53 protein-coding genes, 1 tRNA gene and 2 riboswitches (2 of these 56 only partly in view) are annotated in these 56,648 nt (G+C 65.6%); of the genes, 37 read left to right on the top strand and 17 right to left on the bottom strand.

The features are described from left to right. The 3 genes in view from AC6CHP_RS14420 to AC6CHP_RS14410 are tightly spaced (at most 10 nt apart) and all read right to left on the bottom strand, a layout consistent with a single transcriptional unit that may run on beyond the window. Positions 1 to 1,564 carry the 5' portion of a DNA repair helicase XPB gene (locus AC6CHP_RS14420; protein WP_377195394.1) on the bottom strand. Its footprint begins 83 nt before the window's first position, so the window shows 1,564 of its 1,647 coding nt (coding positions 1-1,564); its start codon is at positions 1,562 to 1,564; its stop codon lies off the left edge, out of view. Further along, positions 1,561 to 4,065 carry a helicase-associated domain-containing protein gene (locus tag AC6CHP_RS14415; RefSeq protein WP_498230607.1) on the bottom strand — a complete coding sequence of 835 codons (2,505 nt, stop codon included), beginning with the start codon at positions 4,063 to 4,065 and terminating at the stop codon, positions 1,561 to 1,563. Before AC6CHP_RS14415 ends, AC6CHP_RS14420 begins: the two co-directional genes overlap by 4 nt. Positions 4,066 to 4,075: 10 nt before the next feature. After that, positions 4,076 to 4,309: a hypothetical protein gene (locus AC6CHP_RS14410; protein ID WP_498230605.1), complete on the bottom strand. Its 234-nt coding sequence runs from the start codon at positions 4,307 to 4,309 to the stop codon at positions 4,076 to 4,078. Positions 4,310 to 4,534: 225 nt separating this feature from the next. Here AC6CHP_RS14410 and AC6CHP_RS14405 point away from each other — a divergent pair, with 225 nt between their 5' ends. Continuing rightward, the gene (locus AC6CHP_RS14405; RefSeq protein WP_066273868.1) at positions 4,535 to 4,918 is read left to right on the top strand and encodes a cold-shock protein; all 384 of its coding nucleotides are present in this window, start codon (positions 4,535 to 4,537) and stop codon (positions 4,916 to 4,918) included. 6 nt (positions 4,919 to 4,924) lie between these two features. Next, entirely contained in the window at positions 4,925 to 5,557 is a 633-nt protein-coding gene (locus AC6CHP_RS14400; RefSeq protein ID WP_498230603.1) for a DUF3027 domain-containing protein, read from the top strand. A 156-nt stretch (positions 5,558 to 5,713) separates the two neighbouring features. Here the strand turns inward: AC6CHP_RS14400 and serC are convergent, their stop codons facing one another. Beyond that, on the bottom strand, positions 5,714 to 6,844 hold the full coding sequence (serC, locus tag AC6CHP_RS14395; RefSeq protein WP_377195392.1) for a phosphoserine transaminase: 1,131 nt from the start codon (positions 6,842 to 6,844) through the stop codon (positions 5,714 to 5,716). 280 nt (positions 6,845 to 7,124) lie between these two features. Between serC and AC6CHP_RS14390 the strand changes: the two genes are divergently transcribed. From AC6CHP_RS14390 to AC6CHP_RS14345, 10 genes are all read left to right on the top strand, one after another. After that, positions 7,125 to 7,820 carry an iron-dependent transcriptional repressor DtxR gene (locus tag AC6CHP_RS14390; RefSeq protein ID WP_104186160.1) on the top strand — a complete coding sequence of 232 codons (696 nt, stop codon included), beginning with the start codon at positions 7,125 to 7,127 and terminating at the stop codon, positions 7,818 to 7,820. Positions 7,821 to 7,952: 132 nt separating this feature from the next. Continuing rightward, positions 7,953 to 8,169: riboswitch (cyclic di-AMP (ydaO/yuaA leader) on the top strand. A 10-nt stretch (positions 8,170 to 8,179) separates the two neighbouring features. After that, positions 8,180 to 9,004 (top strand): M23 family metallopeptidase, encoded by an 825-nt coding sequence (locus AC6CHP_RS14385; RefSeq protein WP_188732353.1) that lies wholly within the window; start codon positions 8,180 to 8,182, stop codon positions 9,002 to 9,004. Between the two features lie 136 nt (positions 9,005 to 9,140). After that, a riboswitch (cyclic di-AMP (ydaO/yuaA leader) is annotated at positions 9,141 to 9,314 on the top strand. A 70-nt stretch (positions 9,315 to 9,384) separates the two neighbouring features. Then, positions 9,385 to 10,080, top strand: coding sequence for a C40 family peptidase (locus tag AC6CHP_RS14380; RefSeq protein WP_498230601.1), 696 nt, complete (start codon positions 9,385 to 9,387; stop codon positions 10,078 to 10,080). A gap of 157 nt (positions 10,081 to 10,237) precedes the next feature. Further along, positions 10,238 to 11,017, top strand: a complete 780-nt coding sequence (locus tag AC6CHP_RS14375) for an NlpC/P60 family protein (protein WP_188732322.1) — start codon at positions 10,238 to 10,240, stop codon at positions 11,015 to 11,017. A gap of 273 nt (positions 11,018 to 11,290) precedes the next feature. Continuing rightward, positions 11,291 to 11,791, top strand: coding sequence for an HNH endonuclease (locus AC6CHP_RS14370; RefSeq protein WP_066273874.1), 501 nt, complete (start codon positions 11,291 to 11,293; stop codon positions 11,789 to 11,791). A gap of 40 nt (positions 11,792 to 11,831) precedes the next feature. Next, complete coding sequence (mobA, locus tag AC6CHP_RS14365; RefSeq protein WP_498230598.1) at positions 11,832 to 12,476, top strand: molybdenum cofactor guanylyltransferase; 645 nt, start codon at positions 11,832 to 11,834, stop codon at positions 12,474 to 12,476. Between the two features lie 16 nt (positions 12,477 to 12,492). After that, positions 12,493 to 12,786 carry a DUF6457 domain-containing protein gene (locus AC6CHP_RS14360; RefSeq protein ID WP_181038097.1) on the top strand — a complete coding sequence of 98 codons (294 nt, stop codon included), beginning with the start codon at positions 12,493 to 12,495 and terminating at the stop codon, positions 12,784 to 12,786. After that, positions 12,783 to 14,159 carry a molybdopterin molybdotransferase MoeA gene (locus AC6CHP_RS14355; RefSeq protein ID WP_188732323.1) on the top strand — a complete coding sequence of 459 codons (1,377 nt, stop codon included), beginning with the start codon at positions 12,783 to 12,785 and terminating at the stop codon, positions 14,157 to 14,159. The genes AC6CHP_RS14360 and AC6CHP_RS14355 overlap by 4 nt, the downstream gene beginning before the upstream one ends. Before the next feature lie 81 nt (positions 14,160 to 14,240). Then, the gene (gene fdhD / locus AC6CHP_RS14350; protein WP_188732324.1) at positions 14,241 to 15,116 is read left to right on the top strand and encodes a formate dehydrogenase accessory sulfurtransferase FdhD; all 876 of its coding nucleotides are present in this window, start codon (positions 14,241 to 14,243) and stop codon (positions 15,114 to 15,116) included. Positions 15,117 to 15,296: 180 nt separating this feature from the next. Next, complete coding sequence (locus AC6CHP_RS14345) at positions 15,297 to 18,347, top strand: alpha-mannosidase (protein ID WP_498230595.1); 3,051 nt, start codon at positions 15,297 to 15,299, stop codon at positions 18,345 to 18,347. A 247-nt stretch (positions 18,348 to 18,594) separates the two neighbouring features. Here AC6CHP_RS14345 and AC6CHP_RS14340 read toward each other — a convergent pair whose 3' ends face one another. After that, positions 18,595 to 19,332: a hypothetical protein gene (locus AC6CHP_RS14340; protein ID WP_188732326.1), complete on the bottom strand. Its 738-nt coding sequence runs from the start codon at positions 19,330 to 19,332 to the stop codon at positions 18,595 to 18,597. Continuing rightward, a complete protein-coding gene (locus AC6CHP_RS14335; RefSeq protein WP_190614613.1) occupies positions 19,329 to 20,066 on the bottom strand; it encodes a hypothetical protein in 738 nt (245 codons plus the stop codon). Before AC6CHP_RS14335 ends, AC6CHP_RS14340 begins: the two co-directional genes overlap by 4 nt. 250 nt (positions 20,067 to 20,316) lie before the next feature. Here AC6CHP_RS14335 and AC6CHP_RS14330 point away from each other — a divergent pair, with 250 nt between their 5' ends. Together AC6CHP_RS14330 and AC6CHP_RS14325 are read left to right on the top strand one after the other, a co-directional pair. Continuing rightward, the gene (locus AC6CHP_RS14330) at positions 20,317 to 21,960 is read left to right on the top strand and encodes an ABC-F family ATP-binding cassette domain-containing protein (RefSeq protein ID WP_498230593.1); all 1,644 of its coding nucleotides are present in this window, start codon (positions 20,317 to 20,319) and stop codon (positions 21,958 to 21,960) included. Next, entirely contained in the window at positions 21,957 to 23,870 is a 1,914-nt protein-coding gene (locus AC6CHP_RS14325; protein ID WP_498230591.1) for an ABC transporter ATP-binding protein, read from the top strand. Before AC6CHP_RS14330 ends, AC6CHP_RS14325 begins: the two co-directional genes overlap by 4 nt. Here the strand turns inward: AC6CHP_RS14325 and AC6CHP_RS14320 are convergent. From AC6CHP_RS14320 to AC6CHP_RS14310, 3 genes are all read right to left on the bottom strand, one after another. Next, a complete protein-coding gene (locus AC6CHP_RS14320) occupies positions 23,867 to 24,286 on the bottom strand; it encodes an NUDIX hydrolase (protein ID WP_377195387.1) in 420 nt (139 codons plus the stop codon). The genes AC6CHP_RS14325 and AC6CHP_RS14320 overlap by 4 nt on opposite strands. After that, the gene (locus AC6CHP_RS14315; protein ID WP_498230588.1) at positions 24,283 to 24,780 is read right to left on the bottom strand and encodes a DUF6314 family protein; all 498 of its coding nucleotides are present in this window, start codon (positions 24,778 to 24,780) and stop codon (positions 24,283 to 24,285) included. Before AC6CHP_RS14315 ends, AC6CHP_RS14320 begins: the two co-directional genes overlap by 4 nt. 1 nt (position 24,781) lies before the next feature. Next, positions 24,782 to 24,854 (bottom strand) — tRNA-Arg (locus AC6CHP_RS14310). Between the two features lie 82 nt (positions 24,855 to 24,936). On the opposite strand from AC6CHP_RS14310, the gene AC6CHP_RS14305 reads away from it, so the two are divergent. Beyond that, positions 24,937 to 25,692: a DUF998 domain-containing protein gene (locus AC6CHP_RS14305; protein WP_498230586.1), complete on the top strand. Its 756-nt coding sequence runs from the start codon at positions 24,937 to 24,939 to the stop codon at positions 25,690 to 25,692. Here the strand turns inward: AC6CHP_RS14305 and AC6CHP_RS14300 are convergent. Then, positions 25,685 to 26,314, bottom strand: a complete 630-nt coding sequence (locus AC6CHP_RS14300; protein ID WP_498230584.1) for a hypothetical protein — start codon at positions 26,312 to 26,314, stop codon at positions 25,685 to 25,687. The two genes, AC6CHP_RS14305 and AC6CHP_RS14300, sit on opposite strands and share 8 nt — an antisense overlap. A gap of 32 nt (positions 26,315 to 26,346) precedes the next feature. On the opposite strand from AC6CHP_RS14300, the gene AC6CHP_RS14295 reads away from it, so the two are divergent. From AC6CHP_RS14295 to sucD, 6 genes are all read left to right on the top strand, one after another. Beyond that, entirely contained in the window at positions 26,347 to 27,177 is an 831-nt protein-coding gene (locus tag AC6CHP_RS14295; RefSeq protein ID WP_427118089.1) for an inositol monophosphatase family protein, read from the top strand. A 243-nt stretch (positions 27,178 to 27,420) separates the two neighbouring features. Further along, positions 27,421 to 29,979, top strand: coding sequence for a DNA helicase PcrA (gene pcrA, locus AC6CHP_RS14290; RefSeq protein ID WP_498230631.1), 2,559 nt, complete (start codon positions 27,421 to 27,423; stop codon positions 29,977 to 29,979). A 34-nt stretch (positions 29,980 to 30,013) separates the two neighbouring features. Next, a complete protein-coding gene (locus AC6CHP_RS14285; protein WP_498230582.1) occupies positions 30,014 to 30,349 on the top strand; it encodes a glycosyltransferase in 336 nt (111 codons plus the stop codon). A gap of 18 nt (positions 30,350 to 30,367) precedes the next feature. Next, positions 30,368 to 31,054 (top strand): hypothetical protein, encoded by a 687-nt coding sequence (locus AC6CHP_RS14280; RefSeq protein ID WP_498230580.1) that lies wholly within the window; start codon positions 30,368 to 30,370, stop codon positions 31,052 to 31,054. 242 nt (positions 31,055 to 31,296) lie between these two features. Beyond that, complete coding sequence (sucC, locus tag AC6CHP_RS14275; protein ID WP_174176011.1) at positions 31,297 to 32,466, top strand: ADP-forming succinate--CoA ligase subunit beta; 1,170 nt, start codon at positions 31,297 to 31,299, stop codon at positions 32,464 to 32,466. Positions 32,467 to 32,477: 11 nt separating this feature from the next. Continuing rightward, positions 32,478 to 33,380, top strand: a complete 903-nt coding sequence (sucD, locus tag AC6CHP_RS14270) for a succinate--CoA ligase subunit alpha (protein WP_157239019.1) — start codon at positions 32,478 to 32,480, stop codon at positions 33,378 to 33,380. A gap of 145 nt (positions 33,381 to 33,525) precedes the next feature. Here the strand turns inward: sucD and AC6CHP_RS14265 are convergent, their stop codons facing one another. Both AC6CHP_RS14265 and AC6CHP_RS14260 read right to left on the bottom strand, forming a co-directional pair. Next, entirely contained in the window at positions 33,526 to 34,008 is a 483-nt protein-coding gene (locus AC6CHP_RS14265; RefSeq protein ID WP_498230577.1) for an SRPBCC family protein, read from the bottom strand. Next, positions 33,977 to 34,366, bottom strand: a complete 390-nt coding sequence (locus AC6CHP_RS14260; protein WP_377194820.1) for an ArsR/SmtB family transcription factor — start codon at positions 34,364 to 34,366, stop codon at positions 33,977 to 33,979. Before AC6CHP_RS14260 ends, AC6CHP_RS14265 begins: the two co-directional genes overlap by 32 nt. A gap of 163 nt (positions 34,367 to 34,529) precedes the next feature. Here AC6CHP_RS14260 and AC6CHP_RS14255 point away from each other — a divergent pair, with 163 nt between their 5' ends. The 14 genes from AC6CHP_RS14255 to AC6CHP_RS14190 all read left to right on the top strand — a co-directional run bounded on the left by AC6CHP_RS14255 (position 34,530) and on the right by AC6CHP_RS14190 (position 50,622). Further along, positions 34,530 to 34,934, top strand: coding sequence for a tautomerase family protein (locus AC6CHP_RS14255; RefSeq protein ID WP_498230575.1), 405 nt, complete (start codon positions 34,530 to 34,532; stop codon positions 34,932 to 34,934). A 202-nt stretch (positions 34,935 to 35,136) separates the two neighbouring features. Continuing rightward, positions 35,137 to 36,141, top strand: a complete 1,005-nt coding sequence (gene iolC / locus AC6CHP_RS14250) for a 5-dehydro-2-deoxygluconokinase (protein ID WP_498230573.1) — start codon at positions 35,137 to 35,139, stop codon at positions 36,139 to 36,141. After that, on the top strand, positions 36,138 to 37,088 hold the full coding sequence (locus AC6CHP_RS14245; RefSeq protein WP_377194823.1) for a Cgl0159 family (beta/alpha)8-fold protein: 951 nt from the start codon (positions 36,138 to 36,140) through the stop codon (positions 37,086 to 37,088). Before iolC ends, AC6CHP_RS14245 begins: the two co-directional genes overlap by 4 nt. Before the next feature lie 40 nt (positions 37,089 to 37,128). Next, positions 37,129 to 39,057 carry a 3D-(3,5/4)-trihydroxycyclohexane-1,2-dione acylhydrolase (decyclizing) gene (gene iolD, locus AC6CHP_RS14240; RefSeq protein WP_498230571.1) on the top strand — a complete coding sequence of 643 codons (1,929 nt, stop codon included), beginning with the start codon at positions 37,129 to 37,131 and terminating at the stop codon, positions 39,055 to 39,057. Positions 39,058 to 39,102: 45 nt separating this feature from the next. Beyond that, the gene (locus AC6CHP_RS14235; RefSeq protein ID WP_498230569.1) at positions 39,103 to 40,614 is read left to right on the top strand and encodes a CoA-acylating methylmalonate-semialdehyde dehydrogenase; all 1,512 of its coding nucleotides are present in this window, start codon (positions 39,103 to 39,105) and stop codon (positions 40,612 to 40,614) included. A gap of 75 nt (positions 40,615 to 40,689) precedes the next feature. Further along, positions 40,690 to 41,601, top strand: coding sequence for a sugar phosphate isomerase/epimerase family protein (locus AC6CHP_RS14230; protein ID WP_498230567.1), 912 nt, complete (start codon positions 40,690 to 40,692; stop codon positions 41,599 to 41,601). Positions 41,602 to 41,647: 46 nt separating this feature from the next. Next, positions 41,648 to 42,661 (top strand): Gfo/Idh/MocA family protein, encoded by a 1,014-nt coding sequence (locus tag AC6CHP_RS14225; RefSeq protein WP_498230565.1) that lies wholly within the window; start codon positions 41,648 to 41,650, stop codon positions 42,659 to 42,661. Positions 42,662 to 42,762: 101 nt separating this feature from the next. After that, positions 42,763 to 43,638: a sugar phosphate isomerase/epimerase family protein gene (locus AC6CHP_RS14220; protein ID WP_498230563.1), complete on the top strand. Its 876-nt coding sequence runs from the start codon at positions 42,763 to 42,765 to the stop codon at positions 43,636 to 43,638. Further along, positions 43,635 to 45,071, top strand: a complete 1,437-nt coding sequence (locus tag AC6CHP_RS14215; protein ID WP_498230561.1) for a sugar porter family MFS transporter — start codon at positions 43,635 to 43,637, stop codon at positions 45,069 to 45,071. The genes AC6CHP_RS14220 and AC6CHP_RS14215 overlap by 4 nt, the downstream gene beginning before the upstream one ends. A gap of 256 nt (positions 45,072 to 45,327) precedes the next feature. Further along, a complete protein-coding gene (locus AC6CHP_RS14210; protein WP_188732346.1) occupies positions 45,328 to 46,329 on the top strand; it encodes a substrate-binding domain-containing protein in 1,002 nt (333 codons plus the stop codon). Between the two features lie 64 nt (positions 46,330 to 46,393). Next, the gene (locus tag AC6CHP_RS14205) at positions 46,394 to 47,443 is read left to right on the top strand and encodes an ABC transporter permease (RefSeq protein ID WP_377194825.1); all 1,050 of its coding nucleotides are present in this window, start codon (positions 46,394 to 46,396) and stop codon (positions 47,441 to 47,443) included. 13 nt (positions 47,444 to 47,456) lie between these two features. Further along, positions 47,457 to 48,392: an ATP-binding cassette domain-containing protein gene (locus tag AC6CHP_RS14200; protein ID WP_364272160.1), complete on the top strand. Its 936-nt coding sequence runs from the start codon at positions 47,457 to 47,459 to the stop codon at positions 48,390 to 48,392. An 87-nt stretch (positions 48,393 to 48,479) separates the two neighbouring features. Further along, a complete protein-coding gene (locus AC6CHP_RS14195) occupies positions 48,480 to 49,475 on the top strand; it encodes a Gfo/Idh/MocA family oxidoreductase (protein ID WP_498230558.1) in 996 nt (331 codons plus the stop codon). Positions 49,476 to 49,581: 106 nt separating this feature from the next. Beyond that, positions 49,582 to 50,622 carry a Gfo/Idh/MocA family protein gene (locus AC6CHP_RS14190; RefSeq protein WP_427115510.1) on the top strand — a complete coding sequence of 347 codons (1,041 nt, stop codon included), beginning with the start codon at positions 49,582 to 49,584 and terminating at the stop codon, positions 50,620 to 50,622. A gap of 58 nt (positions 50,623 to 50,680) precedes the next feature. Here AC6CHP_RS14190 and iolB read toward each other — a convergent pair whose 3' ends face one another. Then, on the bottom strand, positions 50,681 to 51,574 hold the full coding sequence (iolB, locus tag AC6CHP_RS14185) for a 5-deoxy-glucuronate isomerase (protein WP_377194827.1): 894 nt from the start codon (positions 51,572 to 51,574) through the stop codon (positions 50,681 to 50,683). An 18-nt stretch (positions 51,575 to 51,592) separates the two neighbouring features. Beyond that, positions 51,593 to 52,333, bottom strand: coding sequence for a GntR family transcriptional regulator (locus tag AC6CHP_RS14180; protein WP_377194828.1), 741 nt, complete (start codon positions 52,331 to 52,333; stop codon positions 51,593 to 51,595). A 170-nt stretch (positions 52,334 to 52,503) separates the two neighbouring features. Between AC6CHP_RS14180 and AC6CHP_RS14175 the strand changes: the two genes are divergently transcribed. After that, positions 52,504 to 53,643, top strand: coding sequence for an LOG family protein (locus AC6CHP_RS14175; protein WP_377194829.1), 1,140 nt, complete (start codon positions 52,504 to 52,506; stop codon positions 53,641 to 53,643). Positions 53,644 to 53,664: 21 nt separating this feature from the next. Here AC6CHP_RS14175 and AC6CHP_RS14170 read toward each other — a convergent pair whose 3' ends face one another. Together AC6CHP_RS14170 and AC6CHP_RS14165 are read right to left on the bottom strand one after the other, a co-directional pair. After that, entirely contained in the window at positions 53,665 to 54,597 is a 933-nt protein-coding gene (locus tag AC6CHP_RS14170; protein WP_377090052.1) for a matrixin family metalloprotease, read from the bottom strand. Further along, positions 54,597 to 55,769, bottom strand: a complete 1,173-nt coding sequence (locus AC6CHP_RS14165) for a VIT1/CCC1 transporter family protein (RefSeq protein WP_188730870.1) — start codon at positions 55,767 to 55,769, stop codon at positions 54,597 to 54,599. The genes AC6CHP_RS14170 and AC6CHP_RS14165 overlap by 1 nt, the downstream gene beginning before the upstream one ends. A 244-nt stretch (positions 55,770 to 56,013) precedes the next feature. On the opposite strand from AC6CHP_RS14165, the gene AC6CHP_RS14160 reads away from it, so the two are divergent. Continuing rightward, positions 56,014 to 56,241 carry a hypothetical protein gene (locus tag AC6CHP_RS14160; protein WP_174175961.1) on the top strand — a complete coding sequence of 76 codons (228 nt, stop codon included), beginning with the start codon at positions 56,014 to 56,016 and terminating at the stop codon, positions 56,239 to 56,241. A gap of 99 nt (positions 56,242 to 56,340) precedes the next feature. Here the strand turns inward: AC6CHP_RS14160 and AC6CHP_RS14155 are convergent, their stop codons facing one another. Beyond that, positions 56,341 to 56,648 carry the end of a sodium:solute symporter family protein gene (locus tag AC6CHP_RS14155; RefSeq protein WP_377194831.1) on the bottom strand. 1,210 nt of this gene lie beyond the right edge of the window, so the window shows 308 of its 1,518 coding nt (coding positions 1,211-1,518); the start codon falls outside the window, past its right edge — the gene reads right to left on this strand; it ends in the stop codon at positions 56,341 to 56,343.

The following is a 56,648-nucleotide window of genomic DNA, read 5'->3' as shown; positions in this document are numbered from 1 at the left end:
CGAAGTCCTGGTCCAGGGTGTCCCGCGCCACGAGCGAGTAAAAGCGTGCCGAGCGGCCGTCCTTCTTGGGCCGCAGGAGCCTGCCCAGCCGCTGGGCTTCCTCCTGCCGGGAACCGAATGAGCCCGACACCTGGATCGCCACAGAGGCCTCGGGAAGGTCGATGGAAAAGTTGGCCACCTTGGAGACCACCAGCGTCTGGATCTCCCCGGCACGGAAGGCGTCAAACAGCTTCTGGCGCACCTTTACCGATGTATCGCCCTTGATCACGGGCGCATTGAGGCGCTCGCCGAGCTCGTCCAGCTGGTCGATGTACTGGCCGATGACCAGCAGCTGTTCACCCGTATGCCGGCTGACCAACTGCTCCACCACCTGGGTCTTGGACTCGGAGGTGGCACAGAGCCGGTACTTATCAGCGTCCTCGGCCATGGCGTAGGCAACCCGTTCGTCCTTGGGCAGGTCCACGCGGACTTCCACGCAGTCAGCAGGCGCGATGTAGCCCTGGGATTCGATGTCCTTCCAGGGCGCGTCGTACCGTTTGGGCCCGATCAGGCTGAATACCTCGCCCTCGCGGCCGTCCTCCCGCACCAGGGTTGCCGTCAGTCCGAGGCGCCGCCGCGCCTGCAGGTCCGCCGTCATCCGGAAGATCGGCGCTGGCAGGAGATGAACCTCGTCGTAGATGATCAAACCCCAGTCGTGCCCGTCCACCAGCTCCAGGTGGGGGTAGAGGCCGCCGCGCTTCATGGTGAGGACCTGGTAGGTGGCGATGGTCACCGGGCGGACCTCCTTGACCGCCCCGGAGTACTCGCCGATCTCGTCCTCGGTAAGGGACGTGCGCTTCAGCAGTTCGTCCTTCCACTGGCGCGCGGCCACGGTGTTGGTCACCAGGATCAGGGTGGTGGTGGACCCGGTAGCCATGGCGGCAGCCCCCACCAGTGTCTTCCCGGCGCCGCAGGGCAGCACCACCACGCCGCTGCCTCCGGACCAGAAGTTGTCGCTCGCCATTTGCTGGTAGGGCCTCAGCTTCCAGCCGTCCTCGTTGAGGGCGATCAAGTGCGGAGTGCCGTCCACGTAGCCCGCCAGGTCTTCGGCCGGCCAACCGATCTTCAGCAGCAGCTGTTTGAGCTGTCCCCGCTGGGAGGCGTGCACCACCACTGTTTCGCCGTCAATCCTTGGCCCGAGCAGGGGCTGGATCTTTTTGGCCCGGATTACTTCCTCCAGTACCGGATAGTCGTCGGTCCGCATGACCAGCCCGTGCTGGGGGTCCTTCTCCAGGCGCAGCCGTCCGTAGCGGGACATGGTTTCTTCAACGTCGATCAGCAGCGAATGCGGCACGGGGAAGCGCGAGTACTTCAGCAACGTATCCAGCACCTTCTCCGCATCCAGTCCGGCTGCGCGGGCGTTCCAGAGCCCCAGGGGCGTCAGCCGGTAACTGTGCATGTGCTCCGGTGCCCGTTCGAGCTCCGCGAAAGGTGCGATGGCGTGGCGGGCTTCGGTTGCCAGCTCGTGGTCCACTTCCAGCAAAATGGTCTTGTCGCTTTGGACGATCAAAGGTCCGTCGTTCACGCCGGGAAGTCCTTCACTGGCGCAGTTTCCTCTGCAGCCTCAATGTCGATAATGCGGTGGATGGACAGCACGCGTTCAGTTTCCCTGGCGGGATCAAACACCCGGACGCGTCCGCCGCTTACAGAGAGCGGAACAACCGTTTCCAGGTTGGCATTCCCCAGGCCGTCCACGACATTCATGCTGATCCGCTGCTTGAGCCTGATGGCGCGCTGCAGGGCCTCAAGCCCCAGCTGCGTCCCCGTTTCGCCCGCGTGGTCTCCGGACACACCGCGGTGTCCGACGGCGGCGCCACCCTGGCGCAGGACCGCCAGCTGGGCGTCCACCTCCTCCGTCCCGGGCGCCATCCGCGGTGCGGTGTACACCGGGCGGTGGGCGTCCTGGGCGGGCTGGGTTCCGCGGAGCCGGACGACGGGCTCATCCGCGCCGTCCACGGCCGGGGAGAGCCCCAGGGTGCGGAGGACCTGTGCGGTTTCCCGCGGTGGCGCGGAGGAAACCAGTACAGTTGGGGCAATCTTCTCCAGCTTCAGGTGGGCTGCCTTAGGCCCGGACAGAAGCTCCAGCAGGGTGCCCTCGTCCTCGCTGTGGACGAAGCTGGCCGCCGGCCCCACCCGCAGCCTTCCGTGCCGCAGCGATGTGTCCTCCACGAGATATTGGAGAGGCTGGGGCACCGCGGTGGCGGAGTGCTCGCGGAGGAACTCCAGGATGCCGGCAGCGTCGTACCCCGTGTCCAGGGCCCGCTTGATGGAGCCTTCCGAGAAGCGGTAGATGGTGGCCGGCCCCTGGCCTTCGGCGTCGGCCATCACCAGTAGCTTCTCGGTCAGCCCGGGGTCGAGGTATCCCGGGGCGACGGCTGTAAGATCTGCCTGGAGCAGGACATGGCTCAAAGCTGCCGGCAGGTGTTCGCCAAGGATGGCAATCGCGGCTTCCGGCTGGTCCTCCGCCAGGGCACTGCCCAGTTGGCTGAGGGCGCCGGACCCCACCAGGCCCAGGAGTTCAGCTTCGGCGAGCACACCGCGGATCATCGAGCTGAAGCGGCGGGCCATCCGCGGCTGGGCCCATTCCGCGCGCTGGAGGACCGCTGCGGCGTCAAGCACCGGAGCGGTGCCGTCTGCGGAGCCGGCCTCCACGGTCAGTTCGTGCAAAATCTCCAGGATGCGTTTGCGGACCAGGGGAGCGTCAGGCCGTTGGGCTTCCGCCGACAAAGCGATGATGGTGCTGCCGGAGGCTGAACGGTGCGCCGCCGGCACGCCCCGTGCCCCGTTGATGGGCTGGCCCACCAGGGACGGCACGCGCTCGCTGGCCAGCCAGGCATTCACCAGCCAGAGCCACTGTTCCTGGCGCGGCAGGACCAGCCATTCAAGCTGCGGAGGCTGGACCCAGGACGACGAATCGACGTCCAGGCGAATCAGGCCTGCCAGTGCGGCCAGTTCCAGCAGGAGTCCCGTTTGCTGCTGGTCGATCCGCAGCAACTCGGCCAGCCGCCTCATCTCGCGCACCCCAACGCCACCGCTGCGAAGCGTGGCCAAGGGCTGCTCCCGTACGGCATGGAGGAGCTCGCCCATCAGCCGCAGCGTCTCCGATATTGCGCTGAGCGCAGCATTCCTGCGCAGGACCGCAGAGGTCCGGCCGAGCTCTGGGACGGGGGGCTGGAGGGTGAAATCATTGATGATCGCGCCGTCGCGCAGCGAGAGTCCCACGCTGTGGGGCAGCTCCACGTGTGCGGCGTCCAGGGGCACCAGCAATCCGCGCGCCAGCAGCCAGTCCACGGGCCCGACGTCGGACCCCTCCGTGGTGATGGAGGCCTTGCGTTGCGCCTGGGGGACCGCCCCCATGGCCCAGTTGCGGAACCTGGCGAGCAACGCCGTCGTCCGCTCCGGTGCCGTGGACAGGATGGTGGTGAGGGCCTCAGGTGAGGAGGTCCAGTGCTGCAGCGCCAGCGCGGCCTCCATGGGAGTAGTGGCGTCGTGGATGGCCACGCCGCTGCGGTGCAGCTCGGAGACCAGCTGCACCACGCGCTGGGCGAAGGCGGGCTGAAGCCGGACCAGTTCCGTGTAGCTCCTGCCCAGCCCGGCGGGATAGATCCCCACCACGTCCTTCAGGGAGCCCACCGGGAGGTAGTGGCGCTGTTTTGCCGCAGGTTCCGGGGTGCCATGGGGAGGGTCGGCACGGTGCACCAGCGCCAGGTCCTGCAGAGAGTGCAGGATCCGTTCAACCGCGGCGCCCGACGAGCCCGGAATCATTTTGCGGAGTCCAGCCGCCGAGGCGCTGTGCCCGGTGTCCGTATTGGTGCACAGGTGCAGTGTCTCGAGGACCTGCATCTGCGGCCTGTTGAGCCGTTCCAGCGCACGCTGCACGCTGAGCCTGGCGCTGGCCCGCGCCGCGAGGGCGCCGAAGTCGGGGACGGGGGGAGAGATGAGGTCCGGCCGGGCGTCGAACAGCGCACGCAGTGAATCATCGCTGCGTGCCTCCAGCTCCTTGCTCAACGCGCGAATGAGGGACATCAGTCCAACGTTACCGCCGGTCCGGCTTTCCTGCCCGGCGCCGCCCGGCAACGCTGTCCAGAACCAGGAAAAGCATCAGGAGGAACGCGACCGGCAGGCCGTACAGCGCCGAGTACGTGACCCAGGCGGGGGCCACTGACCCGGCGAAGGCCAAGGCCATCACGGTGCCTACTGCCACAAGGGAGAGCACGGCGACAGCTGCGGCGAGGATCATCAGGGTGCGCCGGTAACGCGAGGGTGTCATGGACGCAACGCTACAGCTCCGGCACCCTCCGGCGTGAACGCTGCTGTACGGAGCCCCGGAATGCCTCCGCAAGGCACGTAAAAGCAGGAATAGGGCGGTGGGCAGGATAACCTTGGGGGATAGACCAACACGGCCTGCAGCCGCCATACCCTAAACCCGCACAGCAATGCGGATGCGGTGGCGGGCGGCCGTGTCAGAAGACGCTGAACGAAGAAGGTTGATTACGTGCCTACCGGCAAGGTCAAGTGGTATGACAAGGACAAGGGCTTTGGTTTCCTCGCGGGCGAGGACGGCCAGGAGGTATTCCTGCCCAAATCGTCGCTGCCCGAGGGCGTAACAGAGCTTAAGGCCGGCACCCGGGTTGAGTTCGGTGTTGCTGACGGCCGGAAGGGTGCCCAGGCGCTTGGCCTGCGCGTGCTGGACAAGACGCCTTCCATCGCCAAGGCAAAGCGGCCCAGTGCAAAGGACCTTGCCCCCCTTGTCCAGGATCTGGTGACTGTCCTGGACAACCTGTCCGGAACGCTCTCGGCAGGCAAGTACCCGGAAGGCAACAAGGGCAAGGCCATCGCCGCTGCCCTGCGTAAGGTTGCCGACGAGCTGGACGTTTAGGCACTGATGATCCCGGAAGCTGAACAGCCGGTCCCGGCCCCGCCGGAACAGGACAGCACGACGGCGGGTGGCGCGGCCGCTGCCGGCCCCGCCGCTGCGGGGGCGAAGGCTCCGTCCAAGCGCCGCGCGGGTGTCCCGGTATGGCGGACAGGGAAGCCGGATGCCTTCCTCGCCGCCGCCGTGGACGCGGCGCGTGCTGCTGTGGAGGAAATCACGCCCGCACAAACCGTTGGCCGCCATCTGGCGGCCAAAAGCGAAGGCGACCGCCTGGTGACGCACCTGTTTGAATCCAGGCTGCCTGGCTACCTGGGCTGGCAGTGGTACGCGGTGCTGACCCGCAACTCCCGCTCAAAGGTGGTCACCGTCAGCGAGCTCGGCCTGTTGCCGTCGGAAGATGCGATCCTCGCCCCGGAATGGGTGCCGTGGGCTGAACGCGTCCGGCCCGAGGATGAGCAGGACCAGGAGCCGGAGCAGGTCCGGGCAGGGGAACCGGAAGTCGGCGCGCAGGAAGCTGCGCCCGCGGAAGGCGAAGCCGATGACGACGGCCAGGATGCCGTATCAGAGCCCGCCGTCGACGCCCCCGGTGGTGCCTCTCTTCCGCCCGCTCAGCCCGCGGAAGACGATGCCGTCACGCCTTAAGGCAAGCTGCGCGCCAAGGAACGCTTCCCACGACATACACAAAGGCGCCGCCCGGAACTAACCCCGGGCGGCGCCGTCGTAAGTTAACGCTCTTTGCTTCTGGGTGCGCTGCTTTTGGGACCACGGAGCCGCAGCGCGGACTGCTGCTGGAGCCCGCTACTTGCGCAGCTTGCCCACCACGAAGTCGATGCTGGCCAGCAGCGCGGAAACGTCGTCCGGTTCGATGGCCACGAACGTGGCGATGCGCAGCTGGTTGCGGCCGAGCTTTCGGTAGGGCTCGGTGTCCACGACGCCGTTGGCCCGCAGCACCTTTGCCACCACGGCTGCGTCCACTGACTCGTCAAAGTCGATGGTGGCGATGACGTTGGAGCGCTCATCCGGGTTGGTGACGAACGGGGTGGCGAACTCGGAAGATTCCGCCCAGCCGTAGATGCGGCCGGCGGAATCCGCGGTGCGTGCGGAGGCAAAATCCAGGCCGCCGTTCGCGTTCAGCCACTGCACCTGGGCATCCAGGGTCACCAGGGTGGACAACGACGGTGTGTTGTACGTCTGGTTCAGCCGCGAGTTGTCGATTGCGGTCTGCAGGTCGAGGAAATCCGGGATCCAGCGGTCGGTCGCCTTGATGCGGGCCGCGCGGTCCAGGGCGGCGGGGGAGAACAGGCCCAGCCAGAGTCCGCCGTCGGAGGCGAAGTTTTTCTGCGGGGCGAAGTAGTAGACGTCGCTCTCCGCCACGTCCACGTCAAGGCCGCCGGCGGCTGATGTTGCGTCAACCAGCACCAGCGCGCCCTCGTCCGCACCTGCGACGCGTCTCACGGGGGCGGAGACGCCCGTGGAGGTCTCGTTCTGCGGCCATGCGTAGACATCAACGCCCGCTTCGGCCTGCGCGGCCGGGCGGGTACCTGGTTCGGACTTGATGATGGAGGAGGCAGCCAGGAAGGGCGCCTTGTTGGTGGCGGCCGCAAACTTGGACCCGAACTCACCGAACGAGAGGTGCTGGGCCTTCTGCTCCACCAGGCCGAAGCTGGCGATGTCCCAGAACGCAGTGGAACCGCCGACGCCGAGGACCACCTCATAGCCCTCGGGTGCCCGGAAGAACTGGCTGAGGCCCTCGCGCACCGACCCCACCAGGTTCTTTACCGGAGCCTGCCGGTGCGAGGTTCCCAGGATGGTTTTCGACGCAGCGGAAAGCGCGTCGATCTGCTCCTGCCGGACCTTTGACGGTCCGGCGCCGAACCGTCCGTCCTTGGGCAGGAGGTCGGCGGGAATAGTGATGCTGTTTTCGCTCACAGGTGCTCCAATTTCGGCGTGGACGCGGCTGGGGTCCGGACGGGTGGTTGCTTGGCGGACAGTCGGCTGTGACTGCAACTCCGGCCCTCCTCATTCTGCCTGAACCGGCGTTGGGGCGGGAACCGGCACCGTCATAGTCCAGACATTGAGACGGCCTGTTGTGACGGCCGCCAACTATTCGGACAAAGTCAAAATAGGCTAAGCTTTCCAACGGACTACGTCGCGCGGAAGGCGATACGGTGGGACAACGCAAGGTACTGCGCTCGAGGAGCTGAGCTGGATGACGGATCTGATCGACACTACGGAGATGTACCTTCGGACCATCTTGGAGCTTGAGGAAGAGAACATCGTGGCCCTCCGCGCCCGGATCGCCGAACGCCTGCGCCACTCAGGGCCCACGGTCTCCCAGACCATTGGCAGGATGGAGCGGGACGGCCTGGTGGTGGTCTCGGGCGACCGGCACCTCGAACTCACCGAAGTTGGCCGGAAGCGCGCTACCGAAGTGATGCGGAAGCACCGGCTGGCTGAGCGGCTGCTGGCAGACGTGATCGGCCTGGACTGGGCCTACGTCCATGACGAGGCCTGCCGCTGGGAGCACGTCATGAGCGAACGCGTGGAACGGCGCATCTACGAGCTGCTTGACCACCCAACGGAGTCCCCGTACGGCAACCCCATCCCCGGACTGGCTGCCCTCGGCGGCCAGGCATCACAGGGCTTCGCCGACGGGGCCATCAGCCTGCTGGAAGCAATGAAGTCCTATGGCCCGGCGTCCGAGGTAACCGTAAGCCGCCTGGCTGAGCCAATCCAGGTGGAACCGGAACTGCTGGTCCAGCTGGACGAGGGCGGAATCCGCCCCGGGGCCGCAGTCTCGCTGGAGCGGGTGGGAGACTACATTTCGGTCCGCGTGCCCGGCATAGAGGGCGCCCTGGAGCTGCCACCGGAAGTGGCGGCCCACGTCTTCGTTGCCATCCGGTAAACGTGCGTTCTACCCCGGTTGGGGCAGAAGAGGCAAAGATAACGGAATTGTTACTTTGGGACTTCTGGCCCTATAGTTAAAACCCAAGCGTAGATACTAAAGCGTTACCTGATCCGGAGCCGAGCTCTGCCAGCGGATCAGGTGCACGAGTCATTACTGGCAGAGGCGGGGGAACCACAACCGGCAGACGGGGGACTGCCTTGGGGTGAAGTCCGTCAGCAGCAAGCCTCTTCCAGCGTTGGATCCTTCCGGGGATACCTCTGTGCCGAGCTTGCCCAGGCGGACCGGGTCTGTGAACTCTCTGACCCGAATCCGACAGCTAACTTCGCAGGCTTTCCAGAGAGGAACCCTTCTTGTCCATGCAGACCCCCAAGGGGCGCCGCCGCGCGGCCGCCCCCGTTTCAACGCCGCGCGTTGTCGAGGTCATCACCACGGAACGCCCCCGCGATCCGCACCGTGATGCACGCCGCCGTCGAGGACCCTTCCGGCAAATCACGGAATTTGCCTCCGCCAGCGGGATCGGCCAGAAGGCCGGAATCGCGCTGGCCGCCACCGGGCTGGTGTTGACCGTGACCGTTCCGGCAACCAGCCCCGTCATGGCTACAGACAATGCCGGCAGCGTTACCCCGGTGGCAGCTTCGGCTGTCACTCCGCAGCCGCAGGTATCGGCCGAGGCCGGCGCACAGATCGACTTCAGCCGCTCTGCCGTGGTGACCCAGGCGGATCCCGACGGCAAACTGAAGCAGCTGCTCAGCGCGCAGTCCGCAGGTTCCGTGTCCCGCGCAGCATCTGCCGGAAGCCTCGGAGCCCCTTTGGCCGCGCTGTCCACTGCTTCCCCGTTCGGTTACCGGGTCAGCCCGATCACCGGCGGCTCTGGTGACTTCCACCGCGGCCAGGACTACGTGGCCCAGTGCGGCACCTCGGTCCTTGCAGCAGCCACCGGCACCGTGACGTTCGTGGGCTGGCACCAGTACGGTGGCGGAAACCGGGTTGTCGTGGACCACGGCAACGGCCTGGAAACCACGTACAACCACCTCTCCTCCTTCAGCGTCGCCGAGGGCCAGACGGTCTCCCGCGGCGATGTCCTGGCGCTCAGTGGCACCACAGGTGCTTCAACAGGCTGCCACCTCCACTTCGAGGTCCAGGTCAACGGCGAAGTCGTCGATCCCACCGGCTGGCTGTAGTCAAATGATGGTTCACTCTCGAATCATCGTGACCTGCCGTGACCTGAATGTGACATTCAACGAAAACTGCTGTACCGTCTAACTCGCGTCAACTTTTCCGAAGTTGACGCTCTTGTGCGGATTGCCTAGCTCTGCCACCGCTCAAGGTCCGTTCGCATTTCATCGTCTGGCAGGGGCGGGGGAACCAATTTTGGTCTTTGCTTCAGCGAAGGCCTTGGGGTTAAGTCGCAAAGCTTCCTTGGAAGCGGTGTGGCCGGGTGACTCCCATCCGAATCCGACAGCTCACCTCGCAGGCATTGGGAGAGGCTACCTTCGTGTCTTCACGCCATCATTCTGCGCGCCACCGTGCGCAATCGGTTCGTACCAACCCCTTGGACACCGTGTCCAAGGCTGTTAGTGCCAATGCCGGGACAGTAGGTCGCCAGGCTGCAGTTATCGCAGCCGCTTCCGGTCTCATCCTCAGCATGGGCCTGCCTGCCAACGCCGCGGACACCACCGCCGGCGTATCCGCTTCCACCGAGTCCGGGTCTGCCCAGTCTGCCCTCGCGGTGACCGCAGCACCCACCGCCACCGTCTCCTTCGAGCGTCCCGTGGTGAAGACCACCGCCGCTCCGAAGCCGGCACCGGTGCGGGCACAGTCGACCGAATCCGAGAGCCGGACTGCTTCCGGAACCCGGACGGCCTCCACCGCGTCGGCCCCCGAAGCTGCAGCTGAGAAGCAGGCCGAAACGGTTTCCTCGGCCTCTACCTCCGGCATTGCCGCACTGGCGTACACCGGCATCGGCCGTCCCTACGTCTGGGGCGGCACCACCCCCAACGGCTGGGACTGCTCCGGCTTCACCCAGTGGGTTTACGCCCAGGCTGGCGTCAGCATCCCGCGCGTCAACGCCTGGACGGCAATGACGCCTACCTCCACCCCGCAGCCGGGTGACCTGGTCATGCAGAACGGTGGCGCGCACGTAGGCATCTACGTCGGCAACGGCATGATGATCAGCGCGCTCAACCCCTCCCAGGGCACTCTGCTTCACTCGGTGGCCGCCACCGGAAGCTCCGCCTTCTTCACGATCAACAAATAGTTCTTGGGCCTTCGGGCCCAAGAACTATTTCTTTGCTCCACCACTTTCCACAAACACCACATCCCCGTTCGGGGCGTGCCGGCGTACCCCCAAGATGCCGGCACGCCCAAACCCCTTGGTGCCCACAACGGCCTGAGGAAAACGAAAGAGAGAACTGATGACTACTCGTGCCACCGCACGGCATCGCGCCGAAGTCACCAAGACCAACTCAATCGCCGTTATCGCCAAGGCTGTTGGCGGCAACGCCGGCGGCATGGGCCGCCAGGCAGCGGTTATTGCCGCTGCTTCGGGCCTGGTGCTGACCAGCGGCATCGCTGCAAACGCGGCTGACTCCAGCGTCCAGCGCGACTCCGCTCCGGCCACCCTGGAAGTTGAGTCCTCTGTCGAGGCGCCGATCTCCGCTGCTTCCACCATCGCCATCACCTTCGAGAAGCCGGCCGTCACCACCACGCCCGCGCCTGTTGTGGTTGTCGAGGAAGAGCCAGCTCCTGTTGAGGTCGAGGAAGCCGAGCCGGCTCCCGCCGTCGTCCAGCCTGCCGCAGCCCCCAAGGTGACCGCCAAGGTAACCACCGCCTCTGCACCCGCTGCAGCTCCTGCCGCTTCCGCCAGCGGCAAGGGCGCAGCCATCCTTTCCGCTGCGTACGCCCAGCTGGGCGTCACGCAGGACTGCACCATGCTGGTGACCAACTCCCTGGCCGCAGTGGGCATCAACTTCCACGACTGGCCTGCAGGGTACCTCTCCCTGGGCCGCACCGTAAGCGCCGCGGAAGCCCAGCCAGGCGACCTCATCTACTACGCAGATGGTGGCGCGGGCATGGCCCACATCGCTGTCTACGCCGGCAACGGCCAGGCTGTCCACGGTGGATACAACGGAAACCAGACCGTGGTGTTCAGCGCCAACGTTGGCTCCGGCCCTGTTTTCATCCGCGTGAACTAACGAGCCCCGCGTTAGCCGTTCCCTGGGGACGGCACGAAGAACCCCTGCCCCGCGGCAGGGGTTCTTCCATTTAAGTACGATGCCGGCGGAGTGCAGCCCGCAGCCACCCGGGGAACGCCCGCCAATGGACCCGACACGGCAGTTTTGGAAAACCGCAATTAGCTGATAATGCGCATCTATGTTTACTCTTGTGGTGTCGATCCATAGCCCGGACATGCCGAGGGCAGCCGGCCCTCGTGCCCCTGACGGGTGCGGCCGTGAAGAGGTACGTGCATGCGCACTCTCGTTCTGAATGCTGGATATGAACCGCTGGCGGTCATCACGTTCCGCCGGGCGCTGGTGCTTGTGCTCACAGGCAAAGCCAGCGTGGTTGCCGAGGGTGATGATCCCGTGGTGGGACCCCAGGAGATATTGGGCCGCCCGTCCGTTATCCTCCTGAACCGCTATATCCGTCCCAGATACAACCAGGCCACGGCTGTCAGCCGCCGCGGAGTGCTGAGGCGTGATGGCCACAGGTGCGCGTACTGCGGAAAAGCGGCCCACACCATCGACCATGTCCAGCCCAAGTCCCGCGGCGGTGCCGATTCCTGGGAGAACCTTGTGGCCGCCTGCCTTCGGTGCAACAATGTTAAGGGTGACCACACGCCGGCCGAGATGGGGTGGAAGCTGCGGTTCGTCCCGGAGCCCCCGCACGGAACCATCTGGCAGATCAAGGAACTCGAAAAGCCCACCCCCGCCTGGGACCCGTTCCTGCTGCCCGAGCGCGCCGCCTGACCCCACCCCGCACCATGCCCTTGGTGACTAGGCTGGGGGAGTGGAAGAGAACCGGTTGCCCTTCGATGCCCTCATCCTGGCCGGCGGGGGGTCGTCCCGGCTGGGCGGAGTGCCGAAGCAGGACCTTGTCTTCCACCACGCCACTCTCCTGCAGCGTGCGATTGACGCGTCCGCAGGAGCCTCCAGCATCGTGGTGGTGGGTCCCCGGCCGGAATCTTCCGCTGCCGGGCTGATCTGGTGCCGTGAAGAACCGGAGTTCGCGGGGCCGGCTGCAGCCATCGCGGCCGGACTGGAGGCTCTTGCACAGCACGGCACCAGCACAACGGAGTACACCCTTGTGCTGGCTTGCGATATGCCCCTGGTCCAGGACGCCGTGGCGGCACTGAAGGAGGCGCTGGTCCCGGGAGGGGGTGACGGCGTCGTGGCCCGTTCCGGTGACGGAACCCTCCAGCCGCTGGCCGGCATTTACCGCACGGCCGGGTTAATAAAATCAGCGGCGGAACTGTCGTCACGCGGTGCCTTAATCAACGGCTCCGTGCGCTCCCTCCTTGCTAGTCTGGAGGTGCAGCCTGTCACCGTCCCCGCAGGTTCCACGGCAGACGTGGACACGTGGGATGATGCCGCCGCACTAGGGATTGCCGCCGGGAACCAGGACAAGGGCCAGGACCGGCACAGCCGCAGTTAACTTGGGAGGCACGTTCGTGAAAAGTCAGGATGAAACGCTGGAGGAGTGGTGCAGGTCCCTGCTCCAGGCCTATGAGCTCGAGGACGTCCAGGTGGACGTCAACGCCATCCTTGCCCTGGCTGGTGTGGCCGCCCACTCTGTGGTCCGCCCGGCGGCACCGCTGACCACCTTTATCGCGGGTTATGCCGCTGGGCTGGCGTCGGGTTCCGGGCAGGCAACGAATGCCGCTTCCATGGAATCCGCGCTGGCCGTGGCCCGCACCCTGGCCGCCGACTACGATGCTGAAGCCGCCGGGACTCCCGGCGAATGACCAGCGACGCCCAGGAGGAACCGAGCAAACCCGAAGCTGACCAGCCCCGGCATCTCGACCACACATGGGACGAAGCCCGGCAGGCCGCTTTCGACGCCGCCCAGCCGATTCCCGCCGGGCCGGTTGCGCTGGAGCTTGCCCTCGGACGGAAACTGGACCAGGACATAGTGGCGCTGCAGGACATGCCCCACTATGCGTCATCGGCAATGGACGGCTGGGCGGTGAACGGCACCGGACCCTGGATCCTGGTTGAACCCGGTACGCCTCTTGCCCCGCACCAGGCCAGTCCCATCGCCACGGGGGGGCTCATCCCCCCGGGTGGCAAGTCGGTATTGCGCAGTGAAAGTGCCCGGCTGGACAAGGACGAGGACGGACTGCCCATCCTGATGACGGGCGGCACGGCCCGCCCCGGCGAGCCCCGCACCGGCCAGCACGTGCGGAAAGCGGGGGAGGAGGCTTCCGGGGGCGACGTCCTGGTCAAGGCAGGAGTGGTGCTCAACCCCGCACACCTGGCGCTGGCCGCCCTGGCTGGATATGACGAACTTGTGGTCCAGGGAAAGCCCCTGGTCCGGCTGCTGCTGACCGGCTCCGAAGTGGTTGGCCACGGCGTGCCCGTCCCCGGCCAGGTGCGGGACACCTTCGGCCCGCAACTGCCGGCAGTGGTGGGCATGCTGGGCGGGATCCCCGGCGGGCAGCAGAGGATCGGCGATTCCTATGCTGAGTGGCTGGGCGCGCTGGAGGACGTGGTCCCGGAGGTGCCGGGGGGGCCGGACCTGCCGGCCGACGTCGTCATCACCACTGGCGGGACAGGAAAATCCGGCACCGACCACCTTCGTCGGGCCGTAGCTGAGCTGGGAGGGCGGCTGATCATCGACGGCGTGGCCATGCGTCCGGGCCATCCGGCCGTCCTGGCCGAACTTCCGGACGGGCGATTCGTGCTGGGACTGCCGGGCAACCCGCTTGCCGCCATGATTGCGCTGTCCACGGTAGGGGCACCGCTCCTGGCGGCGCTGGGGCACGGCAAGATGCCGGCGGTCCAGGACGTGCCGTGCGGAACCACTCTCGAGCCGGAGCCGGGGCGCACCCGCCTTATGCCGTTCCGGCTGCTGTACGGGATGGCCTCCCCGGCCCAGCACACCGGCCCGGGCATGATGCGGGGGCTGGCCTCCGCTGACGGCGTTATGGTTGTTCCTCCCCACGGGGTGAAGCTCGGTGAGCTGGTGCCAGCCTTCGCCCTGCCCTGGGGGCAGCCCATCCCTGCGCCCCCTGGCCCCGATGCAAGGCCGAAGACGCGCAGCGCCGGACGGGCAGGCAGGACAGCTGCAAAGCCGGCCGCCACCGGTCCCGTGGACTGGAGCGAACTCCTTGGCTGACGAAGCCCGGGAGGGGCCGGCTGCGCTGGCGCCACCACGGGGCGGTTGCGATGATGGAACCATGAACAGGAACGGTGGGATATGGGACGTGTAACCCAGCGCCGCAAGGTGCACAAGTACGTGCTGGATGGCTCGCCGAATGCCCTCGAGTTCCCCGTCCGGTACCGGGAGGATGTCCTTGCGGTGGAGGAGCCGCTGGAAATACGGCTGGGCAGCATGTCCTACTCCGTCACGATGCGGACCCCCGGCCATGACTTCGACCTGGTGGCCGGGTTCCTGGTGGCCGAGGGCGTCATCTGGGATTCCGGGCAACTCGTCTCGCTGCGCTTCTGCGCAGGGGAAGACGAAAACGGCGTGCAGACCTTCAACGTGGTCGAGGCCCAGTTGCGGCCGGATGTAGAGGCTCCGTCCATAGGCCGGCACGTGTACACCTCCAGTTCGTGCGGCATTTGCGGCACTGATTCCATCGAATCCGTCAGCAAGTCCTCGCACTACAGTCCCGCCGCAGATCCCCTCAGCGTTTCCGCCGAGGTGCTTGCCTCGCTCCCGGACATCCTTCGGGAGTCCCAGCGCCTCTTCGACGACACCGGCGGCGTCCACGCTGCCGGGCTCTTCCGGATTGAGGACGACGGCGGCGCGAACCTTCTGTGCCTCCGGGAGGACGTGGGACGGCACAACGCCGTGGACAAGGTGGTGGGGTGGGCCCTGCGGGAGGGCCTGCTGCCCCTGAGCGGCACGGTCCTCCAGGTCTCGGGACGGGCATCGTTCGAGCTTGTCCAGAAGGCTGCGCTGGCCGGAATACCCGTCCTTGCTGCCGTGAGTGCGCCATCCAGCCTGGCGGTAGAGCTGGCCGAGGCCAGCGGCCTGACACTCGCCGGCTTCAGCAGGGGAACCAGCCTCAACATCTACGCAGGTGACGGGAGGATACGGCGGCCGGTGGCAGCTGCGCCGTCGTAGGCCAATCCAACCGGTCCGCCAATCCGGCCACCATCGATCCAGCCGGGCAGCTGGCCCGGGAACAGTCCGGAACAGCCGGGCAAACGGTTTCGAAAGGGTTGGTAAAAGACTTACCAGCGGGTAGATTTATCCATCGAATGGACACGAGGATCCAGTCCCAAGCGCTAAAGAGGGCACACATTGCATGACGACCGCCGGATCACTGAAGTGCGCCTGCACAGGTTCGTGCGGGAGCGCATCACCCCTGCGGTCTACAGCCGGACCCTTCCCCTCACGCTGAGCAGCTGGGATGCCCCGGATGAACCCGTCCCCGCGCTGGAAGCCATGCGGCAAAAATTCCAGCCGCAGGAACACGGCGCACTGTGGGGAAAGCCTTGGGGCACCAAGTGGCTCCGTCTCCAGGGGGAAGTTCCCGAATCATGGGGCACGGAACCGGACACCACCGTTGAAGTGCTGGTGGACCTTGGGTTCACCGTTGAAATACCCGGGTTTCAGTGCGAGGGCATCGCGTGGCGCCCGGACGGCACCATCATCAAGGCGGTCTCGCCCCGGAACCAGTACATCCCGCTGAAACTCTTGGGTGGCGGCATGGCGGTGGACTTCTACGTTGAAGCTGCGGCGAATCCGGACGTCGCCCAGGGCTGGACGTTCGCCCCCACGCCCTACGGGGACAAGTCAACGGCCGGGGCAGCACCGCAGTACAGGCTGGGAAGCATTGTCATTGCCGAGATGAACCAGAACGTCTGGGAACTGCAGCAGGATATCTCGACCCTCGCAGGCCTCATGGCGGTACTTCCCCTGGAACTGCCCAGGCGGCACGAGATCCTCAGGGCCCTCGAGCGCATGATGGACATCATGGATCCGGACGATGTAGCCGGAACCGCTGCCGCAGGACGAGAAGTGCTCGCGGACGTACTTGCCCGGCCGGCGTATGCCTCTGCGCACCAGCTGGTAGCCACCGGCCATGCCCACATCGATTCCGCCTGGCTCTGGCCGGTTCGGGAGACTGTCAGGAAATGCGCCCGGACGTTTTCCAACGTCGTGGCGCTGATGGACGAGAACCCGGACTTTGTGTTTTCCTGCTCCTCGGCCCAGCAGTTCGCCTGGATCAAGGAGTTCTACCCCGAACTCTTCGGCCGCATCCGCGAGAAAATCCGTGCCGGCCAGTTCGTTCCGGTCGGCGGGATGTGGGTTGAATCGGACACCAATATGCCTGGCGGTGAGGCAATGGCGCGGCAGTTCGTGGAGGGCAAGGGCTTCTTCCTCGCGGAGTTCGGTGTCGACTGCCACGAGGCCTGGCTGCCGGATTCGTTTGGATACTCCGCTGCGCTGCCGCAGATCGTCAAGTCCGCAGGCAGCCGCTGGTTCCTGACCCAGAAAATCTCCTGGAATCAGGTCAACAGGATGCCGCACCACACCTTCAACTGGGAGGGCATCGACGGCACCCGGCTCTTTACCCACTTCCCGCCTGTGGACACCTACAACTCGGAGCTGAGCGGACGCGAACTTGCCCACGCGGAGCGGAACTACCGCGACCACGGCCACGGCACCGTGTCGCTGGTGCCGTTTGGCTATGGCGACGGCGGCGGCGGACCCACACGGGAAATGCTGGCGGCTGCCGCACGCGCCGCGGACCTGGAAGGTTCCCCAAAGGTCCGGATCGGCTCTGCGGAAAGCTTTTTTGCGCAGGCCGAGGCTGACTACCCGGTCCTGCCCGTCTGGGTGGGCGAGATGTACCTCGAGCTGCACCGCGGAACCTATACCAGCCAGGCCAGGACCAAGAAGGGTAACCGCCGCAGTGAGCACCTGCTGAGGGAGGCAGAATTGTGGTGCGCAACGGCTGCTGTGCGGACCGGCGGAAGTTTCGCCTACCCGGCTGCGGAACTCAAGCGCTTGTGGCGGCTGGTCCTCCTGCAGCAGTTCCACGACATTCTTCCCGGCAGCTCCATCGCCTGGGTCCACCACGATGCCGAGCGAAATTACCAGGCGGTCAGTGATGCCCTTGAGGCCATCATCGGCGGGGCTGCCGCCGCCGTGCTGGGCAGCGGTGACCGGGTATTCCTGCTGAACGCTGCGCCGCATGCCCGGGACGGCGTGCCTGCACTGGCTGCAGGCGAGCCGGCCGCAGCGGAGGGTGTGGTCCAGGCCCACCCCGAGAATGGGGGCTTTGTCCTGGACAACGGCGTCATCCGCGCCGTCCTGGACACGGAAGGGCTTCTCGCCTCGCTGGTGGATTACGCCAGTGGCCGGGAAGCGATTGCTCCCGGCCAGCGGGGAAACCTCCTTGAGCTGCACCGCGACACTCCCAACGAGTGGGACGCCTGGGACATCGACGAGTTCTATCGGCGCAACGTCACGCCGCTCACCCGGGCCGCTTCCGTCCGGCTGGTTCACGAAGATGCAGACGCCGTCGTGCTGGTGGAGCGGCTGGCTGGCGCTTCCACCATTACCCAACGGATCGCACTTGCGCCCGGGAGCGCGTCCCTCTCCATCACCACCTCGGTGGACTGGCAGGAACGCGAGAAACTGCTGAAGCTCGGCTTCGCGCTGGACGTGCGGGCTGACAGGTCGGCTGCCGAGACACAGTTTGGCCACGTGTTCCGGCCCACCCACACGAATACGTCGTGGGAGACGGCAAAGTTCGAGATTTGTGCGCATCGCTGGATCCATGTGGCGGAGCCGGGGTATGGCGTGGCGATTTCCAACTCCTCCACCTACGGCCACGACGTGGCACGGAACATCAGGGATGACGACGGCGGCACCACCACGACGGTGCGCCTGTCACTGTTGCGCGCTCCCAAGTTCCCCGATCCGGAGGCGGACCGCGGGCTGCATGAGCTGACCGTCACCATCCGTCCGGGGGCGGATATTGGCGGCGCAGTGGAGGAGGGCTACCGGACCAACCTTGTTCCCCGGTTGGTCCGCGGCGGTTCCCCGGTGGAACCGCTGTTCTCTGTGACGAACCCTGCCCTGGTGATTGAAGCCGTTAAGCTGGCCGAGGACGGGTCCGGGGACGTGGTTGTCCGCCTCTACGAGTCCTTGGGCCAGCGGTCTGCAGGAAAACTGACCGCCAACTTTCCCGTGCAGGGCGTCACACCGGTCGATTTGTTGGAGCGTCCGCTCGAGGCCCCAGGTGTGAACGTCAGCGCTGACGGAGCGGAACTTGGCCTGCGGCCTTTCCAGTTGGTGACCCTGCGGTTCGCCTGCTCGGCCGCGGCTCTCACCAGCTAACTAAACCGGAGCGTGGGCCGGGAACTTCGGGCTGCTCACGTTTGCCATGATCGGCCAAAACGGGCTTTAACCAGGCTGAGTGGGGGCGGTCCCCAACGGCCGCCACCACTCATCCCCCCAATAGGTGTGAAGGCCCCCGGAGCGGCCAACGCTTTGGAATTTATCCCCGTTCGAAAACGACCTGCGCTCCACCTTCACACAATCATGATTGTTTCACATTCTAATGAATTTGTGAAAGCCAGCATGGTTACTTTTCGGTATATGTCCTCTTGGCAGGCGAGGTCCGGCTGCTTCGTACCCTTGCAGCCCATATCAGCGCCAGGCCAAGGACGAAGCACAGCACGGCCGTGTAGTTGATGACGAACTCCGCCGCACCCCACTCCGGAGGCACCGCGGGAAAGAGCAGTGTCAGGGCGATAGCTACTCCGCCTGTTGCGAGGAGCGCGGCAGCGACCCGCACCAGCAACGGCAGGCGGCTTCGGACAGCGCGGACCATGGCAGGCAGCAGCACCAAGGATATGTACGCGGGATAAGCCCGTCCGGCTGCTCCGTAGTATTCAACAAGAACAAAGTTCCGTTCGCTCTTTTCTGACACAGCTGCAAGGCCTGCCGAGGAACCCACTGTATCCATCATGAAGAACAGGACCATCAACGCAAGGGAGATGACCAGCAGCACAACCATGCCCGCTTTACCCGTGATGAGCCGGTACGCGCTGTCGGCGCCGAACCCGCGGGTGACCCGGATCCCGACAAAATAGATGGCTGCGAAGATGATGAAGCGCAGCAGCAGGTTGGCCAGGTTGATGCCGCCCAGGGCCTGGTCGATGGCTACGTAGGGCGCCTCGATGCTCAGGAGGATGGCGACGGTCATCAGTCCGAAGATGAAGAACAGCGACCTGTTCTCTCCCCGGATGGCGCTGGGCACCCGGGCAGCAGCGATGAGTCCGCAGGTGGCAAGCGTGGACCACTGAAGAATTTCGATCATCCCAGGTTCTCCCAGATCTTTTCCGTTTGTGCCTGATCCTGCTCCTGGCGTCGCAGCACCTTGCCCAATGCCTGCAGCCTGTCGCCCGCCAAGGCGGTGAGGTCGCCGTCGGACAGGCTGTCAAGGGCGGCCTGCCGCGCACCCGGCGGCCAGCCCGCTTCCTCTTCGGTGATCAGGCCGGTGGCCACCAGGCCGCCGGCCGGTCCAACGCCGGCAGCAAGGGCGGTGGCAAGCGCCAGCTCCGGTGACAGCCGGTTGGCGGTCAGCTGTGCTGAGTAGTTCTGGGGAGCCACTCCGGTGGCTGCGGAAACTCGGTGCCGGACTTCGCCGTCGTCGATCGCGTCAACCCAGTTCTTAACCGAGGTGGCGTGCGGGGCGGCGGAAAGAGGCGGGGACGCAGTCCCGGAGGTGCCGGCGGGCTCCATCGCCGGACGGGCAAGGACAGCGCGCAGGATGTCGGGGGTGGAGACCTGGCTGACAAGTTCGCAACGGGTGGGCGGAACCTGGGGACCGGCCAGGTCCTGGTAGGCCTCGAAGGTGGCCAGTGCCGAGAGTGGGTTCACGTTGTAGGCGCGGCTGATGCTGACCACAGTGCTGACTGAGACTTTTCCACGGACCAGCTGCTGGGCCAGGGTGGTCCGCTTGATCCCTGAGATCCTGCAGACGTCGGCCGTGCTGGCGTCGGGCGCAATGCCTTGTAGCCAGCGCTGGAACGCCTTGGCGGGGAGGGTCATGGACGGCTCTCTGCAGAACGGATGGTGTGTCGATTTTAGCGTGCCGCATCCTGGCGGTTTTACCCCTGCTGCCGTTTCGACTATGCTTGATGGTCGAGCCCGTTGGTCCGTACACCCCCCAAGTCCGGACCAGCGGGCTCTTTCATGTCCTGCTGCCCGGACTCCTTCCTCCCGGGTAAATGTCAGGGCCCTGCCAGCCAGTGTTCGGGCAGGAAACCCGCTGCGGACGCAGTGGCGAAAGGACAGAACCATGACGGCAACCCTCGTAGCTAAGGACGTGTCCGGCGGCCACGACCACCGGCAGCTTTTCTCCGGGCTCTCCCTGACAGTGGCCCCCGGGGACGTGGTGGGCGTGGTGGGTGCCAACGGAGCCGGCAAATCCACGCTGCTGCGGCTCCTCGCCGGCGTGGACCAGCCGCAGCAAGGTTCCGTCAGCCTCGCCCCCGCCGACGCCTTCGTTGGCTGGCTTCCCCAGGAGCACGAACGCGTGCAGGGTGAAACAGTGGCAGGCTACATTGCCCGCCGCACCGGCTGTGCCCAGGCCACCGCCGAGATGGAATCCACCGCCGAGGCCCTTGGCAGCGGCGCGCCCGGAGCGGACGACGCCTATGCGCTGGCCTTCGACAGGTGGATGGCCTCCGGTGCTGCCGACCTTGATGACCGGCTTCCCGCTGTCCTGGCGGACCTTGGGCTGGAGACCGGTCCGGATGCGGCCATGACCGGCCTTTCCGGCGGGCAGGCAGCGCGGGTGGCGCTGGCGGCGCTGCTGCTGAGCCGGTTCGACGTGGTGCTGCTTGACGAGCCCACCAACGATCTTGACCTCGAAGGACTCGCCAAGCTGGAGGACTTTGTCACAGGCCTGCGCGGCGGCGTGGTGCTGGTAAGCCACGACCGCGAGTTCCTTGCGCGCTGCGTCACCACTGTGGTGGAACTGGACCTGGCGCAGAACGCCGTGGCCGTGTACGACGGCGGCTACGACGCCTTCCTGGAGGAACGGTCCGTTGCCAGGCGGCACGCACGGGAGAAGTACGAGGAATTTGCGGCCACCAAGGCCGACCTGGTGTCCCGGGCGCGCACCCAGCGCGAATGGAGTTCCCAAGGCGTCCGGAACGCCATGAAGAAGAGTCCGGACAATGACAAGATCCGCCGCGCAGCCAGCACGGAATCCTCTGAGAAACAGGCCCAAAAGGTGCGGCAGATGGAATCGCGGATCTCACGGCTTGACGTGGTGGAGGAGCCGCGGAAGGAATGGCAGCTGCAGTTCTCGATCGGAAAAGCGCCGCGCTCCAGCTCGGTGGTGGCAACCCTCCGCGACGCCGTGGTGCGGCAGGGTGGCTTTACCCTGGGGCCCGTCAACCTGCAGCTCAACGCCGGCGAACGCATCGGCATCACGGGGCCCAACGGCGCCGGCAAGTCCACCCTGCTGCGCCTGCTGCTGGGCGGCGTCCAGCCTGACTCAGGCAGTGCCGCGATGGGTGCTTCCGTGGCCATCGGCGAGATCGACCAGGCCCGCGGACTGCTCGCGGGCAACCTGACCCTGGCCGACGCCGTGGAGGCAGTCCTCGTGGACCTGAACCCGGCCGAGGTCCGCACACTCCTGGCGAAGTTCGGACTCAAAGCCGACCATACGTCCCGGACTGTGGAGTCCCTGTCACCTGGCGAACGGACCCGTGCGGCTTTGGCCCTCCTGCAGGCCAGGGGAGTGAACCTCCTTGTGCTGGACGAGCCCACCAACCACTTGGACCTTCCAGCCATCGAACAGCTCGAAGAAGCCCTGGAAGGTTACGACGGCGCACTGCTGCTGGTCACCCATGACCGCAGGCTGCTGGAAAACGTACGGCTGGATGTACGTTGGAATGTGGATAACGGAACCGTAGAGGAGCAGCAGCCATGAGCATGGAAGGGGTGGCCTGGAGCTCCCTGTACAAGATCACCCGGTCGACGAGCGGTTCCCAACCCTTCTCGAAGGCCACGCTGAAGCGTGTCCTGGGTTTTGCCCGCCCGCACCGCGGCAAGCTGATTGCCTTCGTTGCCCTGTCCGTGGTGATGGCGTTCCTCGCCGTGGCCACGCCTGTCCTCGCCGGACAGGTGGTGGACGCCATCGTGGCCAAGGCCGCCGTCGAGGAAGTGGTCCGGCTCGCCGTGCTGATCGCCGTCGTAGCTGTGGCAGAGGCAGGACTGGGGCTGGTAAGCCGCTGGCTTTCCTCCACCATTGGCGAGGGCGTGATTGTGGACCTGCGCACCCGGGTCTTCGACCATGTCCAGAAGATGCCGATTGCTTTCTTCACCCGTACCCGTACGGGGGCGCTGGTCAGTAGGCTGAACAATGACGTGATCGGTGCCCAGTCCGCGTTCGCCGGCACCCTGTCCGGCGTGGTCAGCAACGTGGTCGCCCTGATCCTGACCCTTATCGTGATGCTGGGAACCTCCTGGCAGGTGACGGTCCTGGCGATGATCCTGCTGCCGGTCTTCCTCATCCCCGCCCGGCGCATGGGCTCCAAACTCGCGGACCTGCGGCGCGAAGCGGCGGAACACAATGCCGCCATGGGCACGCAGATGACCGAGCGCTTCTCCGCCCCCGGTGCCACCCTGGTCAAGCTCTTCGGGCGCCCCGACGAGGAATCCCGGGAATTCGCCGTCCGCGCAGGACGCGTCCGTGACATCGGAGTCCGGACCGCCATGCTGCAGTTCACCTTCGTCACGGCCCTGACCCTCGTCTCTGCGCTCGCGCTCGCGCTGGTCTACGGAATGGGCGGCTGGCTGGCGATCACCGGCCAGCTGGCTGCGGGCGACGTCGTTGTGCTGGCGCTGCTGCTCACCAGGCTGTACGCCCCGCTCACGGCGCTCTCCAACGCGCGGGTAGAGATCATGAGTGCCCTTGTCAGCTTTGAACGCGTCTTTGAAATCCTGGACCTCAAACCGCTCATCCAGCAGAAGCCGGACGCCGTAACCGTTCCTGCAGGCCCGGTGGCCGTGGAGTTCGACGACGTCCGGTTCGCCTACCCCTCGGCAGACAAAGTCTCGCTGGCTTCCCTGGAGGAGGTGTCCACGCTGGACACCCGGGGCGGGGAAGAAGTGCTGCACGGCATCAGCTTCCGCGTGGAACCGGGACAAACCGTGGCACTGGTGGGCTCCTCCGGCGCCGGCAAATCAACCATTGCGCAGTTGCTGTCCCGGCTCTACGACGTGGACTCCGGCGCAGTGAGGCTGGGCGGCAGCATTCCCGGAACCGGCGTGGACCTGCGGGACGTCACCTTCGACTCGCTCCGGGACACACTGGGCATGGTGACCCAGGACGGCCACCTCTTCCACGAAACCATCGCCTCGAACCTGCGGCTTGCCCGCCCGGACGCCACCGAGGCCGACATGTGGGAGGTCATCCGGCAGGCCCGGCTGGAGTCCATGATCCGGTCACTCCCGGACGGGCTGGACACCGTGGTGGGGGAGCGCGGCTACCGGCTTTCCGGCGGTGAACGCCAGCGGCTCACCATCGCCCGCTTGCTGATCGCCCAGCCCCGGGTGGTCATCCTCGATGAGGCAACGGCGGCGCTCGACTCCACCAACGAAGCTGCCGTGCAGGCTGCCCTGGGGGCGGCACTCGAGGGGCGCACCGCCGTCGTGATTGCGCACCGCCTCTCCACCGTCCGCGCCGCGGACGCCATCCTGGTGGTGGAGGACGGCCGGATTGTGGAACGCGGGACCCACACCGAACTCCTCGCTGCCGAGGGGCGGTACGCCGAGCTCTACCGCACGCAGTTCAACGAGGCCACCGCTGTTGCCCAGGAAGCAGTTCCCGAGCTCTAGGCCTGCCTGTCCGCGCTCCCGGACCTTGCCAGCTCCGGGAGGATGTGGTCCGTCAGCAGCGGGGCAAGGTCCCGGGTGGGTTCGGCGCCCAGTGTCAGCCACCTGATCTCGGCGATTTCCGCGGAAGGGTGGGCCTCCCACACTCCGGGGGCCATAAAAACTGTTGCCTCAATGTCCGTGGCGGCCTCATTCGCGGCATCGGCGATCCACACCCCCATCAGCTGCAGTTCCCGGGGATCGAGGACGATGCCCACTTCTTCCGCGAGTTCCCGTGCTGCCGCCTGGACGGCTGTCTCTCCGGCCTCGGGCTTGCCGCCGGGATGCATGAACATGGCCGTGCCGCGTTTCCTCACGGTCAGGAGCCGGCCAGCCTTGTCGAAGACGCAGACGGCCGAGACCACAATGCGGTTTTTCATACTGCGGGCCCCTGCCTGCGCACCAGGTGTGACGTCAGCAGCAGGTCCTTGCGGGGGCCCTGGACGTCCCAGGTGTAGCTGAACCTGTCCCTGCCCCCATAGACGTAGGCAACGCGGTAGGTATCGGGATCGCACCAGTGACGGTCAAGGTTGGACTCCGGAGTGAAGCTCATCCGGTGGAAAGGCCGGCCGTCAGGAAAGAACACATCCAGGGCATCCGGGCCCCCGGCAGGCCGCAGCAGGTACTCGCGGGAGGCAGGCCCCGTGAAGGCGGGCCAGCGCATGGTGCCTTCCTCACGGAAGGCCAGGCCGCCGTCGTCCGTGGGGACAAAATGCACGACGCCGGAGAAGGTTCCGCGGGTGCCATCCGCGCGGTCCAACAGGTCCCGCTGGACCGTCCACTGCCCGGCGCTGGCAGCGTCCGCGGTGGGGCCGGGTGGGGCGGGGCCGAGGAGGTAGGCGCGGAGCGCGAACTCCGGGGGAGGAAAATTCAAGTGCCCTCGATTGGAATCGAACCAACGACACCGGCTTTAGGAGAGCCGTGCTCTATCCACTGAGCTACGAGGGCTTGCGTCCGGCGGATCGGCAGGCCAGTCCGGCCGGACACGGATACAAGCATACAAGGTGCTGGGCCGTACTACGCTCAAGGCATGAGTTCAGCGCCGTCCGCCGCCATGCCTGCCACGTTAATTCCGGACACCGCGTCCACCCGCCAGTACATCGGCGCCTGGTCGGTGCTGAGCGTCCTGCAGTATTTTGCCGCGGAAGCAGCAGTGATCGGTGCCTGGGCGGGCCCCAGGCCCTATGACCTGCGGACGGGATACATCAGTGACCTTGGCGCCCTGAACTGCGGCATCTTTGACGGCCGCGAGGTGTGTTCCCCATTGAACTGGCTGATGAACGCCTCATTCGTGGTCCAGGGGCTCGGCATGCTGCTGGGTGCCCTTTTGCTGAGCTCCGGGCTGCTCTGCGTGGCGGCCCGGGCGGATCTGCGGGTGCAGCCGGGGCGCAGGCCCTGGCTGGCAGCTGCCTGGGTACGGATCCTGACCGGTACCGCCGGGGCCGGCACTGTGATCGTGGGGCTGGTGCCCGAGGACGTAGGTTCCGGCTGGCACATCGTGGGGGCGGTGATGTACTTCCTCGCCGGGGCCGCCGCCCTGCTGGTCCTGGGCATCCTCTGGCTGCGGAAGACAAACTTCGCCTGGTTCATCCTGGTGTGCGGTGCCGTGTCCCTCGCCGCCCTGGGGACGGGGGGCCTGACGGGAATGGACGTTCCGGAGCCCGGCACGCTTGAGCGGCTCATGGGTTATCCGGTCACCCTGGGCATGGCCACTGCAGGACTGGTTATTGCCCGCCAGGTCCACCGCCACCGTAAAATGATGCGGGCGCGGGCAGCCCTCAGCTAGCGGCTTTGGGCTTGCGGGCGCCGAGGACAACGGCGGCGGCGCCCGCCAGCAGGCTGAGGACCAAGAGGACCCAACCGGCCACGGTGAGTCCGGAGGCGAGGGCCACCTGGCCGGGGTCGGCAGTTCCGGAGGCCAGCACTCCGTCGATGGCGGCGTTGCCCCAGAGCCGGACCACAACGAACAGCAGCGGCAAGGACCATAGCGCCCAGCGCAGGGCTTTCCGGGCCACGTTCGTGCCGATCAGCAGCAGCCAGGTGAATCCGAAGATCAGGGGGAACAGGGTGCCCGCTGTTTTGTGCACGTAGTTAAGCTGGCCGCGCGCGTCATCGTCCATGACGGACTGGAGCTGGCTGACGTAGGCCGCATCGAAACCGCCGATGAGCGAGTCCGGCATGGCCAGGCCTGTGGAGAGGTCACGGAGCTGCTCCAGGGTCAGCAAATGCAGGTACCAGAAGAGGAACAGGCTGGCCACCACGCCGGCGATCAGGATGAGGTTGCTGTTGTTTTGGGCTTTCTCCGGCGTGCGCGCCGTGGTGGGGTTCACCACCGGCGGCAGATGATGCTGCGGTACCGCCGCCTTCGAGCCGTGCTTCTTGATCCGCTGGGCAGGTGTTTTGGCCATGGCTTCATTATCGCGCCCCTTAAACTGAAGCCATGACCACTGGCCGGCACAGCGCTGTTGAACTTGACCCATCTTTGGACGACTACCAGCTGGCAGCAGCCCTGGTGCGGGAGGCCGGGCAGCTGGCGCTGCTCATGCGGATGGCAGGACTGCAGTCACAGCAGAAAACCTCCATTTCAGACGTCGTGACCGCCGCTGACCATGCCGCAGAGGCCTATGTTCTGGAGCAGCTGCAGCGCTGCCGGCCACAGGACGGCATCCTGGGGGAGGAAGGCACATCGGTGCAGGGCAGCAGCGGCCGGACCTGGGTTATCGATCCGGTGGACGGCACGTACAACTTCCTGCACGGCTCCACTTACTGGTGCTCGGCCATCGCCTTGAAGGACCAGTCCGATGTGCTGCTTGGTGCCATCTTCCAGCCGGAGGAGGACAAGCTCTGGCTTGGTGGCCGGGCGCATCCGTCCAGCCTGAACGGTGAACGGCTGACGGTTTTCCACGACAACAGGGGAGAGCGCAACGCTACCCCCGCGGCCCAGCTGGGGGCGGCAACCTACATCCACCCCAGCTGGCTGATGGATCCGCTGTGCGCCATGCCCTGGCACGCGGCGGCGACGTCGGCTGCAGCCCTGCGGATGCTCGGCTCCGGCTCGTGCGACCTTGGCCGGGTGGCGGACGGCCAGCTGGGGTGCTGGTTCCAGCACAGCTGCCCGGAATGGGACTGGCTGCCCGGCAAGGCCATCGTCCGGGCTGCCGGCGGCGCCGTGGATACCGTGCGGGTCAACGGCCTCGAGTGGTTCATGGCGGGAGGGACGACGGCGGTGCGCGAGCTGCGTGCGGCCCTTGAGTCCGGCTCCGTGGCCTAGCCCATGCCCGCGCCGCTGCTAAGCCTGTTGCGGCAAAGCAAGCTGCGCCGGTGACTGCCGCCGTCGTCGTCAAGGCTTCCATCCGCTAAGCCTTTCAACTGCATGCCCTCCTTGCACGCACCGATCAGCGCTATGTGGATAAAGCAGCAGGACCGCCTTGACGGGGCACCGGCCGGCAGCCCGTCATCCACAGCCTGGAAGTCCGTGTCGGTCCCACCGCCTAGACTTGTAGGCACCATGGATATGTTGTTTGACCCGTACTCTGACGGACCGTTCAAGGCTGCTTCCCCGGCAGCTGCCCGCACCAAGTCGCGCGCTGAAGGCGCCACGGCGGCCGGTCCCGGCGGTGCTGTGCCGTGGGAGAACCGGCGGGGCGCCGGGCTGTCCGGCGGTACACAAGGGCCGCATGCGGATGGTCAGCATGCGGAGGGCCAGGGCCACGGCCACGGCCACCGCCGGCCGGACGCAGCCCAGCTCCTGGAAGGGCTGAACCCGCAGCAGGAGGAGGCCGTTAAGCACGCCGGTTCCGCGCTGCTGATCGTAGCTGGCGCGGGTTCGGGCAAAACCCGTGTGCTCAGCAACAGGATCGCCTACCTGATCGCCACCGGGCGGGCCCATCATGGCGAGGTCCTCGCCATTACCTTCACCAACAAGGCCGCTGCGGAAATGCGGGAACGCATTGAAGCGCTGGTGGGTGGGCGCGCAAAAATCATGTGGATCTCCACCTTCCACTCATCCTGCGTGCGGATCTTGCGCCAGGAAGCCGCGAATGTGGGGCTGAAATCGAACTTCTCCATCTACGACTCAGCCGACTCCCTCCGGCTGGTCACCCAGGTGTCCAAGGCCCTGGACCTGGATCCGAAAAAGTTTGCGCCCAAGGCCATCCAGCACAAGATCTCCGCCTTGAAGAATGAACTCATCGATGCTGACGCGTACTCTTCCGCCGCGAACTACAACGATCCTTTCGAGCAGGCCGTGGCTGAGGTCTACAAGGGCTACACGCAGCGGCTGCGCCAGGCCAACGCAATGGATTTCGATGACCTGATCGCCGAAACCGTGTTTATGTTCCGGGCCTTCCCTGCCCTCGCGGACTCCTACCGCCGGCGGTTCAGGCATGTCCTGGTGGACGAATACCAGGACACCAACCATGCCCAGTACGCCCTGGTCCGGGAAATCGTGGGCGACGGCCCCGGCGCCTCCGAGTTGACCGTCGTGGGCGATTCGGACCAGTCCATCTACGCTTTCCGGGGCGCCGACATCCGCAACATCGTGGAGTTCGAAAAGGACTACCCCGAGGCACGGACCATCAAGCTGGAGCAGAACTACCGCTCCACGCAGAACATCCTCACCGCGGCCAACTCGGTCATTTCACGCAATCCCAACCGTCCCGAGAAGCGGCTGTGGACCGCCGAAGGCGACGGCCACAAAATCATCGGCTACGTGGGTGAGAACGAGCACGACGAAGCCCAGTTCATTGCCAAGGAGATCGACCGGCTCCAGGATGAGGACAACCTCCGTCCGGGGGACGTCGCCATCTTCTACCGCACCAATGCCCAGTCACGCTCCATCGAGGACGTGCTGGTCCGGGTGGGCCTGCCGTACAAGGTGGTGGGCGGCACGCGTTTTTACGAGCGCAAGGAAATCAAGGACGCCCTGGCCTACCTTCGCGTCCTGGTGAATCCGGACGACGACGTCAACCTGCGGCGGGTGCTCAACGAACCCAAACGGGGGATCGGCGACCGCGCCGAAGGTGCCGTGGCGGCACTGGCCCAGCGTGAGCGCATCTCTTTTATGGCAGCCGCCCGTCGGGCTGAGCAGGCCCCGGCGATGGCAACCCGATCCGTCAATGCCGTCCTTGGGTTTGTGAAGCTGCTGGATGACCTCGCCGAAGTGGCCGCGGGGTCCGGCGCCGCGGCAGCCCTTGAAGCCGTGCTGGAGCAGACCGGCTACCTGGCCGCCCTGCGCTCCAGCACAGACCCCCAGGACGAGTCCAGGGTGGAGAACCTGGCGGAGCTCGTGGCTGTGGTGCGGGAGTACGAGCAGGAGAACCCCGAAGGGTCGCTGGGCGCGTTCCTGGAGCAGGTCTCGCTGGTGGCCGACGCGGACCAGATTCCTGACGCACCCGGCGGGAACGCCGAGGACACAGCCGCCGCCGTTGCGGAGGCCAAACGGCTTGGCGTGGTCACGCTGATGACACTGCACACCGCCAAGGGCCTCGAGTTCCCGGTGGTATTCCTGACCGGGATGGAGCATGGACTGTTTCCGCACCAGCGGTCAGCCACTGACCCCAAAGAACTGGCGGAAGAACGCCGGCTTGCCTACGTTGGCCTGACGCGCGCCCGGAAACGCCTGTACGTCACCCGTTCCGAGGTCCGGAGCATGTGGGGCCAGAGCCAGTACAACCCCGCCAGCCAGTTCCTGGAGGAGATTCCCGCCGAGCTCCTGGAATGGAAGCGCGAAGGAACCAGCAGGCAGTCAGGCGGGTGGGGCGGCGGGTCAATCGGTTCGAACCGCTACAGCGGATCCTTCTGGGGCGCCGGGACGGCCCGGGGCGCGGCTGCTGACTCGTCAGCCGGATTCAACGCGGACGTGCCCGCGGCCATTGCGAAGAACCGTGTGCAGCCGCAGAAAGAAATCGTGGCGGTCACCGTGGGGGACAAGGTCAACCACACGAGCTTCGGCAACGGTACCGTCCTCGCGCTTGAGGGGGCGGGGGACAAGACCGTGGCCAAGGTGAAGTTCGACGTCGGTGAGAAGCGTTTGCTGCTGCGCTACGCGCCGCTGACCAAGCTCGACGCCTAGCTGTACTGTCCCGGCGCTCGAGGCGGTCAAGGACATGGACGCGCTGGTGATTGTGGCCGCCGGTGGCCGCGGAACGGAGGTCCTCAGCGCGCGCTACCCGCGGCCCAACATCGTGATCCGCGACGTCGTGGACTTCGCCAGCGTGCTGGATTTCTCGGACGTGTTCATCACCAACGGCGGCTTCGGCGTGGGCTTCAGCCTCAAAACGGAACGGCCCAAGCCACGGCGAATTGCCCAAGCAGTGCAGGAGATCCTCTCGAATGCTGCCTGGCGGACGCGGGCACAACAGATGCGTGACCACTTCGCCGCCGGGGATCCCGCCGCTGTTGCCGCCGCCGTCGAAAAGGCAGCCGGCCTGGTACCAGGCTGAGCGCCGCCATGAAGCATAATGGACCGCATGCGACGGACTGTACGGGGGATGCTCGCCGCCCTTTTCCTCCTGGCTGCAACAGGCTGCACCGTGACGGTGGAGGACCCTGGATACGTGGCACCGCCTCCACTGCCGCCGATTGAGCAGCTGGAAGAGGCGCCGCTGGTTGACCCGCAGGAATTTTCCGGTAGTGACGATGTCCTCTCCTTCATTACCGAGGACCGGACAGTGGCGTGCTCCCTGACCGCAGCCCGCGGGCCGCACATCAACCTCCCCTATGAGCAGAACAGCTTCAGCGACAGCGACAACAACAAACTGGCCATTGTGCCGGTAGCCCACTGCGAACTGGCCGGATACCCGAAACCTGCCCCGGACGACGTGGCGGATGACTGCGCAGGAACGAATATCGGATACCTGGGCGGGGTAGCCCTGCTGACGCCGGACAAAGCAACGTACGGAGAGTGCCGGTCCGGCGTCACACAAATGGAAGCAACATACGGCCCCCGTGGCAGCAAGGCCGGCCCGATCGCGGAATTGGCTGTGCTGGCTGACGGGCAGAACCTTGAACGCAACGGACTGCGCTGTTCCGCCTACAACGGCGGCGTAGCCTGCGGAAACGTCTCGGCCGGCGTGGGCTTCTTTGTTTCGGAGGACCGTTACGAGCTGATTTCCAGCCCTCCGGACAGTGCCCCTCCGGCACTGTGAAGCCCTCAAAAACCGCGTAAATCCGCGGTTTTTCTACGTTCCATAGAATAGTGTCCTTACTCACATAAGGGGTACTCTGGGACGGCCCGGTCCTCCCAAAGGACTAGAGTTCCCAGTGGAGCATCACGCCGCGTGGCTCGTTTCCAACAGGCCGCCGGTGCGTGCAATTCCGCAGCCCGGTCATCGTCTTCGATGGTGTCCGACTGTACAGAAACTACTTCGACGTAGAAGGACACTAAACCGTGGACCTGTTTGAATACCAGGCGCGCGATATGTTCGAGGCGCACGGTGTACCCGTGCTTGCCGGCATCGTGGCGTACACCCCAGAAGAAGCAAAGGCAGCTGCCGAGAAGATCGGCGGCGTAACTGTCGTTAAGGCCCAGGTTAAGGCCGGTGGCCGCGGTAAGGCCGGCGGCGTCAAGGTTGCCAAGACCGCCGATGAGGCACTTGAGCACTCCACCAACATCCTGGGCATGGACATCAAGGGCCACACCGTTAACAAGGTGATGATTGCCCAGGGTGCGGACATCGCCGAGGAATACTACTTCTCCGTCCTGCTGGACCGGGCCAACCGCAACTACCTGGCCATGTGCTCGGTTGAAGGCGGCATGGAAATCGAACAGCTCGCCGTCGAACGCCCTGAGGCGCTGGCGAAGATCGCTATCGATCCCGCCGTGGGCATCGACCAGGCCAAGGCTGACGAGATTGTCGCAGCAGCCGGCTTCGCCGAGGAACTGCGCGGCAAAGTCGCCGCCGTGATCCTGAAGCTCTGGGATGTCTTCAAGAAGGAAGACGCCACCCTGGTGGAGGTCAACCCGCTGGTTAAGACCGGTGCCGGTGAGATCGTGGCCCTGGACGGCAAGGTCTCCCTGGACGAGAACGCCGACTTCCGCCACGCCAAGCACGCCCTCCTTGAGGACAAGGACGCTGCTGACCCGCTGGAGGCCAAGGCCAAGGCGCAGGACCTGAACTACGTCAAGCTGGACGGCGAAGTAGGGATCATCGGCAACGGTGCCGGCCTGGTCATGTCCACCCTCGACGTCGTTGCCTACGCCGGCGAAAACCACGGCAACGTCAAGCCCGCAAACTTCCTGGACATCGGCGGTGGAGCTTCCGCCGAGGTCATGGCCGCAGGCCTGGACGTCATCCTGGGCGACGAGCAGGTCAAATCGGTATTCGTCAACGTCTTCGGTGGCATCACCGCGTGTGACGCCGTCGCCAAGGGCATCGTTGGTGCGCTGGCCGAGCTGGGCCATTCCGCGAACAAGCCGCTGGTAGTCCGCCTCGACGGCAACAACGTTGAGGAAGGCCGCCGCATCCTGGCCGAGGCCAACCACCCGCTGGTTACCCTGGCCGCAACCATGGACGAGGGCGCCGACAAGGCCGCCGAGCTCGCCAACGCAGCTAAGTAAAGGGACGCACCATGTCTATCTATCTGAACAAGGACTCCAAGGTCATCGTCCAGGGCATCACCGGCGGCGAAGGCACCAAGCACACCGCCCTGATGCTCAAGGCCGGCACCAACATCGTTGGCGGCGTCAACGCCCGCAAGGCCGGCACCACGGTCCTGCACGGCGACAAGGAAATCACCGTCTTCGGCACCGTCAAGGAAGCCATGGCGGAAACCGGCGCGGACGTCTCCATCGTCTTCGTGCCGCCGGCATTCACCAAGAGCGCCGTTGTTGAAGCCATCGAGGCCGGCATCGGCCTGGTCGTTGTCATCACCGAAGGTGTGCCGGTCCAGGACTCGGCCGAGTTCTGGGCACTGGCCCAGTCCAAGGTGGACGCCGACGGCAACCAGGTCACCCGCATCATCGGACCGAACTGCCCCGGCATCATCACCCCCGGTGAGGCGCTGGTTGGCATTACCCCGGCCAACATCACCGGCAAGGGCCCCATCGGCCTGGTCTCCAAGTCGGGCACCCTGACCTACCAGATGATGTACGAACTGCGCGACCTGGGCTTCTCCACCGCTATCGGCATCGGCGGCGACCCCATCATCGGCACCACCCACATCGACGCCCTCGCCGCGTTCGAGGCCGACCCCGAGACCAAGGCGATCGTCATGATCGGCGAAATCGGCGGTGACGCTGAAGAGCGTGCTGCCGACTTCATCAAGGCCAACGTCACCAAGCCGGTTGTCGGCTACGTGGCAGGCTTCACCGCTCCCGAAGGCAAGACCATGGGCCACGCCGGCGCCATCGTCTCCGGTTCCGCCGGAACCGCCCAGGCCAAGAAGGAAGCCCTTGAGGCTGCAGGCGTGAAGGTCGGCAAGACGCCGTCCGAGACCGCCAAGCTGCTGCGCGAGGTCTACGCAGCGCTCTAGTTCCCAGTAAGAACCAACGCGGGGTCGCTTCCCGCCCGTCACTCGCGGACGGGCCCGAAGCGGCCCCGCGTTGCTGTTAAGTACGACGACGGGTGGGTCACCTTCTACATGGAAGGTGACCCACCCGACGTCGTACTGTTGCGTCCTACACCTTTGCCCCGCTCAGCAGCTCATCGAGCCGCTCATAGCCTTCCGACATGCCGCCTTCCATGCCGGATTGAGCCATGCCGTCGCGGGCCTCCTGCGTGGGATAGACCGAATGTCCGCGGAGGCGGCACCGGCCATTGCCCAGGTCCTCGAACGTCATGAACTCCAGGCTGACGACGTCCGGATACCCGCCGAACTCGAAAGTCTGGATGGCGAACTCGTTCTCGCGGACCGTGTGGAAGATGCCTTTGAACTCATAGGGCACTCCTTCCGGTCCGGTGTGCATGTAGCTGTAACTGCCGCCGGTCCGGAAGTCGTAGTGGTCGATGTCCATCTTGTAGCCACGCGGACCCAACCACTGGACCAGAAGGTCCGGCTCCTTGTGGGCCCGGAACACATCAGCGACAGGAAAATCGAAATCGCGCTCGTAGTCGATGAAGGGGACTCCCTCAGGAACGCTGAGCTTCAGGGAATTGCTCATGATGACTCCTTGTATCTGGGCCGCTGCCGGTTGCAGCGTTTGACCTCAGCACGGCATCGAGGCTGCGGAACTGCCCCTCGCGGACCAACCTGTACTGGTCGATCCAAGCGGTGAGTGCCTCAAGCCGCGCGGGATTCAGGTGCACGGGCCGCCGCTGGGCTTCCCTGGTGCGGGTGACCAGTTCTGCCTGCTCGAGTACCTGGATGTGCTTCGAGACGGCCTGTTTGGAGATCTCGAAGGGTTCCGCCAATTCATTCACGGTGGCCGGTCCCCGGCTGAGCCGGGCAATGATGCTCCGCCGCACGGGATCGGCCAGGGCCATAAACGCCGAGTCCAGAGCCGCTGCGTCGGGTTCCATCGGTACTGCTCCACTCGTCAACTGGGACCTTTAATCAATCAAACAGTTTATCAACCTGTTGGTTGTTTAAAACTACTTCCACTGCGCCTCCACGGCAATACCTTCCTTGCGATTTCTTGCCCTAGTTTGTTAGTATGTCAGTACAAACTTCTGAGGAGCGAAAGTGCCACTTGTTCGAATTGATGTAAACCAGGGGCGCAGCCAGGAGGAACTGCAGGGGCTGAGCCGGGGAGTCCATGACGCGATCCTCGCCGAGTACGGAATCCCGGAGCGCGACTACTTCCACATCCTGACCGAGCATCCAGCCGGGCAAATTTTTGCCCAGGATGCGGGGCTTGGCTTTGAGCGGACCAGCGGGGTTGTGATGATCCAGATTTTCACGCAGGGAGACCGGTCGCAGGAGGCCAAGCAGCGCCTCTTTGCCGCAGTGGCGGAGAATCTCGCTGAGGCAGGCATTGCAGGGGAGGATGTTTTCATCGGCTACGTGGAGAACACGGCCGGCGACTGGTCCTTCGGCTTTGGCCGGGCACAGTATGTCACGGGCGAGCTGGCCGTGCCCTGGAAGTAGGACGTCGTTCAGGCGATAAAGGGCCGCAATGCGCGGCAAAACATGCCCTATGGCAAGTTGTAAACATGTCAGTACAAACCTTTGACAGGACATTGATTCTAGGGCAAAGTAGTGGATGTGACCCCGCTCATGGAGGGGCCAGCCAGTCACTGGAGCTCTAGCTGTTGAGGGCAGAGTCCACATTAGAAAGGTCCGCGATACCGTGACCCACGAACTGCTCACGATCGGGCGCATCAGCGTTGATATCTACCCGAACGACATCGGGGTGGACCTGGAGGACGTGATGTCCTTCGGCAAGTACCTCGGCGGGTCACCGTCGAACGTTGCCGTAGCAGCCGCCCGGCATGGCCGCCGGACAGGCGTGATTACCCGCACCGGTGACGACGCTTTCGGCACGTACCTCCACCGGGAACTGAAGAAGTTCAACGTTGACGACACGTGTGTCACCCCGGTCCAGGAATGGCCAACGGCGGTGACGTTCTGCGCGATCAAGCCGGCCACGGACGAGTTCCCGCTCTACTTCTATGGGCGCTTTCCTACCGCCCCGGACCTGCAGATCAGGGCCGAAGAGCTTGACCTGGAGGCCATCCGCGAGGCGGGCATCTTCTGGTCCACAGTGACCGGCCTGTGCCAGGAACCCAGCCGAACAGCCCACATCAAGGCACACGAAGCCCGGCCCCGAACTGGCCTCACGGAAGGCCAGTTCACCATCCTCGACCTCGATTACCGGCCCATGTTCTGGGCATCTGAAGAGGAAGCGCGGACCGAGGTAGCCAAGATCCTGCCGCACGTCACCGTCGCTATCGGCAACGACAAGGAATGCGCCGTGGCGGTAGGGGAGGGAACCCCCGATGAGCAGGCGGACCGCCTGCTGGCCGCCGGAGTCGAGATCGCCGTCGTCAAGCTCGGTCCCGAAGGCGTCATGGCGAAAACCCGCACGGAACGCGTAGTCTCCGCCCCCGTGCCGGTGCAAACCCTCAATGGCCTGGGAGCCGGCGATTCCTTCGGCGGTGCCTTCTGCCACGGACTGCTGTCCGGCTGGCCGCTGGCCCAGGTCCTGGACTACGCCAACGCCGCCGGCGCGATCGTCGCCTCCCGCCTTTCCTGCGCCGACGCCATGCCGACGCCGGATGAGGTCACCTCGCTGCTCGCGGAACGCGGCCGCCTGATGCCTGGCCACTTTGCCACCGAAGGAGCAGCGCTGTGACCCTCACGCCACTGGCCTCCAACAATGCGCTGGACGACGACCCGCGCCGCTACGCCCACCTGAGCACCATCCGGCTTGAGGACCCGGACGCCATTGCCCGGGCAGCCAAGGCACGGCGCCGCCACCCCGGCCTGAAGTACGGCAAGCAGAACTTCATCGTCGCCGCCGACCACCCTGCCCGCGGCGCCCTCGCCGTCGGCAGTGACCCGGTGGCGATGGCAGACCGCCGCCAATTGCTCGATCGGCTCCAGATTGCCCTGGCAAATCCGGACGTGGATGGCGTGCTTGCGTCGCCGGACATCATGGATGACCTGCTCCTGCTGGGTGCGCTGGAAGGAAAACTGGTTTTCGGCTCTATGAACCGCGGCGGACTCGCCGGCCTGGTCAATGAAATCGATGACCGCTTCACCGGCCACACGGCAGCCGCCCTGGAAGCGCTGGGTGCCGACGGCGGAAAGATGCTGACCCGCATCTGCCTCGGGGACCCGGACACGGTGGCAACCTTGGAGGCTACTGCCAAGGCCATCGACTCCCTTGCCGAGCGCAAGCTCATTGCCATGGTGGAGCCCTTCCTTTCGGTCCGGGACAACGGCCGCGTACGGAATGACCTGTCCACGGACGCCGTCATCAAGTCCATCGCCATCGCCGAGGGCCTGGGATCCACCAGCGCCTATACCTGGATGAAGCTTCCCGTCGTGGCGGATATGGAGCGGGTCATGGCGGCCACCACCATGCCCACCGTCCTGCTGGGCGGAGATCCGGACAGCAGCCAGGACGAGGTTTTCGCCAGCTGGCAGGCAGCCCTTGCGTTGCCGGGAGTGCAGGGCCTCACTGTTGGCCGGACGCTCCTGTACCCGGCCGACGGCGATGTTGCCGGTGCCGTTGCCACGGCCGCCTCACTGCTGAACCACACCACCCCAAACCGAACCGAAGAAGTATCGGAGTAGCCTCCCCATGGGAACAACATCAGGAACTGCCACCCGCAGAATGACGGTCGCCCAGGCCGTGGTGGAATACCTTTCGAAGCAGTACACGGTGGACTCCATTGGCGGGGTTGAGTACCGTGAGCGGCTGATTCCGGGAACTTTCGGCATCTTCGGGCACGGGAACGTGGCCGGCGTGGGCCAGGCCCTGAAGCAGTACCAGCAGCTGGACCCGGCCATCATGCCGTACTACCAGGGCCGGAACGAGCAGGCCCAGGCGCACCAGGCCGTGGGCTACGCCCGGCACACCCGCCGCCGCCAGACCTTCGCCATCAGCACCTCGATCGGCCCGGGGTCCTCCAACCTGCTGACGGGTGCGGCCCTGGCGACGACGAACAGGCTGCCGGTGCTGCTGCTGCCCAGCGACACCTTCGCCACCCGCGCCGCGGACCCGGTGCTGCAACAGCTCGAACAGCCCTACGCCTACGACATCACCGTTAATGACGCCTTCCGGCCACTGTCCAGGTTCTTTGACCGGGTCTCCCGCCCGGAGCAGCTGTTCTCCGCGTTCCACCACGGCCTCCGTGTCCTGACGGACCCGGCCGAAACCGGTGCGGTGACCATTTCGCTGCCGCAGGACGTCCAGGCTGAGGCGTTTGACGTGCCCGAGGAGTTCCTGGCCGCGCGCGAGTGGCGGATCCGCCGCCCCGATGCCGACGACGCCGACATCGCCCGCGCTGCCGAGGCCATCCGTGCCGCGAAGCGGCCGCTGATCATCGCCGGCGGCGGCGTCCTCTACGCCTACGCCAACGAGGAACTCGCGAAGTTCGTGGAGCTGACCGGCATACCTGTGGGCAACACCCAGGCGGGCGTCGGCGTCCTGCCGTGGGACCACAAGTACTCCCTTGGAGCCATTGGCTCCACAGGTACGACGGCGGCAAACGCCATTGCCGCCGACGCGGACCTGATCATTGGCATCGGCACGCGCTACGAGGACTTCACCACTGCCTCCCGGACCGCGTTCCAGAACCCGGACGTGAAGTTCATCAACATCAACGTCGCTGCGATCGATGCCTACAAGCACGGCACCACGCTGCCGATCGTGGCGGATGCCCGCAAGGCGCTGGTCAAGCTGAACCAGGCACTGGGCGGCTACCGCGTCGGAGCGGACCTCGAGCAGAAGATCGCGGCGGAGAAGAAGCGCTGGGACGCCACCGTGGACGAAGCCTTCGACACCCGCTCCACGCCGTTGCCTGCCCAGAACGAGATCATCGGTGCCACGTCCCGCGCCATGGACCCCTCCGACGTCGTTATTTGCGCGGCGGGTTCGCTCCCCGGAGACCTGCACAAGATGTGGCGGGTCCGTGACCCGTTCGGCTACCACGTGGAATACGCGTACTCCTGCATGGGCTACGAGATTCCGGGCGGCCTCGGAGTCAAGCGCGCGGCGCTGGCTGAAGCCGCCAACGGCGGAACCCAGCGCGACGTCGTCGTCATGGTGGGGGACGGCTCCTACCTGATGATGCACACCGAACTGGTCACCGCCGTCGCCGAACGGATCAAGCTGATCGTGGTCCTGATCCAGAACCACGGCTACGCCTCCATCGGATCCCTCTCCGAATCCCTGGGCTCGCAGCGGTTCGGCACCCAGTACCGCGCGCTGAACGAGGAACAGCACAGCTTCGACGAAGGCGACACCCTGCCCGTGGACCTGGCCCTGAACGCGGAATCCCTGGGCGTGAAGGTCATCCGGGTGGAACCGGGCGAGAAGGTCATCGCCGAACTCGAGCAGGCCATCCGCGACGCCAAGGCAGCGCCCGAACGCGGCGGCCCCATCCTGATCCACGTCGAATCAGACCCGCTGCTGGACGCGCCGTCCTCCGAATCCTGGTGGGATGTTCCCGTCTCCCAGGTTTCGGAGCTCGACTCCACCCAGCAGGCCTACCAGGCCTATACCAGCCACAAAGCCCGCCAGCGCAAGCTGCTCGGCTGATTCCCTCGTCGACACCCGAACGCTTTCAACTCAAGGAAGAGCCCCATGACTGTTACAACCGAGACCTCCACCATCAACCACTTCATCAACGGCGCCGAAAGCGCCGGCGCGGGTGACCGCACCACCAACGTCTACAACCCGGCCACCGGCGCCGTGACCGCACAGCTGCGGCTGGCCAACCGGGCAGACCTGGACGCCACCGTCGCCGCTGCCCGCAAGGCCGCCGACACCTGGGGCGACATCTCCCTGGCCAAGCGCACCGCCGTGCTGTTCAAATTCCGCGAACTCGTCGCCTCCCACGTCGAGGAACTGGCCCAGCTGGTCACCGCCGAACATGGCAAGGTCCTCTCCGATGCCAAGGGTGAAATCGGGCGCGGCCTGGAAGTCATCGAGTACGCATGCGGCATCCCAACGCTCCTTAAGGGCGACTACTCGGACCAGGTCTCCACCGGGATCGACGTCTTCAACTTCCGCGAACCCCTCGGTGTGGTTGCCGGCATCACCCCGTTCAACTTCCCGGTGATGGTCCCGCTCTGGATGGCACCGATGGCCATCGCCACCGGCAACGCCTTCATCCTCAAGCCCTCCGAACGCGACCCCTCCGCCTCCATGCTCCTGGCCAAACTCTGGAAGCAGGCCGGCCTGCCCGACGGCGTGTTCCAGGTCCTGCACGGCGACAAGGAAACCGTGGACGGTCTCCTGACCCACCCGGACGTGGACGGCATCTCCTTCGTCGGCTCCACCCCGATCGCCCAGTACGTGCACGAGACCGCCACCAAGCACGGCAAGCGCGTCCAGGCCCTGGGCGGCGCGAAGAACCACGCCATCGTGATGCCCGACGCCGACCTGGACAACGCCGCCGACCACCTCGCGGCCGCCGCCTTCGGCTCCGCCGGGGAACGCTGCATGGCCATCTCCGTCGCCGTCGCCGTCGGGGACGCCGCGGACCTGATCGTCAAGAAAGTCGAAGAACGCGCCCTGGCCGTCAAGGTCAACAACGGCACCGCCCCCGACGCCGAAATGGGCCCGGTCATCACCCCGGCCTCCAAGGAACGCATCGTACGGATCGTCAGCGAAGCCGAAGCAGCCGGCGCCGCCATGGTGGTGGACGGCCGCGACCTCGTGGTCCCCGGCCACGAAGACGGCTTCTGGGTGGGCCCCACCGTGATCGACCACGTCAAGACCGAAATGACCGCCTACACCGAGGAAATCTTCGGCCCCGTGCTCGTGGTGGTCCGCGTCGACACCCTCGAGGACGGCATCAGGCTGATCAACGCCAACCCGTACGGCAACGGAACTGCGATCTTCACCTCCTCCGGCGCCCACGCGCGGAAATTCCAGCGCTCCGTCACGGTCGGCATGATCGGGATCAACGTGCCACTGCCCGTCCCGGTGGCCTACCACTCCTTCGGCGGCTGGAAGGCATCGCTCTTCGGCGACAAACACATCTACGGCCCCGAAGGTGTCTCCTTCTACACCCGCGGCAAAGTCATCACCTCGCGCTGGCCCGAACCCACCCACGCCTCCGGCGCCTCCTACAACTTCCCCTCCAACTAGTCCCCACCGCCTCCCTCGCCTCGCAAGCTCCGCCAGGGAACCCTGGCGGAGTGGCCCCTATCAAAGAGACAGACAATGACTGAGAACAAACTGATCATCGGCACGGCGCCGGACTCCTGGGGTGTCTGGTTCGCGGATGACCCCAAGCAGACGCCCTGGGAACGGTTCCTCGATGAGGTTGCCGAGTCCGGCTACAAGTGGATTGAACTGGGCCCGTACGGCTACCTGCCCACCGATCCCACGCGGCTGGCGGAAGAACTGAAGCAGCGCGACCTCAAGGTCACCGCAGGCACGGTGTTCACTGCCTTCCACCGCGGACTGGACCAGTGGGAATCCGCCTGGGAACCGGCCCGCAAAGTGGCCGAACTGACGGCGGCCATGGGCGGCGAGCACATCGTGGTCATTCCGGCCATGTGGCGCGACGACGTCACCGGCGAGGCGGTGGAGAGCGGCACCCTGACTGACAAGGCGTGGAGCGACCTTTTCGCCGGCCACAACCGCCTGGGCAAGACCCTGCTGGAGGATTTCGGGCTCAAGCAGCAGTTCCATTCCCACGCTGACTCCCACGTCGGAGCGCAGGAAGACATCGAAACCCTCCTGGCCGCTACGGACCCCAAGTACCTGAACCTGTGCCTGGACACGGGCCACGCCGAATACTGCGGTGCCTCCAGCCTCGAGCTGATCAAGAACTACCCGGACAGGATCGGCTACCTGCACCTGAAGCAGATCAACCCGGAGATCCTCAAAAGGGTCAACGAGGAAAACATGACCTGGGCCGCCGCCAACCTGGCCGGCGTCATGACCGAGCCGCCGAACGGGCTTCCCGACCTGCGCGCCGTCATCGAAGCGGTGGAGGCCCTCAACCGGCCCATCTTCGGCATCGTCGAACAGGACATGTACCCGATAGCCTTCGATGTGCCCATGCCCATTGCCAAGCGCACCCGCAACTACCTGCTGTCCTGCGGTTCCAGAACCACTGTCAACTGACAGCCACACCGCCGCATCCGCTAAGACCCCTGGAGGAACGAAAACAATGACTGAAGCACTCCGCGTCGCCGTCATCGGCGCCGGGCGCATGGGCGCCGACCACATCCAGCGCCTCAACACCCGAATCCACGGAGCCGAGGTTGCCGCCGTCGTGGACGTTGACCTGGCCCGCGCACAGGCGGCAGTTGAAGGGATTCCGGGCGCTGTGGCCCTCGCCGACGCCGAGGAAGCCCTCAACAACGGCGACGTCAACGCAGTACTCATTGCAACGCCCGGCTTCCTGCACGAGGACATCCTGCTGAAGGCCATCGCCAAGGACATTCCGATCCTGTGCGAGAAGCCGCTGACCCCCGATGCCGAGTCCTCCTGGAAGATCGTGGAGGCTGAAGTTGCGCTGGGGCACAAGCGCATCCAGGTGGGCTTCATGCGCCGCTTCGACGCCGAATACGCCGCACTGGGCCAGATCATCGGCAACCACGAGCTGGGCGAACTGCTGATGCTGCACCACCAGCACCGTAACCCCACCACGCCGCCGGGCTTCACCAACGAGATGCTGATCAACGATTCCGTGGTCCACGAGTTCGATGCCATCCGGTTCTTCACCGGAGAGGAAATCACCAGCGTCCAGGTCCGCATGGGGAAGGCCACCAAGAACGCCCCCGCCGGGCAGCACGATCCCCAGCACGTCCTGCTGGAGACGGAGTCAGGCGTCCTGGCCGACGTCGAAATCTATGTCAACGCCAAGTTCGGCTACGAAGTGGCCACCCAGGCCTCCTTCGAAGAGGGCATCGTCAACATCGGCGGGGACAAGGGCCCTTACACCCGCAGCGCCGGCCGCTGGGGCGGCAACGTTACCCCCGGATTCGAAGAGCGCTTCGGCGCGGCGTACGACGTCGAAATCCAGTCATGGGTTGACGCTGCGCTGAAGGGCGAAATCGGCGGTCCCACCGCGTGGGACGGCTACGCCACCGCGGCCTGCTGCGAGGCCGGCGTCGAAGCCCAGAAGAGCGGCGACAAGGTGGCCGTGAAGCTCGCCGCCAAGCCGGACCTTTACCGCTGACCCGCGGAGTTTTTGTCCAGATATGCCGACTTCCGGGCCTTCCAACCCTGCGTATCTGGACAAAGACTCCCGCCTGACTGATCCACAATGGAGTGTTCCTCGTGAAAATCGCACTTGATCCCACCCCTTTCCACCACAGCCACAGTCTGCTGGAGTTTCCCCGCGTGGCTGCAGATCTGGGTTACAAGTACATGCAGATGACGCCGCACGCGGACTTCATCCCCTTCTACAACCATCCCAAAGCCGATGACGAGCTGGTGGGCCAGCTCAGCAAAGCCTGCAGGGACGCGGGAATCGAAATTGCCTCGGTCCTGCCGGTGCTCCGCTGGTCCGGCCCGGACGAGGACGCCCGCGAAGCTGCTGTCCGCTACTGGAAGCGGGTCATCCAGATCACCGTTGACCTCGGCGTCGGCACTATTAACACCGAGTTCAGCGGCCGCCCCGAAAAGGCTGAGGAGTCCGAGCGGGCGTTCTACCGCTCCATGGAGGAGCTCCTGCCGATCATCGAACGCGAAGGCATCGACCTGCTCATCGACCCGCACCCGGACGACTTCGTGGAGGAAGGCCTGGCCGCAATCCGGGTCATCAGGGGACTGAACTCGAAGAACGTGGGCATGGTCTACGTGGCCTCACACAGCTTCCACATGAAGAACGCCCCGCTGGACATCATGCGCGCGGCAGGGGACAAACTCCGCCTGGTCCACGTTGCGGACACCATGGACCACCGTGCATCCCACGGCCTGCGCTACATCACGAACCCGCCGGGGAATGCCGTGCGCGTGCACCAGCACCTGAAGATCGGCGACGGCGACGTGAACTGGGACGAGTTCTTCGGAGGCCTCAAGGAAATCGGCTTCCTGGACAAGGACAACACAGTGATGGTCTCCAGCGTGTTTGCCGAGGATGAGAAGGCCGAGGACGTCTCCCGTTACCAGCTGGAGACCATGAAGCAGTACGTCCAGAAAGCTACCGCATGAGTGTCTCCGGTAAGGTCGCGGCGGTCAAAGAGCAACAGCCTCCGAACCATAAGAGGGCGCTGCGGACCGCCACCATCATTTCCACGTTCGGCGGACTCCTCTTCGGCTACGACACGGGGGTCATCAACGGCGCGCTGCCGTACATGCAGGAGGATTTGGGCCTGACGCCGCTGACCGAGGGCCTGGTCACGTCGTCGCTCCTCTTCGGCGCCGCGTTCGGTGCACTGTTCGGCGGCCGGCTGGCCGACCGGAACGGCCGCCGCAAGATGATTATGGTCCTCGCGGTCATTTTCCTTGTGGGCACGCTGGCGTGCACCTTCTCGCCAAACACCGAGGTTTTGATCGCCGCCCGGTTCATTCTCGGCCTGGCTGTGGGTGGTGCCTCCGTCACCGTTCCCGTGTACCTGGCCGAAGTTTCGCCTAGCGCACGGCGCGGACGGATCGTCACACAGAACGAACTGATGATCGTCACCGGGCAGCTGCTGGCTTTCATCTTCAACGCCTACCTGGGCAACACCTTTGGGGAGGCCGGCGGCATCTGGCGCTGGATGCTGGTGATCGCCACCCTGCCTGCCATTGCACTGTGGATCGGGATGAACTTCATGCCCGAGAGCCCCCGATGGCTGGCCTCGATGGGAAGTTTCGGCGAAACGCTCAGCGTTCTCCAACGCCTCCGCTCCCAGGCCGAGGCGCGAACAGAGTTCGAGGAAGTCAAGGCCATGGCCGTCGAGGACTACAAGTCCAAGATGGGCTCCTGGAAGGACCTTGGGATCCCCTGGCTGCGGCGGATCTTTATCGTGGGCCTCGGCCTGGCCGTGATCCAGCAGATCACCGGCGTGAACTCCATCATGTATTACGGCACCCAAATCCTCGCCCAATCCGGATTCGGGCGCGAGGCTGCGCTGACCGCCAACATTGCCAACGGCGTCATCTCTGTCCTCGCGACGTTCGTGGGAATCTGGCTGCTTGGCAGGGTGGGCCGCCGTCGGATGCTTATCACGGGGCAGATAGGCACGACGTCGGCGCTCCTTCTGATCGGCCTGTTCTCACTGATCCTGCCTGAAGGCTCAGCCCGTGGTTTCGTGATTCTGTCCCTGACGGTGACATTCCTGGCCTTCCAGCAGGGTGCCATCTCACCGGTCACGTGGCTGATGCTCTCCGAGATTTTCCCGCTCAAGATCCGCGGGCTCGGCATGGGCGCCTCCGCCTTTGTCCTTTGGATCGTCAATTTCATGGTGGGGTTCGGATTTCCGCAGCTCCTGGCGGCGATCGGTCTGTCCAGCACCTTCTTTGTGTTCGCCGTGCTCGGAGTGGGCGCCATAGCGTTTGCCGCCAAGTACGTTCCCGAAACCAAGGACAAGAGCCTTGAAGACGTGGAGCACTACTTCAAGAATGTGGCCGGAACGAAGCCGGAGGCCGTCGCGAGCCCATAAGAACGCCGAGCCGCAGGAGGGCACCCTCGTCTCCCAAGACGAGGGTGCCCTTTTTGGGTCTTCGCACGTGGTGCCAGCGGCTCGTTAACCGCGGAAATCTCCCGGATTTCGCGGGTCCTAGCACCCATGTTACGTGCGTACATACTAATGTCAGGACAAACTATTGACATGTGTGGTTCAAGTCACCATGATCGTAGTAAGCACATTCCGGCGACTGCATCGTGGCAGTCCGGAGCTGATATCAAAGGAGATACTCGTGGCTAGATTTTCCTGGCGTAAAGCAACACTTGTAGCGGCTGTCGTGCCGATGCTGGCACTGAGCGCCTGTTCGAGCACCGGAGGCAGGACCGAGGAGGCCGGCGGCGCAGCAGGCGGCGGCCAGGTCGCTACAACAGAACGCATGAAGGTTGCACTCATCACCCACGCCGCTCCCGGTGACACCTTCTGGGACATCCTCCGCAAGGGTGCCGAAGAAGCGGCTGCAAAGGACAACGTGGAATTGCTCTACACCTCGGATCCTGAGGGCGGACGCCAGGCCCAGCTGATCCAGCAGGCAATCGACCAGAAAGTCGGCGGCATCGCCGTGACCTTGGCCAAGCCGGACGCCCTAAAGGACGTCCTCAAGAAGGCCGCGGACGCCGGTATCCCCGTAGTCAGCCTTAATTCAGGTGCTGATGTTTGGCAGCAGGTGGGCGCTTTCACCCACTTCGGTTCGGACGAGAACCTCGCGGGCGCGGCCGTGGGGGAGAAGCTCTCCTCGCTGGGAGCAAAGCGCCCCATCTGCGTGATCATGGAACAGGGCAACGTGGCACTGGATGCCCGGTGTGCCGGCGTGAAGTCCAAGATCCCGGCTACTGAGAACCTGTTTGTCCAGGGAACCGACATGACCCAGGTTTCCTCCACAGTCACTGCGAAACTCCAGGCCACCCCGGATGCAGACGCCATCATCGGACTGGGAGCGCCGTTCACGTTGACCATCAACAAGGCAGTGGAGTCCCTCAATCTGCAGGACAAGGTCAAGGTAGCCTCCTTCGACATGAACGGTGAACTGGCCCAGGCCATCATCGACGGCAAGGTTGCCTTTACCGTCGACCAGCAGCCGTGGCTCCAGGGCTATGGAGCCGTCGACGCCCTCTGGCAGGTCAAGCGGGGCGGCATCCACGTAGGTGGCGGGCTTCCGGTGCTGACCGGCCCGTCGATCATCGATCAGGCAGCAGCTCCTGACGTCCTCAAGTTCGCCAAGGAAGGCATCCGCTAAGGATGCTTTGAGCGGGTTCCGGGGCCCTTGCGGCTCCGGAACCCGCCATAGCAGGAGAATCCCCATGACCCAGACTCTGACCAAACCCTCCGTCCCCGCGACCGATGAACGCATCGGTAAGCGCAGCCCCCTCCAGAAACTGCTCGGCCGCCCTGAGGTCGGCGCCCTGGTGGGCGCCATTGTCCTCTTCGTTTTCTTCGCCGTGGTTTCCCCGACCTTCCTGCAGCCTTCGTCCTTCGCGACCGTGCTGTACGGCAGCTCAACCATCGGAATCATGGCCGTCGGCGTCGCGCTGCTTATGATCGGCGGCGAGTTCGACCTTTCCACAGGTGTCGCCGTCATCAGTTCGGCCCTTACCGCCTCGATGTTCAGCTGGTACTTCAGCACCAACGTCTGGGTTGGTGTCGCCCTGGCACTGCTGGTTTCCCTGGCCATCGGATACGTCAATGGCTGGATCCTGATGAAGACCAAACTGCCCAGCTTCATCGTCACCCTTGCCACGTTCCTGATGCTGACCGGCCTGAACCTGGGCCTGACCCGCATGATCGGCGGCGGCGTATCTTCCCCCTCGATCTCGGACATGGACGGCTTCGCCTCCGCCCGCGCGGTGTTCGCGTCATCAGTGAGGTTCGGCGGGATTGATGTCCAGATCACCGTATTCATCTGGATTGCCCTTGTGGCGGTGGCCACCTGGGTGCTGATGCGGACCCGCGTGGGGAACTGGATCTTCGCCGTCGGCGGTGATGCGAATGCGGCCCGCGCCGTGGGCGTTCCGGTCAAGGCCACCAAGATCGGACTGTTCATGGCAGTTGGTTTCTGCGGCTGGATCCTGGGCATGCACAACCTGTTCGCCTTCGACGCGGTGCAGTCCGGTGAGGGCGTGGGCAACGAGTTCCTCTACATCATTGCCGCTGTGATCGGCGGGTGCCTTCTCACCGGCGGCTACGGTTCGGCTGTTGGCGGCGCCATCGGCGCGTTCATCTTCGGCATGGCCAACAAGGGCATCGTCTACGCACAGTGGAACCCTGACTGGTTCAAGTTCTTCCTGGGCCTGATGCTGCTTCTCGCCACCATCGTCAACCTCATCGTCAAGCGCCGCGCGGAACTGAAGTAAAGGGGTCCGGAAAATGAATGCCCAAAAAATTGACCAGCGCACCTTGCTGCAAAACGAAAAAGATCCGCTCACGCATACTCCTGTGCACCTGCTGTCCCTTGATGCCGTAGGCAAGCACTACGGCAACATCGTGGCGCTGAGGGATGTCACGATGGCAGTCGACAACGGCCGTGTCACCTGCGTGCTCGGTGACAACGGGGCCGGCAAGTCCACGCTCATCAAGATCATCGCCGGCCTGCACCGGCACGACGCTGGAACGCTGAACATCATGGGCGAGGAGCGGAAGTTCGATTCGCCACGTGATGCACTGGATGCAGGCATCGCCACGGTCTACCAGGACCTGGCGGTGGTGCCGCTGATGCCCATCTGGCGCAACTTCTTCCTTGGCTCTGAACTGACCAGCGGATTCGGTCCCTTCAAAAGCATGGATGTCCAAAAGATGAAGGACATCACCAAGAAGGAACTGGCTGAGATGGGCATCGACCTCCGCGACGTGGAACAGCCCATCGGCCAGCTCTCGGGCGGTGAGCGGCAGTGCGTGGCCATTGCCCGCGCCGTCTACTTCGGCGCCAAGGTCCTGATCCTGGACGAACCGACGGCGGCGCTCGGCGTGAAGCAGTCGGGCGTAGTTTTGCGCTACATCCTCCAGGCAAGGGACAGGGGGCTCGGGGTAATCTTCATCACCCACAATCCGCACCATGCCTTCCCGGTGGGGGACCGGTTCCTGCTGCTCAAGCGGGGCAAGTCCATTGGCTACTACGACAAGAAAGACATCACCCTGGACGAGCTCACCGCTCAGATGGCCGGCGGCGCGGAACTTGCCGAGCTCGCGCACGAACTCGAACAACTCGGCGGCCACAGCGAGGTAGTTAAGGAAGTGCAGGCAGAGGTCGCTGACGTCACCCACGGCACAGAGACACCCAAGGAAAGCGGCCCCCGGCACGCCTAGTACGGACCGGAACGGGGCCCGCCGGAAAACCGGACGGGCCCCGCTCGACATTGCGCACAGACCACGAACAGCAGACAGGAAGACATCATGCCGATCCGGGTGGGCGTCATCGGCGCAGGAGTCATGGGCGCAGACCACATCAGGAACCTTTCCGCAGCCGTCAACGGTGCTGAAGTCACCTTCGTGGCAGACCTCGACGCCGGACGGGCAGCGGCAGCTGCGCCGCCGGCGGCCCGGACTACCACCGACCCCTCAGAGCTGATCAACTCCAGCGAGGTGGACGCCGTCGTCATCGCCTCGCACGACTCCACCCATGCCGGACTGGTGCTGGAATGCTTCGAAGCGATGACGCCCGTGCTCTGCGAGAAGCCCCTGGCCCCTACGATCTTGGAAAGCCTCGACGTGGTGGAGGCGGAGGCGGACATCCTGGCCGCCACCGGCGGCAGGCTGCTGTCCATGGGCTTCATGAGGCGGTTCGATCCGGGCTACACAGCACTCCGCGAAGCAACGCGGATCCGCAGCAACGGCGAACCGCTAATGGTCCACTGCACCAGCCGCACCGCAACTGCGGGACCCGGTGCCAGCTCGGAATCAGCCATCACCAATTCAGCCATCCACGAGTTCGACATTATCCCCTGGCTGCTGGGCACGCCCATCACCGAAGTTTCATGGCAGGCGGGGCGCAGCTCCCGGCACAGCACCGGAGACCTGCAGGACCCGGCGCTCATGCTCCTCCGGACGGCAGACGGCACCCTTGCCACCCTCGAACTGTTCCTGAACGCGCAGTACGGCTACACCACCAGGTGCGAGGTGGTGTCCGAGCATGGTTCAGCCGCCCTCCCGGAACCCGCAGCACTGGTGGTCCACCATGAAGGCCAGCAGCGGTCCGTCATCCCGGCCGACTGGCGCCCGCGCTTCGCCGACGCCTACCGCCTGCAGCTCCAGGCCTGGATCTCTGCCCTGGAACGCGGAGAGACCGCGCCGCTCGCCACCGGGGAGGACGGCCTGCGGGCATCGCAGGTGGCCCAGGCCATGATCCGTTCGCTGCACAGCGACGGAGCCTTCACGAAGGTGATCTATTGATGGCTGCTCCCGTCCTGCCGGCCTCCCGCGTGCCGGAGCCGGAGGGCACCACCTCCCCGCGGTGGGGCATCAAATTCCCTGGTGAAGACAGAACGAAGGAAGAACTGTGAAGGATATAACTCTTGGGTTGGTGGGCGTGGGCCGAATCGGCGCCATGCACGCGGACAACATCTCGGCGCTCAACGCCGTACGTAATGCTGAGGACATCAATGTCCGGCTTCGGCTGACGGATGTCGCCGAAGAGCACGCCAGGGCCGTGGCTGCCAGGGTTGGTGCCGAGTTCCTGCCGTCCGTGGAGGCACTGCTCGCCTCGGGCCTGGACGGGCTGGTGATTGCCACCGGCACAGGCACCCATCCCGGCCTGATCAAGGCGGGGGTGGACGCAGGGATCCCGGTCTTCTGCGAGAAGCCGGTGGCCCTGGATGTGGCGGACGCCCTGCCGGTCCTCGAGTATGTCCGGGAGCGGCAGGGCGTGGTACAGATTGGCCATCAGCGGCGCTTTGACCCCGGCTACCTAGAAGCGAGGCGTGCCTACCAGGCCGGTGAGCTTGGCTGGATCCATTCGCTGCGGGCTGTCACCTGTGACATGGCACCGCCGCCCGTCGAGTTCCTGGCGGGCTCGGGCGGACTCTTCAGGGACTGTTCCGTGCACGACTTCGACATCCTCCGCTGGCTGACGGGCCGGGAGATCGTGGAGGTCTATGCGAAGGGCTCCAACAACGGGGACCCGGCCATCGGGGCTGTGGGGGACGTGGATACGGCCCTCGCCCTGGTGACGTTCGACGACGGCACGGTGGGGGCAGTCTCGGCCACACGCTACAACGGGGCCGGCCACGACGTCCGGCTCGAAATCCAGGGCTCCAGGGGGTCGCTGCTGGTGGGGCTGGACGACAGGACCGCGTTGGCCTCGGCCGAAGCAGGCGTGGCTTTCCCCGCTGGGCAGCCCCACCAGACCTTCGCCGAAAGGTTCGATGCCGCCTACCGGGCTGAGATGTCTGCGTTTGTGGAGCTGATCCTGGGCCTGCGGGACAACCCGTGCACGCCTGAGGATGCGGTGGCAGCTTCGCGCGTAGCGGATGCTGCCCAGGAGTCGTTGCGAAGCGGATCCCCGGTGAGGGTGGAGCTGGCCCCGGCGGTCGCCGGCTGACCTCCAGCCGGATGGGGGACCCGCGCGTCACCAGGGAGATGTCACGGACCTGCCGGGGTCAGGCGCCGAACGGGAGCCGCGGATCGACGTCCTGGCCGTCCCAGGTCTGGCGCACCCAGCCGTGGTGGGGGTCGTCGCTGATGAGCCATTCGCGCACGGGCCCGGGCCCGGCCATGACGTTCAGGTAGTAGAGGTCGTACCCGGGTGCGGCCATGGCAGGACCGTGCCAGCCATAGGGAACCAGGACGACGTCCCCGGTGCGGACCTCCGCAGAGACGTCGATGGGGCGCTCGTCCGAGGCGTAGACGCGCTGGTAGCCGATGGCGTCCGCATCGGCGGGAGCGGCCGAGCCCTCCGCCACCCGCGTCTCAAAGTAGTAGATCTCCTCGAGGTGGGTCTCGCCGTCCTTCTCCTCGTCGTGCTTGTGCGGGGGATAGGAGGACCAGTTGCCGGCGGGGGTGAGGACCTCGCAGACGATGAACCGGTCGGCTTCCAGTGCGGCCGGTGTGCCGAAGTTGTGGACCTGGCGGGAGCAGTTGCCGGCGCCGCGCAGCTCAACCGGGGTTTCCGCGGCGGTCACCAGCCGGGTGGGGTACGCCTCCTGTGCCGGGGCAGTGGCTACCGCCACCCTCCCGCCGTCGGGCGAGGTGATGCTGACGGCGCGTCCGGTGCCCGAGTACAGGACGTCGCTGGGGCCGTGGAACACGGAGGCGCGCCCGTCCAGTCGGTATTCGGTGCCATCGACCGTGACGGTGAAGGATCCGTTAAGGGGCACCACAATGCGTTCCTCTTCGGCGGCGGGAAGGACGACGGCGGCCCCTGCGGCGAGCGTGGCCACCTTCAGTCCAGTATGTGCCCAGCCGTCCACGGACAGGGATGAGTCCGAGGTCCCGATCGAGACGTCCCATGTGCCGTCGGTGGCGGTGCCCAGTGGGTAGACCCAGTTGGTCATGGAGTGTGGCTCCTTGCGTTAGCGCTGTACGAGTGTCATTTCAAAGCTGTAGGAATCCCCGCGGTACACGTGGTGTCCGGTTTCCACGCGGCGGCCGGTGTCATCCGTGGCTGTACGCTCCATGGTGACCAGGGCGGATCCGGGCGCGGTCTCGAGGAGGGAGGCCTGGTAGTCGTTGGCCACCACGGCGCCGATGCGCTGGTTGGCGAGCCGGAAGTTGACGCCGCCGCGGCGCAGGATGGCGTAGAGGCCTTCCGCCGACAGCGTGGCTTCACTCATCTCGGCGATGTCGTCACGGACCCAGTTCTCCATGAGTGCCAGGGGCTTGCCTGCCACTTTCCGCAGCCGGGTGAAGTGGTAGACCTTGGAACCGGCAGGCAACTGGAGGGTGGTCAAGGTGGCCTCGTCGGCCTCCACATGGGCGAAGCTCAGGACATCGGTGGTGGGCTTCTTGCCGTTGTTGGTGAGGTCGTCGTAGAGGCTGGAGAGCTCGAGGGGGCGGCGCACCTGGCTCGATACCACCTGGGTTCCGACGCCGCGTTTGCGTACCAGCAGCCCGGACCGGACCAGTTCATCCATGGCCTTGCGCATCGTGGGGCGCGAGAGGTTCAGCTGTGCCGCCAGATCGATTTCGTTATCTAACCGGCTGCCGGGCTCCAGTACTCCGCTGAAAATGGCGGCTTCGATCCCCTGTACCACCTGGTGGTACAGGGGGACGGGGGAGGAGCGGTCGATGCTGAGACCCAGGTTGTGCGCCACGGTACTTCCCTCATGTTCCTTGTTGCGGGACGTCGTCGCCCGGTGGGGCGGGAACGGCCGCTTTGCCGCTATATGTTCTCTTGATAGGACATACTTCATTTCTTCTTCGATCCTAGCAGCCGCGCCATCCGGGTCAAGGGGAGCGGCCCGCGTTGCTTTAGGTTTAGACAGTGAACCTCTCCGGAAACGTGGGCCCCCACCCGCACAACCTCGAAGTGCAGGACCTGGACAGCTTCGACCGGCTGGTCAGCGCCGGCGCGGTGGACATGCGTGGCTGGCACGCCCAGTCCCTGGACCTGCGGGGGAGGACCGGCGCACTGCAGCGCCTCAACGTGGAGGGTGCCATCTTCCTGGGCTGCACCTTCGACGACGGCGTGGAGGGCCTGCTGCGAGGACGGGGAGCATTGATCTTCCCGCGGCTGGAGACCGTGCCCTTCAACCCCTACCGGGCCGCCTTGTACTCGCCCCAGGAACTGTACGCCGGGCTGCCCGACGCCCCCTACGAAGCCCTTCCGGACGCCCGGATCTACCAGTGGAGCATCCAGCCCGGCATGCGGCACCGGCTGGACGCCACCCTGGCCTCAGCGCTGCACGACCACGCCATCGGCGACGCCCTGGACGATATGACCCGGACAAGCCCGTTCCACGGCCGGGCCATGGTGGGTGTCATGGGCGGGCATGCCGCGCAGCGCGGCAGCAGCGGATTTGCCCAGGCCGCCCTGCTGGGCAGGCTCCTCGCGCAGGACGGGTACGTGGTGGCCACCGGCGGGGGACCGGGGGCCATGGAGGCGGCGAACCTCGGCGCGTACCTCAGTGAAGTGGACGACGGCGGCGTGCAGGCTGCGCTGGACATTCTCGCCTCCGTCCCCGGCTTCCGTCCCTCGGTGTCTGCGTGGGCGCGTGCGGCGGCCGCCGTCGTCGAACGCTTTCCCGGCGGCACGCCGTCGCTCGGCATCCCCACCTGGTTCTACGGGCATGAGCCGCCCAACTACTTCGCCACGCACATTGCAAAATACTTTGCCAACGCCATCCGGGAGGCGATCCTGCTGGAACTGTGCACGGGAGGCATCGTGTTCCTGCCTGGGGCTGCCGGGACCGTCCAGGAGATCTTCCAGGATGCGTGCGAAAACTACTACGGGGCGCGGGAAAAGGTGACGCCCATGGTGCTGGTGGGCCGGGACCACTGGGAGCGTCAGTACCCTGCCTGGCCCATGCTGCAAAGCCTTGCCGCCGGCCGGCCGATGGAGGACCGGATTTTCCTGGTGGACACTGTCCAGGAGGCGGTGGAGGTGCTGCGGCTGCCCGCCTGAGCCCGGGGAGCAGCCGGCCGGTCAGAGATCCTTCCGGCACTGCGCCTTGCTGAGCTCATAGAGCCCGTTGAGGTCCCCGGCGGACAGTCCCTCGGGGGTGCCGATCTCGGGATACATCAGCTGGGTGGGGTCGTCCACGTGGTCGAGGCCCATCACGTGGCTGAGCTCATGCAGGATCACGGCGCGTGCGTACAGGTGGCCGTCCGGGTTCAGCAGTTCATCGGCGATCTGCGGCGCGTCCAGGTCCAGGCCGCCCGTAACAAAGGCCTTGGGGCCGTCGTCATAACTGAAGTGGGTGCTGCCCCCGGTGCCGATCACCTTGCCCTTGAGCTGCGGAGCCACCTCCGGTGTTGTCCAGGCGATCAGCAGCGGCGCCCAGCGCTCGCCGTAGGCCTCGGGCTGGTACGGCGGACGTTGGGGGGAGGGCTGCTCCGCGGTGGTGCCGTCGTAGATGAACCGGATGCCGGTGGCGGCGGAGATGGTGGCGATGGATTCGGTGACCAGCTGCTGCGAGCCGGCCGGTGCGAGCTCGTCATTGATGACGTAGTGCAGCGGCCTGCAGGGGGAATACCCCACCGGGCTGCCGTCCCCGTTGACGGCGAGGAAGCGGTAGGAATCGCTGCCCAGCGGCGGAGGGTCTGCGGCGGCCAGGGGAGCGTCAGACTCCTCCAGCCCAGGGGGAGGCGCGCCCAGCCGGCCCTCGGCCCGGGGCGCCTGGCCTGCTTCCCCTGCTGTGCCCGGGTCCTGCTGCCCGGCGGACTGCCCGTTTCCTGGGCCGATCCGGACGTCCAGCAGCTCTTTGAAGCGAGGGTCGTTCAGTGCCAGTGCTGCTCCGAACACAGCGCCCGCGGTCAGCGCGGCGGTGAGCAAAAGCTCCACGCGCCGGCGCACGCCCAGGCGGGCTTTGGTCCCCGCATGGCGCGATGGCGCACGGTGCGGTGGCCGGTTTTCCACTAGCCCACAACTGTGCCGAAGGCCAGCCCCAGCAGGTAGGTGATGGCCGCAGCGCCCAGGCCGATGGCCAGCTGGCGGAGTCCACGCGTCAGCGGCGACGTGCCGGAGAGCAGGCCCACCGTGGCGCCGGTGACCAGGAGGGCGAGGCCCACCAGAATGCCCGCCGCCACCAGGGCGGCGACGCCGGTCAGGCCGAACAGGAACGGCAGGATTGGCACGATCGCACCGGAGGCGAAGAAGCAGAAGCTGGACAGGGCCGCGCCCCACGCGGTCCCCACGGCCTCATGCTGGTCCTCGACGTCGGGCAGTTCCGGCTGCAGCGACAGGCTGGGATCGCAGTCGCAGGGCAGCAGGCCCATGCGTTCGGCCACCCGGTGCTCGGCCGCTTCCTGGGTCATGCCCCGGGCCAGGTACACCAGCAGCAGTTCGTTGTGTTCCAGGTCCAGCTTGGGGGCCGCCAGCAGGGTGACCTGGGTGGGGCGCGTCGCCGCGAGCAGTTCGCGCTGCGACCGGACTGAGATGAACTCCCCGGCGCCCATGGACATGGCCCCGGCCAGCAGCCCCGCAATTCCGCTGAGCAGCACCACACTGCTGGCGACGCCGGACGCGGCCATACCCATCACCAGGGACAGGTTGCTGACCAGGCCGTCATTGGCGCCGAACACAGCGGCGCGGAAGGTGCCCGCCAGGCGGTTGCGCCCCCGGGTCGCCAGCCCTCGGACCACTTCCTCGTGGATCTGCTCGTCCGCCGCCATCGCCTCCGTGGCATTGGGGTCCTTGGCGTAAGGGGAGCGGCCTTCTGCGCGCTGGGCCAGGGCCAGCACGAACACCGACCCGAAGTGGCGGGCCAGGAACCCCAGCATCCGGCTGCGCACCGATGCACGCCGGGGCTTGCCCGCACGTTCACCCAGCAGTCCCAGCCAGTGGGCTTCATGGCGGCCTTCGGCTTCGGCCAGGGCCAGGAGGATGTCGCGCTCTTCACCCTGGCGGTTCTGCGCCAGGTCCCGGTAGACGGCGGCTTCCGCCCGTTCGTCCGCGAGGTACTGCCGCCACCGCTTGACGTCCGACGGCGAGGGCTGGGCCTGCTGCCCGGCGCCGGCTGGTTCCTGGGGTGCTGAAGGTTGCGCTTCTTGCGGCGTGGCGTGGCGGTTGAACCTGGCGTGCTGAGACACGGAAACTCCTGGGCTGGATGGGGCATGGTGCGGCCCCATTGCAGTGCAAGCTTACTGCGAAAATCCGCCGATTTTTGGCCGGTCAGCCTCCCCCGGAGATTTCGGTGCGCCTTAAACGGGACGGGTCCTTGAGGTCCTGTGGCAGGCTATTGACCCCTCTGCGGTGCGGTGCTGTGATGAAGGTGTGGCGCGGCCAGCGCCCTCACTGAAAGAGCACGTCAGGCGAACAAACGGAGGTTCAATCATGAGCACCACCGGACAGCACCCGGACATGCCGCACCTGGATGCCGTAGAGGCGGATCCCGCCTATGACTACGCCGAAGATGCACCGGTAGTTGAGGACGACTGGGATACCGAGGACGAACTCCTGGACGAGGAGGAGCCGGTGGTCCAGGTTCCTCCCGTCGTGGTCGACGCCGAGGACCGCGTGGTCCCGCTGGATGACCCTGACGAGGTCCGCGAAACCGACTAGGAAACCAGGACCAAACGACAGCGGCACCTCCCCTTCGCCGGAAAGCGAAGGGGAGGTGCCGCCGTCGTGCGTTGCTCCTGTTGTCCTACCCTGCGGGGCCTAGCGGGCAGCGGTGGGAAGGGGCGCTTCTTCTGCAGCCTGCCCTGCCACCCGGCGCTGCCAGTTGCGCATTACCTGCGGGTCGGTCGGTTTGCTCAGCAGGGAAACCGCAACGTAGACCAGGGCGGACGCCAGCAGGCCGTAGTAGATGGGCTCGTTCGCGTAAATGCCGTCCAGCGGTGCCTCGGCGTTGATTTCCAGGACGATCATGGTGCCCAGGGTCACCACGGAACCCACAGCCATGGATGCTGCCGCGGCGATGCCCGTACCGCGCTTCCAGACGAGGCCGCCGAGGATCGCCACGAGGA

Source organism: Pseudarthrobacter sp. GQ63 (assembly GCF_059758765.1).
This window is presented reverse-complemented; position numbering and strand designations above follow the sequence as displayed.

Excerpts from the sequence above, each read along its gene's own strand:
- AC6CHP_RS14415 (WP_498230607.1), bottom strand. The coding sequence starts at position 4,065 with ATGTCCCTCATTCGCGCGTTGAGCAAGGAGCTGGAGGCACGCAGCGAT.
- AC6CHP_RS14410 (WP_498230605.1), bottom strand. The coding sequence starts at position 4,309 with ATGACACCCTCGCGTTACCGGCGCACCCTGATGATCCTCGCCGCAGCT.
- AC6CHP_RS14400 (WP_498230603.1), top strand. The coding sequence starts at position 4,925 with ATGATCCCGGAAGCTGAACAGCCGGTCCCGGCCCCGCCGGAACAGGAC.
- AC6CHP_RS14390 (WP_104186160.1), top strand. The coding sequence starts at position 7,125 with ATGACGGATCTGATCGACACTACGGAGATGTACCTTCGGACCATCTTG.
- AC6CHP_RS14385 (WP_188732353.1), top strand. The coding sequence starts at position 8,180 with ATGCAGACCCCCAAGGGGCGCCGCCGCGCGGCCGCCCCCGTTTCAACG.
- AC6CHP_RS14375 (WP_188732322.1), top strand. The coding sequence starts at position 10,238 with ATGACTACTCGTGCCACCGCACGGCATCGCGCCGAAGTCACCAAGACC.
- AC6CHP_RS14370 (WP_066273874.1), top strand. The coding sequence starts at position 11,291 with ATGCGCACTCTCGTTCTGAATGCTGGATATGAACCGCTGGCGGTCATC.
- AC6CHP_RS14355 (WP_188732323.1), top strand. The coding sequence starts at position 12,783 with ATGACCAGCGACGCCCAGGAGGAACCGAGCAAACCCGAAGCTGACCAG.
- fdhD (WP_188732324.1), top strand. The coding sequence starts at position 14,241 with ATGGGACGTGTAACCCAGCGCCGCAAGGTGCACAAGTACGTGCTGGAT.
- AC6CHP_RS14340 (WP_188732326.1), bottom strand. The coding sequence starts at position 19,332 with ATGATCGAAATTCTTCAGTGGTCCACGCTTGCCACCTGCGGACTCATC.
- AC6CHP_RS14335 (WP_190614613.1), bottom strand. The coding sequence starts at position 20,066 with ATGACCCTCCCCGCCAAGGCGTTCCAGCGCTGGCTACAAGGCATTGCG.
- AC6CHP_RS14330 (WP_498230593.1), top strand. The coding sequence starts at position 20,317 with ATGACGGCAACCCTCGTAGCTAAGGACGTGTCCGGCGGCCACGACCAC.
- AC6CHP_RS14325 (WP_498230591.1), top strand. The coding sequence starts at position 21,957 with ATGAGCATGGAAGGGGTGGCCTGGAGCTCCCTGTACAAGATCACCCGG.
- AC6CHP_RS14320 (WP_377195387.1), bottom strand. The coding sequence starts at position 24,286 with ATGAAAAACCGCATTGTGGTCTCGGCCGTCTGCGTCTTCGACAAGGCT.
- AC6CHP_RS14305 (WP_498230586.1), top strand. The coding sequence starts at position 24,937 with ATGAGTTCAGCGCCGTCCGCCGCCATGCCTGCCACGTTAATTCCGGAC.
- AC6CHP_RS14300 (WP_498230584.1), bottom strand. The coding sequence starts at position 26,314 with ATGGCCAAAACACCTGCCCAGCGGATCAAGAAGCACGGCTCGAAGGCG.
- AC6CHP_RS14295 (WP_427118089.1), top strand. The coding sequence starts at position 26,347 with ATGACCACTGGCCGGCACAGCGCTGTTGAACTTGACCCATCTTTGGAC.
- pcrA (WP_498230631.1), top strand. The coding sequence starts at position 27,421 with ATGTTGTTTGACCCGTACTCTGACGGACCGTTCAAGGCTGCTTCCCCG.
- AC6CHP_RS14285 (WP_498230582.1), top strand. The coding sequence starts at position 30,014 with ATGGACGCGCTGGTGATTGTGGCCGCCGGTGGCCGCGGAACGGAGGTC.
- AC6CHP_RS14280 (WP_498230580.1), top strand. The coding sequence starts at position 30,368 with ATGGACCGCATGCGACGGACTGTACGGGGGATGCTCGCCGCCCTTTTC.
- sucD (WP_157239019.1), top strand. The coding sequence starts at position 32,478 with ATGTCTATCTATCTGAACAAGGACTCCAAGGTCATCGTCCAGGGCATC.
- AC6CHP_RS14265 (WP_498230577.1), bottom strand. The coding sequence starts at position 34,008 with ATGAGCAATTCCCTGAAGCTCAGCGTTCCTGAGGGAGTCCCCTTCATC.
- AC6CHP_RS14260 (WP_377194820.1), bottom strand. The coding sequence starts at position 34,366 with ATGGAACCCGACGCAGCGGCTCTGGACTCGGCGTTTATGGCCCTGGCC.
- iolD (WP_498230571.1), top strand. The coding sequence starts at position 37,129 with ATGACGGTCGCCCAGGCCGTGGTGGAATACCTTTCGAAGCAGTACACG.
- AC6CHP_RS14235 (WP_498230569.1), top strand. The coding sequence starts at position 39,103 with ATGACTGTTACAACCGAGACCTCCACCATCAACCACTTCATCAACGGC.
- AC6CHP_RS14230 (WP_498230567.1), top strand. The coding sequence starts at position 40,690 with ATGACTGAGAACAAACTGATCATCGGCACGGCGCCGGACTCCTGGGGT.
- AC6CHP_RS14225 (WP_498230565.1), top strand. The coding sequence starts at position 41,648 with ATGACTGAAGCACTCCGCGTCGCCGTCATCGGCGCCGGGCGCATGGGC.
- AC6CHP_RS14215 (WP_498230561.1), top strand. The coding sequence starts at position 43,635 with ATGAGTGTCTCCGGTAAGGTCGCGGCGGTCAAAGAGCAACAGCCTCCG.
- AC6CHP_RS14205 (WP_377194825.1), top strand. The coding sequence starts at position 46,394 with ATGACCCAGACTCTGACCAAACCCTCCGTCCCCGCGACCGATGAACGC.
- AC6CHP_RS14200 (WP_364272160.1), top strand. The coding sequence starts at position 47,457 with ATGAATGCCCAAAAAATTGACCAGCGCACCTTGCTGCAAAACGAAAAA.
- AC6CHP_RS14195 (WP_498230558.1), top strand. The coding sequence starts at position 48,480 with ATGCCGATCCGGGTGGGCGTCATCGGCGCAGGAGTCATGGGCGCAGAC.
- iolB (WP_377194827.1), bottom strand. The coding sequence starts at position 51,574 with ATGACCAACTGGGTCTACCCACTGGGCACCGCCACCGACGGCACATGG.
- AC6CHP_RS14160 (WP_174175961.1), top strand. The coding sequence starts at position 56,014 with ATGAGCACCACCGGACAGCACCCGGACATGCCGCACCTGGATGCCGTA.